58 protein-coding genes (2 of these 58 running past the window's edge) are annotated in these 54,166 nt (G+C 62.9%); 35 read left to right on the top strand and 23 right to left on the bottom strand.

Features of this window, described 5'->3' with window-relative positions:
• From PI87_RS29370 to PI87_RS00785, 3 genes are all read right to left on the bottom strand, one after another.
• Positions 1 to 81, bottom strand: partial view of a hypothetical protein gene (locus tag PI87_RS29370; protein ID WP_021194451.1) — the 5' end (the start) only. 96 nt of this gene lie to the left of the window's left edge; the window shows 81 of its 177 coding nt (coding positions 1–81); its start codon is at positions 79 to 81; its stop codon lies beyond the left edge, outside the window.
• Positions 82 to 241: 160 nt separating this feature from the next.
• On the bottom strand, positions 242 to 724 hold the full coding sequence (locus tag PI87_RS00790) for a CreA family protein (RefSeq protein WP_039595781.1): 483 nt from the start codon (positions 722 to 724) through the stop codon (positions 242 to 244).
• Positions 725 to 759: 35 nt separating this feature from the next.
• Positions 760 to 1,737 (bottom strand): LysR family transcriptional regulator, encoded by a 978-nt coding sequence (locus PI87_RS00785; RefSeq protein WP_039595780.1) that lies wholly within the window; start codon positions 1,735 to 1,737, stop codon positions 760 to 762.
• Positions 1,738 to 1,801: 64 nt separating this feature from the next.
• Here PI87_RS00785 and PI87_RS00780 point away from each other — a divergent pair, with 64 nt between their 5' ends.
• On the top strand, positions 1,802 to 3,355 hold the full coding sequence (locus PI87_RS00780) for an MFS transporter (protein WP_039595779.1): 1,554 nt from the start codon (positions 1,802 to 1,804) through the stop codon (positions 3,353 to 3,355).
• A 268-nt stretch (positions 3,356 to 3,623) separates the two neighbouring features.
• Here the strand turns inward: PI87_RS00780 and PI87_RS00775 are convergent, their stop codons facing one another.
• On the bottom strand, positions 3,624 to 6,650 hold the full coding sequence (locus tag PI87_RS00775; protein ID WP_039595778.1) for a transglycosylase domain-containing protein: 3,027 nt from the start codon (positions 6,648 to 6,650) through the stop codon (positions 3,624 to 3,626).
• A gap of 124 nt (positions 6,651 to 6,774) precedes the next feature.
• The gene (locus PI87_RS00770; protein ID WP_039595777.1) at positions 6,775 to 7,686 is read right to left on the bottom strand and encodes a LysR family transcriptional regulator; all 912 of its coding nucleotides are present in this window, start codon (positions 7,684 to 7,686) and stop codon (positions 6,775 to 6,777) included.
• A 110-nt stretch (positions 7,687 to 7,796) separates the two neighbouring features.
• Between PI87_RS00770 and PI87_RS00765 the strand changes: the two genes are divergently transcribed.
• The 9 genes from PI87_RS00765 (at position 7,797) to PI87_RS00725 (ending at position 16,589) form a co-directional block, all read left to right on the top strand.
• A complete protein-coding gene (locus tag PI87_RS00765; protein ID WP_039595776.1) occupies positions 7,797 to 8,906 on the top strand; it encodes a muconate/chloromuconate family cycloisomerase in 1,110 nt (369 codons plus the stop codon).
• 39 nt (positions 8,907 to 8,945) lie between these two features.
• Complete coding sequence (gene catC / locus PI87_RS00760; RefSeq protein ID WP_039595775.1) at positions 8,946 to 9,236, top strand: muconolactone Delta-isomerase; 291 nt, start codon at positions 8,946 to 8,948, stop codon at positions 9,234 to 9,236.
• A gap of 60 nt (positions 9,237 to 9,296) precedes the next feature.
• On the top strand, positions 9,297 to 10,232 hold the full coding sequence (gene catA / locus PI87_RS00755) for a catechol 1,2-dioxygenase (RefSeq protein WP_039595774.1): 936 nt from the start codon (positions 9,297 to 9,299) through the stop codon (positions 10,230 to 10,232).
• Positions 10,233 to 10,260: 28 nt separating this feature from the next.
• Positions 10,261 to 11,619, top strand: a complete 1,359-nt coding sequence (locus PI87_RS00750; RefSeq protein ID WP_039595773.1) for a Rieske 2Fe-2S domain-containing protein — start codon at positions 10,261 to 10,263, stop codon at positions 11,617 to 11,619.
• Positions 11,616 to 12,104 carry a benzoate 1,2-dioxygenase small subunit gene (gene benB, locus PI87_RS00745; protein WP_039595772.1) on the top strand — a complete coding sequence of 163 codons (489 nt, stop codon included), beginning with the start codon at positions 11,616 to 11,618 and terminating at the stop codon, positions 12,102 to 12,104. The genes PI87_RS00750 and benB overlap by 4 nt, the downstream gene beginning before the upstream one ends.
• A 39-nt stretch (positions 12,105 to 12,143) precedes the next feature.
• A complete protein-coding gene (gene benC / locus PI87_RS00740) occupies positions 12,144 to 13,175 on the top strand; it encodes a benzoate 1,2-dioxygenase electron transfer component BenC (RefSeq protein WP_039595771.1) in 1,032 nt (343 codons plus the stop codon).
• Entirely contained in the window at positions 13,172 to 13,954 is a 783-nt protein-coding gene (locus tag PI87_RS00735) for a 1,6-dihydroxycyclohexa-2,4-diene-1-carboxylate dehydrogenase (RefSeq protein WP_039595770.1), read from the top strand. The genes benC and PI87_RS00735 overlap by 4 nt, the downstream gene beginning before the upstream one ends.
• A 103-nt stretch (positions 13,955 to 14,057) precedes the next feature.
• Positions 14,058 to 15,377, top strand: a complete 1,320-nt coding sequence (locus PI87_RS00730) for an MFS transporter (RefSeq protein WP_039595769.1) — start codon at positions 14,058 to 14,060, stop codon at positions 15,375 to 15,377.
• A 15-nt stretch (positions 15,378 to 15,392) separates the two neighbouring features.
• The gene (locus PI87_RS00725) at positions 15,393 to 16,589 is read left to right on the top strand and encodes a benzoate/H(+) symporter BenE family transporter (protein ID WP_039595768.1); all 1,197 of its coding nucleotides are present in this window, start codon (positions 15,393 to 15,395) and stop codon (positions 16,587 to 16,589) included.
• An 85-nt stretch (positions 16,590 to 16,674) separates the two neighbouring features.
• On the opposite strand, the gene PI87_RS29365 is transcribed toward PI87_RS00725, so the two are convergent.
• Together PI87_RS29365 and PI87_RS00720 are read right to left on the bottom strand one after the other, a co-directional pair.
• Positions 16,675 to 16,842, bottom strand: a complete 168-nt coding sequence (locus PI87_RS29365) for a hypothetical protein (protein WP_198139495.1) — start codon at positions 16,840 to 16,842, stop codon at positions 16,675 to 16,677.
• A 121-nt stretch (positions 16,843 to 16,963) separates the two neighbouring features.
• The gene (locus tag PI87_RS00720; protein ID WP_039595767.1) at positions 16,964 to 18,103 is read right to left on the bottom strand and encodes an agmatine deiminase family protein; all 1,140 of its coding nucleotides are present in this window, start codon (positions 18,101 to 18,103) and stop codon (positions 16,964 to 16,966) included.
• A gap of 107 nt (positions 18,104 to 18,210) precedes the next feature.
• Here PI87_RS00720 and PI87_RS00715 point away from each other — a divergent pair, with 107 nt between their 5' ends.
• The 6 genes from PI87_RS00715 to PI87_RS00690 all read left to right on the top strand — a co-directional run bounded on the left by PI87_RS00715 (position 18,211) and on the right by PI87_RS00690 (position 23,956).
• Positions 18,211 to 19,116, top strand: a complete 906-nt coding sequence (locus PI87_RS00715; RefSeq protein WP_039595766.1) for a LysR family transcriptional regulator — start codon at positions 18,211 to 18,213, stop codon at positions 19,114 to 19,116.
• A gap of 227 nt (positions 19,117 to 19,343) precedes the next feature.
• Positions 19,344 to 20,759, top strand: coding sequence for an adenosylmethionine--8-amino-7-oxononanoate transaminase (bioA, locus tag PI87_RS00710; protein WP_039595765.1), 1,416 nt, complete (start codon positions 19,344 to 19,346; stop codon positions 20,757 to 20,759).
• Positions 20,746 to 21,996, top strand: coding sequence for an 8-amino-7-oxononanoate synthase (gene bioF, locus PI87_RS00705; protein WP_039595764.1), 1,251 nt, complete (start codon positions 20,746 to 20,748; stop codon positions 21,994 to 21,996). The genes bioA and bioF overlap by 14 nt, the downstream gene beginning before the upstream one ends.
• Position 21,997: 1 nt before the next feature.
• The gene (bioD, locus tag PI87_RS00700; RefSeq protein ID WP_039595763.1) at positions 21,998 to 22,687 is read left to right on the top strand and encodes a dethiobiotin synthase; all 690 of its coding nucleotides are present in this window, start codon (positions 21,998 to 22,000) and stop codon (positions 22,685 to 22,687) included.
• A 56-nt stretch (positions 22,688 to 22,743) separates the two neighbouring features.
• Positions 22,744 to 23,271, top strand: coding sequence for a hypothetical protein (locus PI87_RS00695; RefSeq protein ID WP_039595762.1), 528 nt, complete (start codon positions 22,744 to 22,746; stop codon positions 23,269 to 23,271).
• Positions 23,272 to 23,434: 163 nt separating this feature from the next.
• Positions 23,435 to 23,956, top strand: coding sequence for a hypothetical protein (locus PI87_RS00690; RefSeq protein ID WP_039595761.1), 522 nt, complete (start codon positions 23,435 to 23,437; stop codon positions 23,954 to 23,956).
• Here the strand turns inward: PI87_RS00690 and PI87_RS00685 are convergent.
• The 3 genes from PI87_RS00685 to PI87_RS00675 are packed head-to-tail and all read right to left on the bottom strand — an operon-like array spanning position 23,928 to position 25,362.
• Positions 23,928 to 24,797 (bottom strand): DUF817 domain-containing protein, encoded by an 870-nt coding sequence (locus PI87_RS00685; RefSeq protein ID WP_039595760.1) that lies wholly within the window; start codon positions 24,795 to 24,797, stop codon positions 23,928 to 23,930. The two genes, PI87_RS00690 and PI87_RS00685, sit on opposite strands and share 29 nt — an antisense overlap.
• The gene (locus PI87_RS00680) at positions 24,798 to 25,007 is read right to left on the bottom strand and encodes a DUF1653 domain-containing protein (protein ID WP_039595759.1); all 210 of its coding nucleotides are present in this window, start codon (positions 25,005 to 25,007) and stop codon (positions 24,798 to 24,800) included.
• Between the two features lie 7 nt (positions 25,008 to 25,014).
• On the bottom strand, positions 25,015 to 25,362 hold the full coding sequence (locus PI87_RS00675) for a hypothetical protein (protein ID WP_039595758.1): 348 nt from the start codon (positions 25,360 to 25,362) through the stop codon (positions 25,015 to 25,017).
• A gap of 136 nt (positions 25,363 to 25,498) precedes the next feature.
• On the opposite strand from PI87_RS00675, the gene PI87_RS00670 reads away from it, so the two are divergent.
• Complete coding sequence (locus PI87_RS00670; RefSeq protein ID WP_039595757.1) at positions 25,499 to 25,837, top strand: zinc ribbon domain-containing protein YjdM; 339 nt, start codon at positions 25,499 to 25,501, stop codon at positions 25,835 to 25,837.
• A gap of 278 nt (positions 25,838 to 26,115) precedes the next feature.
• On the opposite strand, the gene PI87_RS00665 is transcribed toward PI87_RS00670, so the two are convergent.
• Both PI87_RS00665 and PI87_RS00660 read right to left on the bottom strand, forming a co-directional pair.
• Positions 26,116 to 26,805 carry a hypothetical protein gene (locus PI87_RS00665; RefSeq protein ID WP_039595756.1) on the bottom strand — a complete coding sequence of 230 codons (690 nt, stop codon included), beginning with the start codon at positions 26,803 to 26,805 and terminating at the stop codon, positions 26,116 to 26,118.
• A 94-nt stretch (positions 26,806 to 26,899) separates the two neighbouring features.
• Positions 26,900 to 27,598 carry a Crp/Fnr family transcriptional regulator gene (locus PI87_RS00660; RefSeq protein WP_039595755.1) on the bottom strand — a complete coding sequence of 233 codons (699 nt, stop codon included), beginning with the start codon at positions 27,596 to 27,598 and terminating at the stop codon, positions 26,900 to 26,902.
• Between the two features lie 197 nt (positions 27,599 to 27,795).
• Between PI87_RS00660 and PI87_RS00655 the strand changes: the two genes are divergently transcribed.
• Positions 27,796 to 29,430 (top strand): acyl-CoA synthetase, encoded by a 1,635-nt coding sequence (locus tag PI87_RS00655; protein WP_039595754.1) that lies wholly within the window; start codon positions 27,796 to 27,798, stop codon positions 29,428 to 29,430.
• Between the two features lie 404 nt (positions 29,431 to 29,834).
• On the opposite strand, the gene PI87_RS00650 is transcribed toward PI87_RS00655, so the two are convergent.
• Both PI87_RS00650 and PI87_RS00645 read right to left on the bottom strand, forming a co-directional pair.
• Positions 29,835 to 30,290: a universal stress protein gene (locus tag PI87_RS00650; RefSeq protein ID WP_039595753.1), complete on the bottom strand. Its 456-nt coding sequence runs from the start codon at positions 30,288 to 30,290 to the stop codon at positions 29,835 to 29,837.
• 81 nt (positions 30,291 to 30,371) lie between these two features.
• Positions 30,372 to 31,382: a zinc-dependent alcohol dehydrogenase family protein gene (locus PI87_RS00645; protein WP_039595752.1), complete on the bottom strand. Its 1,011-nt coding sequence runs from the start codon at positions 31,380 to 31,382 to the stop codon at positions 30,372 to 30,374.
• A 150-nt stretch (positions 31,383 to 31,532) separates the two neighbouring features.
• Here PI87_RS00645 and PI87_RS00640 point away from each other — a divergent pair, with 150 nt between their 5' ends.
• Complete coding sequence (locus tag PI87_RS00640; protein ID WP_039595751.1) at positions 31,533 to 32,759, top strand: MgtC/SapB family protein; 1,227 nt, start codon at positions 31,533 to 31,535, stop codon at positions 32,757 to 32,759.
• On the opposite strand, the gene PI87_RS00635 is transcribed toward PI87_RS00640, so the two are convergent.
• Positions 32,760 to 32,942, bottom strand: coding sequence for a YgaP family membrane protein (locus PI87_RS00635; protein ID WP_039595750.1), 183 nt, complete (start codon positions 32,940 to 32,942; stop codon positions 32,760 to 32,762).
• Positions 32,943 to 32,952: 10 nt separating this feature from the next.
• Positions 32,953 to 33,450 (bottom strand): CBS domain-containing protein, encoded by a 498-nt coding sequence (locus PI87_RS00630; protein WP_039595749.1) that lies wholly within the window; start codon positions 33,448 to 33,450, stop codon positions 32,953 to 32,955.
• Positions 33,451 to 33,737: 287 nt separating this feature from the next.
• Between PI87_RS00630 and PI87_RS00620 the strand changes: the two genes are divergently transcribed.
• The 6 genes from PI87_RS00620 to PI87_RS00595 are packed head-to-tail and all read left to right on the top strand — an operon-like array spanning position 33,738 to position 37,462.
• Positions 33,738 to 34,238, top strand: a complete 501-nt coding sequence (locus tag PI87_RS00620) for a universal stress protein (RefSeq protein WP_039595747.1) — start codon at positions 33,738 to 33,740, stop codon at positions 34,236 to 34,238.
• 36 nt (positions 34,239 to 34,274) lie between these two features.
• A complete protein-coding gene (locus PI87_RS00615) occupies positions 34,275 to 35,114 on the top strand; it encodes a universal stress protein (RefSeq protein WP_039595746.1) in 840 nt (279 codons plus the stop codon).
• Positions 35,115 to 35,141: 27 nt separating this feature from the next.
• Positions 35,142 to 35,795, top strand: coding sequence for a BON domain-containing protein (locus PI87_RS00610; RefSeq protein ID WP_039595745.1), 654 nt, complete (start codon positions 35,142 to 35,144; stop codon positions 35,793 to 35,795).
• 47 nt (positions 35,796 to 35,842) lie between these two features.
• Positions 35,843 to 36,373, top strand: a complete 531-nt coding sequence (locus tag PI87_RS00605) for a flavodoxin family protein (RefSeq protein WP_039596412.1) — start codon at positions 35,843 to 35,845, stop codon at positions 36,371 to 36,373.
• A gap of 46 nt (positions 36,374 to 36,419) precedes the next feature.
• A complete protein-coding gene (locus PI87_RS00600) occupies positions 36,420 to 36,782 on the top strand; it encodes a TraR/DksA family transcriptional regulator (protein WP_039595744.1) in 363 nt (120 codons plus the stop codon).
• Positions 36,783 to 36,814: 32 nt separating this feature from the next.
• Positions 36,815 to 37,462 carry a BON domain-containing protein gene (locus tag PI87_RS00595; protein WP_039595743.1) on the top strand — a complete coding sequence of 216 codons (648 nt, stop codon included), beginning with the start codon at positions 36,815 to 36,817 and terminating at the stop codon, positions 37,460 to 37,462.
• An 83-nt stretch (positions 37,463 to 37,545) separates the two neighbouring features.
• Here PI87_RS00595 and PI87_RS00590 read toward each other — a convergent pair whose 3' ends face one another.
• A complete protein-coding gene (locus PI87_RS00590; protein WP_039595742.1) occupies positions 37,546 to 38,346 on the bottom strand; it encodes a helix-turn-helix domain-containing protein in 801 nt (266 codons plus the stop codon).
• Positions 38,347 to 38,602: 256 nt separating this feature from the next.
• Here PI87_RS00590 and PI87_RS00585 point away from each other — a divergent pair, with 256 nt between their 5' ends.
• The 6 genes from PI87_RS00585 to PI87_RS00560 all read left to right on the top strand — a co-directional run bounded on the left by PI87_RS00585 (position 38,603) and on the right by PI87_RS00560 (position 45,212).
• On the top strand, positions 38,603 to 39,985 hold the full coding sequence (locus PI87_RS00585; protein WP_052321355.1) for a PAS domain-containing sensor histidine kinase: 1,383 nt from the start codon (positions 38,603 to 38,605) through the stop codon (positions 39,983 to 39,985).
• Positions 39,982 to 40,629, top strand: a complete 648-nt coding sequence (locus PI87_RS00580; RefSeq protein ID WP_039595741.1) for a response regulator — start codon at positions 39,982 to 39,984, stop codon at positions 40,627 to 40,629. The genes PI87_RS00585 and PI87_RS00580 overlap by 4 nt, the downstream gene beginning before the upstream one ends.
• 179 nt (positions 40,630 to 40,808) lie before the next feature.
• Positions 40,809 to 41,945, top strand: coding sequence for an ABC transporter permease (locus PI87_RS00575; RefSeq protein ID WP_039595740.1), 1,137 nt, complete (start codon positions 40,809 to 40,811; stop codon positions 41,943 to 41,945).
• Positions 41,946 to 41,947: 2 nt separating this feature from the next.
• The gene (locus tag PI87_RS00570) at positions 41,948 to 42,661 is read left to right on the top strand and encodes an ABC transporter ATP-binding protein (protein ID WP_039595739.1); all 714 of its coding nucleotides are present in this window, start codon (positions 41,948 to 41,950) and stop codon (positions 42,659 to 42,661) included.
• Positions 42,658 to 43,743 carry an HlyD family secretion protein gene (locus tag PI87_RS00565; protein WP_039595738.1) on the top strand — a complete coding sequence of 362 codons (1,086 nt, stop codon included), beginning with the start codon at positions 42,658 to 42,660 and terminating at the stop codon, positions 43,741 to 43,743. Before PI87_RS00570 ends, PI87_RS00565 begins: the two co-directional genes overlap by 4 nt.
• Complete coding sequence (locus PI87_RS00560) at positions 43,743 to 45,212, top strand: efflux transporter outer membrane subunit (RefSeq protein WP_039595737.1); 1,470 nt, start codon at positions 43,743 to 43,745, stop codon at positions 45,210 to 45,212. The genes PI87_RS00565 and PI87_RS00560 overlap by 1 nt, the downstream gene beginning before the upstream one ends.
• A 136-nt stretch (positions 45,213 to 45,348) precedes the next feature.
• Here the strand turns inward: PI87_RS00560 and PI87_RS00555 are convergent, their stop codons facing one another.
• From PI87_RS00555 to PI87_RS00545, 3 genes are all read right to left on the bottom strand, one after another.
• Complete coding sequence (locus PI87_RS00555; RefSeq protein WP_039595736.1) at positions 45,349 to 46,002, bottom strand: phosphoribosyltransferase; 654 nt, start codon at positions 46,000 to 46,002, stop codon at positions 45,349 to 45,351.
• 3 nt (positions 46,003 to 46,005) lie between these two features.
• Positions 46,006 to 46,689, bottom strand: coding sequence for a dienelactone hydrolase family protein (locus tag PI87_RS00550; protein ID WP_052321354.1), 684 nt, complete (start codon positions 46,687 to 46,689; stop codon positions 46,006 to 46,008).
• 111 nt (positions 46,690 to 46,800) lie between these two features.
• Positions 46,801 to 47,292: a hypothetical protein gene (locus tag PI87_RS00545; protein WP_039595735.1), complete on the bottom strand. Its 492-nt coding sequence runs from the start codon at positions 47,290 to 47,292 to the stop codon at positions 46,801 to 46,803.
• A 418-nt stretch (positions 47,293 to 47,710) separates the two neighbouring features.
• Between PI87_RS00545 and PI87_RS00540 the strand changes: the two genes are divergently transcribed.
• Positions 47,711 to 47,995, top strand: a complete 285-nt coding sequence (locus PI87_RS00540) for a hypothetical protein (RefSeq protein WP_442965450.1) — start codon at positions 47,711 to 47,713, stop codon at positions 47,993 to 47,995.
• A gap of 68 nt (positions 47,996 to 48,063) precedes the next feature.
• Here the strand turns inward: PI87_RS00540 and PI87_RS00535 are convergent, their stop codons facing one another.
• Entirely contained in the window at positions 48,064 to 49,566 is a 1,503-nt protein-coding gene (locus tag PI87_RS00535) for a bifunctional aminoglycoside phosphotransferase/ATP-binding protein (RefSeq protein WP_039596408.1), read from the bottom strand.
• Between the two features lie 182 nt (positions 49,567 to 49,748).
• Between PI87_RS00535 and PI87_RS00530 the strand changes: the two genes are divergently transcribed.
• The 3 genes from PI87_RS00530 to PI87_RS00520 all read left to right on the top strand — a co-directional run bounded on the left by PI87_RS00530 (position 49,749) and on the right by PI87_RS00520 (position 52,022).
• A complete protein-coding gene (locus PI87_RS00530; protein ID WP_039595734.1) occupies positions 49,749 to 50,786 on the top strand; it encodes a zinc-dependent alcohol dehydrogenase family protein in 1,038 nt (345 codons plus the stop codon).
• Positions 50,787 to 50,850: 64 nt separating this feature from the next.
• A complete protein-coding gene (locus tag PI87_RS00525) occupies positions 50,851 to 51,501 on the top strand; it encodes a nitroreductase family protein (RefSeq protein WP_039595733.1) in 651 nt (216 codons plus the stop codon).
• A gap of 5 nt (positions 51,502 to 51,506) precedes the next feature.
• Complete coding sequence (locus PI87_RS00520) at positions 51,507 to 52,022, top strand: hypothetical protein (protein WP_232313916.1); 516 nt, start codon at positions 51,507 to 51,509, stop codon at positions 52,020 to 52,022.
• Positions 52,023 to 52,219: 197 nt separating this feature from the next.
• Here PI87_RS00520 and PI87_RS00515 read toward each other — a convergent pair whose 3' ends face one another.
• Both PI87_RS00515 and polX read right to left on the bottom strand, forming a co-directional pair.
• The gene (locus PI87_RS00515; RefSeq protein ID WP_039595731.1) at positions 52,220 to 52,567 is read right to left on the bottom strand and encodes an HPF/RaiA family ribosome-associated protein; all 348 of its coding nucleotides are present in this window, start codon (positions 52,565 to 52,567) and stop codon (positions 52,220 to 52,222) included.
• A 209-nt stretch (positions 52,568 to 52,776) separates the two neighbouring features.
• A protein-coding gene (gene polX / locus PI87_RS00510) for a DNA polymerase/3'-5' exonuclease PolX (protein ID WP_039595730.1) crosses the window boundary here: on the bottom strand, positions 52,777 to 54,166 show its 3' portion. Its footprint extends 359 nt past the window's final position; only the last 1,390 of its 1,749 coding nucleotides appear in the window; its start codon lies beyond the right edge, outside the window — the gene reads right to left on this strand; its stop codon occupies positions 52,777 to 52,779.

Raw genomic sequence — 54,166 nt, 5'->3', positions numbered from 1 at the left:
GTAGATACCTTCGGACATCTCGCGCTCGATCAGTTCGCGTTCGAGTTGGTCGGTCAGCTTCAGGTCGTTCGTGTTTTGCATGATTGGCCTCTTAGGGAAATCCCGGTTAGGGAATACCCTCATAATACACCAGATGATGCAATGCACCATACGTAGGCTTACGTATGCACCACGACGCGTTGCTCGGCCGCCACGCTCACGTTGCGCCGCACCAATATGGTGCTGACGCCACTTCCACGCCTTATTTGACCGGAATCGGCTGGCTGGCCGGGACGGGTACCGCCGTTACGCTGTTCTTGGGGCTGCCCGAGATCACCTTGTCGGAATACACCAGGTAGACGAGCACATTGCGCTTGCGATCCACCGTGCGCACCACGTGCAGCGTCTTGAAGACGAGCGACAGGCGCTGCGTAAACATGTCGTCCTGCTGCGGCACGGGCTTCACGAAGGTGATGTCGCCGACCTGGCGGCAAGCCACGGCGGCTTCACTCACGTCTTCCGCCACGCCCAGCGTGCCCTTGATGCCGCCCGTGCGGGCACGCGATACGTAGCAGGTGACACCCTGTACGAGCGGATCGTCAAACGCCTCGATGACGATCTTGTCCGAGCCGGTGATGCGGAAATTGGTGCTGACGCTGCCGATGTCCTCAGCGCGGGAGCAGGCCGTCGTGCAAAGCGTGCCGACAGTGAGGAGCAGGGCGAGGGAGCGGGCAAATGGGCGCATTGTCGTATTGAGGTCTAGAAGAGAGCGTCTTGGGATCAGAGCAGGGATTCGGGCGGCCACGGCGGTGCGGTGTCATCCACGAAGGTGGGCCGCATGTCGGCGTGCTGGCGGGTGTGCTCGCGGGATTGCTCAATCCTGTGGTGCAGGGCGTCCATGAACACCTTCACCTTGGCCGGCATCAGGCGGCGGCCGGGGAAGACGGCGTACACGCGCATCGGCGGGGATTGGAAATCGGTCAGTACTTCTTGCAGCGCGCCCGAGGCGATCAGGTCGGTGGCAAACGCCGACGTGATGCGAGCGACACCCAAGCCGGCAATGGCCGCCTGCATGCGCAGTTCGCTGTTGGAGGTGCGCATGCGGAAATCCAGCGGCAGGTTGATGGTCTCGCCGCCGGGCGTGCGGAACTGCCATTCGGATTCGTTTGAGACACCCAGGCAGGGCCAATCGACAAGCTGATCAGGGTGTGTGAGCGGCCCCAGGCGCTCCAGCAATTGCGGGGCAACCACCACCGCACGCCGCAGATCGAACACGCGCTGAGCGACCAGGCCGGAATCGGGCAGCGGCCCGCGCGGTACGGTCAGCATGATGTCGTAGCCCTGGGCAAGCGGGTCGATCTGGCGTGGGGCCACATCCACCTCGATGCGCAGGCCGGTGTGCTCGCGCATGACTTCCAGCACGACCTCGGCGAATTGTCTGGCGGCAAACTCATAGGGCATGGCAACGCGCAAGGTGCCCGCCGGCGACTGAAACGTCGCCGCCGCGTCTTCCGACACTTCGCGCAGCCGCTGGAACAATGGGCCTGCGTCGCGCAACAGGGCTTCGCCAGCGTCGGTCAGGCGCAGGCGGCGCGTGCTACGTTCGAACAGGCGCGCGCCCAGTTTGCCCTCCAGCCGTGACACGGCGGTGCTGACCGATGACTTGGGCAACCCCAGCCGGTCGGCTGCACGCGTGAAGCTGCCGAGGGTGGCCACGGTGCAGAAAGTGTCCCAGTCGTTCCAGTCCGTCGTTCGCATGGTTGAACAATGAATTTGTGGGATGGCGGTTTCCGCCGGTTTTCAGGCAAATTACCATCCCTGCATGAACACGCCAAGCACAGACCACATGGTTTCCCCCACCCCTGCGCCTCGCCGTCAGCCTGCCGAATCGACGGTCGGCAGTCGGCTGGAATTGCGCATGGTCGGCGTGGTGATCGGGCTGGCCACGGGCGTGGACTACATGACCAACCTGATGTTCTCGATCGCCGGGCCCCATATCGAGGGTGGGGTGCTGGCGTCACAAGATGTTTACCTATGGGCTGTGACGGCCTATGCGGCGGCGGCCAGTCTGGCGATTCTGGTAATGGGGCGGCTGGCTGATCACATGACGTACCGCAAGCACACGCTGCTGTCGCTGCTGGTGTTCATTGCCGGCACGCTGATCTGCGCGGCAGCCGAGGGCGGCACGATGCTGGTCGTCGGGCGAGCGGTGCAGGGGTTTGGGGCGGGGCCGATGTTGTCTACCTCGCGCATCTTCGTGCAGCACAGCCCCGCGCACGAACGCCGCACGCTGATGAAGGGGATGATCTACGGCATCTTCGGGCTAAGTTGCGTGTCGCCCATGCTGTCAGCGGCACTGACCGAGCAGTTCGGCTGGCGCGCGATCTTCATTGCGCAGTTGCTGGTGGCCGTGGTGGTGTGTGCACTGGTGGCGGCGTTCTATCCGCACCCGAAGATGCAGGAGCGCAAGGGCGATTTTGCCTCGCTGGATTGGCCGTCGGCCATTGCGTTCGGGCTGGCGGCGCTGATTGCGCTGCATGGCTTCCAGCAGGCCCGCTTCGTCCACCCGGATGGCTCGCCTGCGCAGGTGCTGCCGATCATTGCCGTGGTGGCGTTGCTTATCTGGATCGGCATTCGCCAGACCGGTCACCCGCTGCCGTGGGTGGACCTGCGTGCCACGCTGCAGCGCCGCTTCATGGTGGGCATGGTGTTCTATGCCATCTACTACGTGTTTGCGAGCGCGTGGGGCTTTCTCTCGTCGAGCCTTGTGCAGAACGGCCTGGGCTTCCGTTATGAGACCACTGCGCAGCTCATGAGCCTGGGTGGGCTGGTGACGATCGTGCTGGGGTTCCTCAACTTTCAGCTGACCAATGTGCTGCCGCCCAAGCGGGTGCTGATTTCCATCGGCTTTGTGCTGATGGCGACGGCGCTGTTGTGGATGTCGCATGTGGCGATGCCCGGTGCGTCGGTCTCCATGCTGGTGCCGGGTTTCATGATCGAGGGCATGGTGGGGATGTTTGTGGTGATCCAGGTGGCGGGGCTGACATATGTGGATCTGCCGGCCAAGGATTTCGGCCACGCTTATCAGTTCAAGGGGATCATGCGCGCTTGGGCGCAGGCGTTTGGCACGATGGGCGCCACGTTGCTGCTGCAGCGTGGGCAGGCGCAGCATCGTACGGATCTGGTGGGGCATGTGAATGCACTCACGCCCGCTTGGCAGTGGCCGCATCCGCTGCAGGGGGTGGAGTTGATTCGCATCTCGGCGGAAATTGATCGGCAGGCGACGCTGCTAGCGGTGAATGATCTGTTTGCTTGGGGGGCGGTGGTTGCGCTGGTGTGTGCGGGGGGGATTTGGTTGCAGCGATCTCTGCGTTAGTGGTGCATCCCTTGTTTCGTCCCCTGACGGGGCCGACTTACTTTCTTTGTCTTGCCAAAGAAAGGTAAGCAAAGAAAGGCGCGCCCGAGATGGCGAAAGACTCCTTGAATTTCTGTAACCGGGCGGAGAAGGAGGCAAACTCGCTTCGCTCAGACAAGCCTCCTTCTTTTTTCCGCCCGCTTACAAAAATTCAAGGCGCCATCTAGGGCAGGGTACGGCCAAACCGTCTGGGCGCATGCGTTGGCGCCAAAGCGTATCTGGGCTGAGATCAATCGAGTTTTTGCTCGGATGCGGTGGCTTGCGGCACCTTGCAGTTGAACGCGGGGGCGGCTTCGGCCAGATCCAGGTAGCCCATCAGCGTGGGGGCCAGTACTTTGAGCACTTGCACCGTCAGGGCGCTGGTGAACTTGTACTTGGCCGCGTCCTTGCCGGCCACGTAAGCGACGACCGTGCCGAAGTAGCGATCCCCCAAGTAGAAGACGAACGCGCCGGAGCGGCTGACGACGCGTTCGGAGATGAGCCCGCCACCGCGGCTGAACGTCTTGAAGCGGTTGTCGCCGGTGCCTGTCTTGCCGCCGACCTTGACGGTTTTGCCGTCTGTGTCGACGAAGGTGCCGTCGATGCGTTTGGCGGTGCCGCCTTCCACTACGCCGGCCAGTGCGGCTTTGACGATGGCTGGAATCTCCGGCGGCAGCACACGTTCACCCGCGCTTGGGTCGCGGCATAGCAGCACTTCGTAGGGAGTGTTGGCGGCAAAGCGCAGGCGGTCGATGCGCACGCTGGGCAGGCGTACGCCGTCGTTTTCGATGATGCCCATCAGCTCGGCCAGCGCGGCGGGGCGGTCGGCCGAGGCGCCGATGGCGGTGCCATACGAAGGCACCAGTGACTCGAACGGATAGCCGAGCCGCTTCCACATCGTGTGGATGGACTGGAACGCCTCGATCTCAAGCATCTGCTTGATGCGCTTGTCCTGCGCGCCCTTGCGATGCGATTGCAGCAGCCATTTGTAGACCGCCAGCCGCTCGGTGGCGCTGTCCTGGTTGACCTGCGCGAGCGTCGCCTGCGGATGCGCGCGCAGGTAGGCCACCAGCCACAGCTCCAGCGGATGCAGCCGCGCGATGTAGCCGCGGTCCGCCAGATCGAAGCGCTGTGGCGAATAGTTGTTGTAGAGCTTGGTAAGCGTGGCGTCATCCAGCTTGGCACCGGGCAAGTAGGCGCGGATGAACGCGGCCAGCTTGTCTGGCCCGGCCTGCGGGTCGATGCTGCGGAAGATCGTGGCCAGCCGCACGGGGGTTGCGTGCGTGCTCTGTACGAGCGTGTCTTCCTGCTCCTGCGGGGTTTTGCTCCGGTATTTCGTATAGAAGCGGCCCATGAAGAGCTTGCCTTCGCGGTCAGCAAAGCGCTGCAGATAGACCTGCCGTTGAGGGGAATCCGTGTCCTCCAGCGCCTCCGCACCGGCGCTGGGCAACTGGTGCTGAAAGTAGCGCGAGATGTCGCGCATGATCCGTACGAAGACGAGGTTGACAGAGTGCTTGAGCCCCTCGCGTACGGTGAAATTCTGGGTGCCTTCCCATTTCTCGAAATTCTCGAAACTCTGCATGCCGCCGCCGGTGGCAAACCATTCGCCGGCGTTGCCAGAGTATTTGCGCTCCATTGAGGCTTCGAGCATGGCGTTCAGCGAGCGATCCTGTGCGTGGGCGAGGTAGTCAACGGCCCAGCGCTCAATCGGGTTCTGCACGGAGATATTGAGCTTGCGCAGTGCGGCGGCGGGCTGGTCTGCGTAGCGCTTGTGCAGCTCGGCCACGATTTCCAGATAGGTCACCAGCGTGCGCAGCTTGGCGGTGGAACCCAGGTCCAGCTTCACGCCTTCGTTGATGTCGAATGGTTGGTCGAAGGTATCGGCCTGCACCAGCACGCGGTTGCCGCCGGGCGCGCGTTCGTAGAGCGTGAAGCTGTAGGTGACGCCGCGTGGGTCGCCGTGTTCGAGCATCTTGTCGCCGACGAGGCCGGCAGCCTTGGCGCGCGCGGGGTCTTGCAGCTTGCGCAACTCGGTGGTGATCTCGTGTTGCAGCGGCGCGTCGAGTGTGCTGCTGGCCGTCAGGTCCAGCCTGTCGAGTGCATACATACGCGGCACACCCAGCATGCCTGCCAGGTTGACGCGCACGGCATTGGTGCCTTTGTGCTCGATGGGTGCGGCAGGTAGGCGCGCGCGCTGGGCCTGCTGCTTGAGCGATTGCGCGAGTGCCGAGTCTCGCAAGTCCGCCGGAACGACGCCCGCTGCGGCCAGGATGCGGATGTAGGCGTTCGTCAGCGATTCGAGATCGTCGAGATTCTCCTGGTAGTACGACGGGCGCCGCTGCGACACCAGCAGGCTCAGAGCCTCCTTGTACGCCAGCGCGCGGGCGGCTACCGGCGCGGTGGAATCTGCGGCCAGCAGCTTGTTGACCTCGGCAAAGTCGCGTCCGTACCAGACCCACAGTGCATCGCCAATGCCTTGGATTTCACCGAACCCGGCGCGCGCGCCCAGCGGCACGGTGTTCAGGTACGTGACAGCAAGCTGGTGGCGCGTGGCGGTCGTATCTTCGCCGTTCAGGTAGGCGCGCACGGAGGCCGAGGCCATCTGCCGCAGCTTCTCACTGGGTGAATCGGTACGGCCTTCGGGGGAGTGGCGGTACTTTTCGATTTGCGTGGCGAGCGTGCTGCCGCCGGGGGATTCGTGCTCCGAATCCGCCATGCGCAAGGCGCGGTCCCATACGGCGCGCGCCAAGCGTGTCCACTCAACGGCCGGGTTGCGCTTGGGGTACTCCGTTTGGAGCAGGGTGCGGTTCTCGATCCCGAGTAGCGAGTTGACAAGCAAAGGCGGTACGGCGTCGAAGCGGTCATAGATGCGCTCGGGATGACGCACGCGGTAGATCGGTCGGCCATCGTCATCAAGCAGTTCCAGGCCGGCCTGGTCTTTCTCTCGGTAGGGCGCATTCAGGCCGCGATCCATGAGCGAGAGCATGTCGTTTGACGGCACGGCCTGCTGGGCGACGATGTAGCCGCGTGTGTGCAGGCGATCAAGAAACGCGGAGAGCTGGTGGTAGCCGAGGCGCTCGTCGTAAGGGCCAGAGTTGGGGTAGCGCGCGGAAGCGCTGGGCCCCGGCTTGACGGGAAAGGTTTGCGACTTGCCGAGCTGGGCGAGGTAACTGGCCTGCCACGCTGAGGTCTTCAGCTCGTCGGAGACAAGCCAGGCAGCCACGGCAAGCAGCAGAAGCGGCGCAGCAATCAGAGCCAACTTGACGGGGCGGCGCATTGTTTTCCCTCGCTACGCTCCAATCGCAGGTGGATGGGCGTCTGGATTCAATCTAGCCCATGCAGCCATCGTGTCCATCCAACCGACGAACTAGCGTGTAACTTTGCGCCTCGCGTTGCAATGCTTACGACGGCCGGTAGTGCGGAATCTTCTGCTCTTCGTACAGCCGATACGTCAGGTTCAGCATGGCCTGGATGTCTTCGGACTCATCCAGCAGACGCGTGCTGAAGATAATGGGCGAGACCAATTGCGGATCGTCCAGTTCCATATAACTGACATCTTCGCGCTGCAGGCCGGCCACGCTGCGCGGCACCACCGACACGCCTTCGCCCGCCGCCACCAGCCCCAGAGCGATTTGCAATTCCCGTGCCTCGTAAATCCTGGCTGGTTCCAGCGCGCGGTCGTGGAACAGGGCGAGGACCTGGTCGGCATAGCTCGGGCGCGGCGCACGGGGGTAGATGATCAGCGTCTCGCCCACCAGATCGCGCAGCGACACCGCCGGTTTGGCGCCCAGCAGCGCATGCCCCGAGGGTAGGGCGACGATCAGCCGTTCATCGCGCAGCAGGATGCGCCGCACGTTCGGGTCTTCATAGCGGATGCGGCCGAAGCCCACGTCGATGCGGCCGTCCTTGAGCGCCTGGATCTGGTCCATGGTGGTCATCTCGTGCATCGACAGGTCGACCATTGGGTACTCCGCCCGGAAGCGCCGGATGACCTTTGGCAGCATCCCGTACAGCGTTGACGCGACAAAGCCGATCGACATGCGTCGCTCGATCTGGCCGACACGCTGTGTCATCGAGGCCAGTTCGGCTGTCTGCGCCAACAATTGGCGCGCGTGCGCGTGGAAGAAGCGCCCGGCTTCCGTCAGCTTGAGCGGGCGGCTGCCGCGCTCGAGCAGCAGCACGCCGATTTCCTCTTCCAGTTGCTGAATCTGCCGCGAGAGCGGCGGCTGGGCGATATGCAGCCGCTCGGCCGCGCGCGTGAAGTTCAGCTCTTCAGCAACGGCCACGAAGTAGCGCAGGTGGCGCAGTTCCATATCCAACCTTATAGGTATGAATCTGATACTAAATCGGTGTTGGACGCAGTAAATTGCGCTGCGTAATCTGGTTTCCAAGTTGATCGTCATCACTCTGATACCTGGAAAACATGATTCGCTCGATCGAGGCCATTCTAGTGGATGTGCCGACCATTCGTCCGCACAAACTCTCCGTTGCCACCATGCACGTGCAGACGCTGGTGCTTGTGCATGTGCGCTGTGAAGACGGCATCGAAGGCTGGGGCGAGGCCACCACCATCGGTGGCCTCAACTACGGCGAGGAGAGCCCCGAGAGTGTCAAGGTCAACATCGACACGCACATCGCGCCGCTGCTGATCGGCATGGACGCGCGCAACGTGGCGGCTGCCATGGCAAAGGTGCGCAAGACCATCCAGGGCAACCGGTTCGCCAAGTGCGCGCTGGAAACGGCGCTGTTCGATGCACAGGCGCGCCGGCTGAATGTGCCGTTGTCGGAACTGCTCGGCGGCCGCCTGCGCGATGCGCTGCCGGTGGCTTGGACGCTCGCCAGCGGCGACACGGCGAAAGACATTGCCGAGGCAGAAGCGATGCTCGCCGAGCGCCGCCACCGCATTTTCAAGCTGAAGATCGGTCTGCGCCCGGTCGCTGATGACGTGGCCCACGTGCTGGCCATCAAGCGCGCCCTGGGCGACGCCGTGAGCGTGCGCGTCGACGTCAACCAGGCGTGGAGCGAACTCGACGCCGCCAACGGCATCGCCGCGCTGCAGGCCGGCGGCATCGACCTGATTGAACAACCGGTGCGTGCCGAGAACCGCGCCGCGCTGGAACGCCTCGCTCGCCAGTTCGCCGTGCCGATGATGGCTGACGAAGCGCTGCACGGCCCGCTCGATGCGTTTGAACTGGCCTGTAGCGCCAGCGCCGACGTGTTCGCCGTGAAGATCGCGCAGTCCGGCGGGCTGGTTCCGGCCATGCAAGTTGCCGCCATCGCGCAGCTTGCGGGCATCAGCCTCTACGGCGGAACGATGCTCGAAGGCGCGGTCGGCACGGCGGCCTCGGCCCATGTGTTCTCCACCTTCGGCGATCTGCAATTCGGCACCGAGCTGTTCGGCCCCTTGTTGCTCACGCAAGAACTGCTGACCGAGCCGCTGCAGTACCGCGACTTCATGTTGCAGGTGCCCACGGGCCCCGGCCTGGGCATCCAGATCGACCGCGACAAGCTCACCCGTCTGCGCCGCCACTGACAACACCTAGACCGAAGACAACCCACCAAGGAGACCACGATGCTGTTCCAAGTTCGCATGGATGTTCACCTGCCGGCCGACATGCCCGCCGATGTCGCCAACGAGATCAAGACGCGCGAAAAGGCTTACTCGCAGGAGCTGCAGCGCAGCGGCAAGTGGCGCCACATCTGGCGCCTGGTTGGCGAGTACGCGAACACCAGCATCTTCGACGTACAGAGCAACGCTGAACTGCACGACATCCTGACCGCGTTGCCGCTGTTTCCGTACATGCAGATTGCCGTGACGCCGCTGTGCCGTCACCCGTCGTCGATTCATGGCGACGACGCCTGACGCTGACTCTGAAAGATCGCCTGGACATTTCCCCAAAAGAACCCACTGGAGACACCCATCATGAGCGTGACCGTATTCCAAACGAAAGACGTGCAGGACCTGCTGAAGGCCGCCACCAACCTGGATGGCACTCAGGGCAACGCCCGCCTGAAGCAGATTACCCACCGTCTGCTGGCCGATCTGTTCAAGGCCATTGACGATCTCGACATCACGCCGGATGAGGTCTGGGCGGGCATCAACTACCTGAACAAGCTCGGCCAGGATGGGGAGGCGGCACTGCTGGCCGCCGGTGTGGGCCTGGAGAAGTACCTCGACATCCGCATGGATGCAGCGGACGCGGCGATTGGCCTCGACGGCGGGACACCGCGCACGATCGAAGGCCCGCTGTACGTGGCGGGTGCGAAGGTGCGCGATGGTGTGTCCCGGATCGACCTCGACCCGGACCCCGCTGCCGGCCCGCTGATCATTCACGGCACGGTCACCGGCCCGGATGGCAAGCCGCTGGCCGGCGCTCTGGTCGAGTGCTGGCACGCGAATTCGAACGGCTTCTACTCGCACTTCGACCCGACCGGCGAACAGAGCCCGTTCAACCTGCGTGGCGCAGTCCGGACGGGTGCCGATGGCAAATACGAATTCCGCACGCTCATGCCGGTGGGCTACGGCTGCCCGCCGCACGGCGCGACCCAGCAACTGCTCAACGGGCTGGCCCGCCACGGCAATCGCCCGGCGCATGTGCACTTCTTCGTCACCAGCGACGGACACCGCAAGCTGACGACGCAGTTCAACATCGAAGGCGATCCGCTGATCTGGGATGACTTCGCCTACGCCACCCGCGAAGAGCTGATTCCGCACGTGGTCGAGAAAACCGGTGGCGCTGCGTTGGACCTGAAGGCCGATGCGTACAAGGACATCGAATTCAATGTCGTTCTGACGCCGCTGGTACAGGGCAAGGACAACCAGCGCGTGAATCGCCTGCGCGCTTCGGCCGAGGTCTGAGGCCTAGCGCCTCAACGTGGAGACGACCATGTCCGCCCTGATCGACAAAGCCAACGAACTGGACCACCTGCTATCGACCGCGGTGGTGGATGACGAAGAGGCCGGCGTTTTCCGCTGCCGCCGAGACATCTTTACCAATCCCGAGCTGTTCGAACTGGAGATGAAGCACATCTTCGAGAACAACTGGGTGTATCTGGCGCACGAAAGCCAGATTCCGAGCAACAACGACTACTACACCACGTGGATCGGCCGCCAGCCGATCGTCATCACCCGCGACAAGACCGGGGAGTTGAACGCGGTCATCAACGCCTGCGCACACAAGGGGGCGATGCTGTGCCGCCGCAAGCACGGCAACAAGGGCAGCTTCACGTGCCCGTTCCACGGCTGGACCTTCTCCAACACCGGCAAGCTGCTCAAGGTGAAGGACGAAAAGACCACCGAGTACCCGGTGCAGTTCAACACGCATGGCTCGCATGATCTGCGCAAGGTTGCGCGGTTCCAGAACTACCGTGGCTTCCTGTTCGGCAGTCTCAATGCCGATGTGCAGCCGCTCGAAACGTACCTTGGCGAGGCGCGGGTGATCATCGACCAGATCGTCGATCAGGCGCCGGACGGCCTGGAAGTGCTGCGCGGCAATTCCTCGTACGTCTACGACGGCAACTGGAAGATGCAGATGGAGAACGGCTGCGACGGCTACCACGTCAGCACCGTGCACTGGAACTACGCCGCGACGATGGGCCGGCGCAAGGAGGGCGGCACGCAGGCGGTGGATGCGAACAGTTGGAGCAAGTCGGTGGCGGGCGTCTATGGCTTCGAGCACGGCCATATCCTGCTGTGGACCCAGACGATGAACCCGGAAGTGCGGCCGGTCTATGCGCACCGCGACGAGATCAAGGCACGCGTGGGCGAGACACAGACGGATTTCATCATTAACCAGACCCGCAACCTGTGCCTGTATCCGAACGTGTTTCTGATGGACCAGTTCAGCACCCAGATTCGCGTGGTCCGGCCGATCAGCGTCGACAAGACCGAGGTCTCGATCTTCTGCTTCGCGCCGAAAGGCGAGAGCGCAACTGACCGTGCGACGCGCATCCGCCAGTATGAGGATTTCTTCAACGTCACCGGCATGGGTACCGCAGACGACCTGGAGGAATTCCGCGCCTGCCAGAACGGCTATGCCGGCACCACGGCCCTGTGGAATGACCTGTCGCGCGGCGCGCCGCTGTGGGTGCACGGCCCCGACGAGAACGCCACGAAGATGGGCTTGAAACCGCTCATCTCGGGCGAGCGCAGTGAAGACGAAGGCTTGTTCGTCTGCCAGCACGAATACTGGGTGCGGGTCATGCGCGATGCGCTGAAGACGGAACGCGAAGAGGTGCGGGCATGAGCGCCGATTACCAGAACATCTGCGCGGCCTTGTACCGCGAGGCGCGACTGCTCGACGACCGCCAGTGGGACGCATGGCTGGAGTGCTACGCCGAAGACGTCACGTACTGGATGCCCGCCTGGGATGACGACGACCAGTTGACCGACGACCCTCAAAGCCAGATCTCGTTGATGTACTACGGGAATCGCTGCGGGCTTGAGGATCGCGTCTTCCGCATCAAGACCGAGCGCAGCGGTGCCTCAACGCCGGAGCCGAGAACCAACCACAGCATCACCAACGTGGAAGTCCTGGCCGACCGCGACGATGCTGTCGACGTGCGCTACAACTTCCACACGCTCAGCCACCGGTACAAGGCCACCGACCACTTCTTCGGCACGATGTTCGTCACCCTGCGCCGCGCCGGTGATGGCTTCCTGATCGCATCCAAGAAGATCGTCCTGAAGAACGACTACATCCGGCAGGTGCTCGACGTCTATCACGTTTGACGTCGGGTTCATACGCACCAACGGCAGCAGAGGTATCCCATGTCCAGTTTCAAAGTTGCATTGAATTTCGAGGACGGCGTCACCCGTTTCATCGACTGCAAAGCGGGGGAGAAGGTGCTCGATGCCGCCTTCCGCGCCAAGATCAACCTGCCGATGGACTGCTCCGATGGCGTTTGCGGAACCTGCAAGTGCCGTGCCGAGAGCGGCAGCTACGACCTCGGTGACGACTACATCGAAGACGCGCTGACCGAAGACGAGAAGAACACCGGCCTCGTCCTGACGTGCCAGATGGTGCCGCAGAGCGATTGCGTGATCGCGGTACCGACCACGTCGACCACCTGCAAGACTGGGCAGAGCAGCTTCGGGGCAACACTGTCGAAAGTCGAGTTGCACAACGATGCCGCTGTCGTGCTCGAACTGGACGTGGATGCCACGGCGCCGGTGTTCCTGCCCGGCCAGTACGTCAACATCGGCGTGCCCGGCAGCGGCCAGCACCGCTCGTATTCGTTCTCATCGGCGCCGGGGGAAGCGAAGGTCAGCTTCCTGATCAAGAAGATTCCCGGCGGCGTGATGAGCAACTGGCTCGAAGCCGCGCGGCCGGGCGACAAGCTCGATCTGCAGGGGCCGCTTGGCAGCTTCTATCTGCGCGACGTGCAGCGGCCGCTGTTGTTCTTGGCCGGCGGCACGGGCCTCGCGCCGTTCCTGTCGATGCTCGAAGTGCTGACGCGCAGCAACTCGCAGCAGCAGGTGCATCTGATCTATGGCGTGACCCGTGATCTCGATCTGGTGCAGGTCGACGCGATCGACGCCTACGCGGCGAGGTTGCCGAATTTCACCTACGCCACCGTCGTGGCCGATGTCGCATCGAGCCACCCGCGCAAGGGCTGGGTGACGCAGCACATCCCGGCCGATGCCCTGAACGATGGTGACGTGGATGTCTATCTGTGCGGGCCGCCGCCAATGGTCGATGCCGTGCGCAAGTACTTTGACGACGCAGGTGTGAAGCCCAATAGCTTCCACTACGAAAAGTTCACCCCCAACGCAGCCAACATGACTTCCAAGGCGGCATGAGCATGCAACGATTCTCAGGCAAGGCCGTCGTCGTGACTGGCGCGGCACAGGGCATCGGGCGCGGCGTGGCAATGGCGGCCGCAAAAGAGGGCGCCCAGGTGCTGCTGGTGGATCGCGCCGAACTCGTCCACGAAGTGCAGGCCGAGATTGCGGCAGCGGGCGGCCACGCCCACGCCACCACGGCGGATCTCGAAACCTACGCTGGTGCGCAGCACGCCGTGCAGGCAGCGATCGACGCCTTTGGCCGCATTGATGTGCTCATCAACAACGTCGGCGGAACGATCTGGGCCAAGCCGTATCAGCACTATGAAGAGGCGCAGATCGAGGCGGAAATCCGCCGCTCGCTGTTTCCGACACTGTGGTGCTGCCGCGCGGTGCTGCCGCACATGGTGGAGCGCAAACAGGGTGCGATCGTGAACGTGTCGTCGATCGCCACGCGTGGCATCTATCGGATTCCGTATTCGGCGGCCAAGGGCGGTGTCAACGCACTCACAGCCAGCCTGGCGTTGGAGCATGCGGAAGACAACATCCGCGTCAACGCCGTCGCCACGGGTGGCACGGAGGCGCCGCCGCGCAAGATTCCGCGCAACGCGGCACCCATGTCGGAACAGGAAACCGTCTGGTACCAAGGCATTGTCGACCAGACCCTTGCCAGCAGCCTGATGCACCGCTACGGCACGATCGACGAGCAAGTGCGGGCGATCCTGTTTCTGGCTTCGGACGAGGCCTCGTACATCACCGGGACGGTGTTGCCGGTTGGGGGCGGAGACCTGGGTTGAAGCTTGCAGCGCGCCGGCAGAGCGCGCCATCAGTCGAAGAAACCAACCCAGCACGAGAAAGGCGACCACGCCTTCAGAAGAACAACACCAAAGGAGACCACCCATGCGTCAGATCGACCTGCACGCAGTGGCCGACCACGCCCGGTTCGGCCGCTTCCACGCCATCACGCTGTTCTGGTGCGCGCTCATCATCATCTTTGACGGCTATGACCTCGCCATCGCGGGCATTGCGCTGCCGTCCATCATGAAAGACATGGGCGTGACGCCCACCAGCGCTGGCTTCATGGTCAGCGCGGCGCTGTTCGGGATGATGTTCGGCGCGATCTTTCTCGGCACGATTGCCGACCGCATCGGCCGGCGCTGGGCGATTGCGGTGTGCATCGTGCTGTTCAGTGTGTTTACGGCAGCAGCTGGCTTTGCCACCGATCCGCTCACCTTCAGCGTGGCGCGATTTCTGGCTGGTCTGGGCATTGGCGGCGTGATGCCGAATGTCGTGGCGCAGATGACGGAGTATTCGCCGCGCAAGGTGCGCAGCACGCTCGTCACACTGATGTTCAGTGGCTATTCGGTCGGCGGCATGCTGGCGGCGCTGCTGGGCAAGGGGTTGCTGGAGCGCTATGGCTGGCAATCGGTGTTCATCGCGGCGGGGTTGCCGGTGCTGCTGGTGCCGGCCATCCTGCGGTGGCTGCCGGAGTCGATGCCGTTCCTGCTGCGCATAGGCAAGCTCGATGCCGTGCGAGAGATCGTGCGCAAGCTCAGCCCAGGCACCGCACTACAGCCGGACGATACCTTGGTCCTGCCCGAAGCCGATCGCGGCAACGAGGCCCCACTGGGCAAGCTGTTCCAGGATGGACGCGGCTTCAGCACAGCCATGTTCTGGATCGCTTTCTTCATGTGCCTGTTCATGGTCTACGCGCTCAGTTCGTGGCTGACCAAGCTGATGGCATCAGCGGGCTATAGCCTGGGTTCGGCGCTCACTTTTGTGCTGGTGCTGAACTTTGGCGCCATGCTGGGTGCCATCGGCGGCGGATGGTTGGCGGATCGCTTCAACATCAAGTACGTGCTGATGGCCATGTATGCGCTGGCGGCCGTGTCGATCGCGCTGCTTGGTGTCAAGACCTCGACCGAAGCGCTGTACCTGCTGGTGGCCGTGGCCGGCGGCTGCACCATTGGCACGCAGATCGTCACGTACGCCTACGCTGGGCAGTTCTATCCGATGAGCATCCGCTCCACCGGCATCGGCTGGGCATCGGGCGTTGGGCGCAGCGGGGCGATTCTCGCGCCCATCGTCATCGGCATGCTGGTGGGGATGGCGCTGCCGCTGCACCACAACTTCTTCGCCATGGCCGTGCCGGCAGTGATTGCCACGATTGCGGTGGCGTTCATCAATCACCAGCGGTCGGCTTCGGTCATTGCGCGCTGACGCGGGGTGCCCACGATGCAACCTCTGAGCACCCAAGCCACGCCGCGCGGCGTTCTCTCTGATTGGTCGATCTCTGCCGTTGCGGCAGGCTTTCTGGCAGTGCTGATTTCGTACGCCGGGCCGCTGGTCATCTTCTTTCAGGCGGCGCAGGCCGCGCACATGCCGGATGCGATGGTCACGTCATGGGTCTGGGCGATTTCCATCGGTGCAGCCGTGTCCGGCATCTACGCAAGCTGGCGGTGGAAGGCGCCGGTGGTGACCGCGTGGTCGGCGCCGGGGACGGCGTTGCTGGTGTCGTTGTTCCCAGCGCTGTCGCTCAACGAAGCGGTGGGGGCGTACATCACGGCGGCGATCATCCTTTTGCTGATCGGCGTGTCGGGCACGTTCGATCGGCTGATGCGGCTGATTCCCAAGGGCATTGCCGCCGGCATGATGGCGGGCATCCTGTTCCAGTTCGGCACGCACGCTTTTGCTGCCGCTTCTGCCATGCCGGTGCTGGCGTTCTCCATGATTACGGTCTATGTGCTGGGCCGGCGCTGGTGGCCGCGCTACTGCATCGTGGTGGTGTTGCTGGCGGGGACTGCGCTGGCGATGGCACTGGGCCTGACGCATTTCGATGGGGTGTCGTTCGCGCTGGCTCGCCCGGTTTTCATCGCGCCGCATTGGACCGTGAGTTCGACGCTGAGCTTGGCCATTCCGTTGGTCGTCGTCAGCCTGACAGGGCAGTTCCTGCCGGGCATGGCGGTGCTGCGTGGCTCGGGCTACGACACGCCAGCCCGCCCGATCATGACAGCCACCAGCGTGGCGTCGATTGCCGTGGCGTTCTTCGGCGGAATCACCATCGTGATTGCAGCGATTACCGCAGCGCTGTGCACCGGCAAAGATGCGCACGACGACCCGGCCAAACGCTACGTGGCCGGCATCGCCAACGGGGTGTTCTATCTGATTGGCGGCACGTTTGCGGGTGCCATCGTGATGCTGTTTGCGGCGCTGCCCAAACCGTTCGTCGCGATCCTGGCCGGGTTGGCGCTGATTGGCGCTATCGCATCGAACGTGATGGGCGCAATCGAGGACGGTGAGCATCGGGAGGCGTCGATCATCACCTTTCTGGCCACGGCGTCGGGGTTGACGCTGTTCGGGCTGGGCTCGGCGTTCTGGGGCATCGTGATTGGCTCGGTGGCGGCGCTGATACTCAAGCCGGCGCGTCGATGATTCGCCCCAAAACAAAACGGCGCCAATGCGCCGTTTTGTTTCGCGATGTGCCGTTGCGGCATGGCTGAAGATTCAGCCGTGACGTTTAGCCGAGGTACGAGCCCGACTTGCCAACCACTTCAGCGTACGCCAGGTTGTCATCCCAACCCTTGCGGAAGTAGTTGATGACTGCACGCAGCAGCGACGGACGACGAGCGGCTTGAACTTGGGCTTCGCCGGCGAACTTCGGGGTGTAATAGGCTTGCTGGATCATGATGTTCTCTCTCAGTGCGTTATCTAGGGTTTTCCCGAGTATAGGGTTATCCCTAGGGTTGAGCAATGATGCAGCGCAAACATTCAGTCCATTCTGAACATCACCAGAAGTAAATAATCCGTCAGGCCGGCCATTGCTGCGATGTGCAGTGGATTCCACCGCCGCCGGCCGCAATCGGGTCGATGTTGACCTGCACTACGGTGCGCCCTGGGAACGCGGCCGCAATGCGCTGCTTGGCCACGGCATCGGCCTGGCCGTCACCAAACTCAGGGATCACCACGCCGCCGTTGCACACGTAAAAGTTGACGTAGCCGGCCGCAAAGTCGCGGTTGTCGAAGGCAGGACGGACTTTCTCCGGTGCGGGCAACTCAATCACCGTCAGTGGTTTGTTGTCCGCATCCGTAGCCTGACGCAGGATCTGCAGGTGCTGGCGGGTCACCGCGTGGTCGTACGACGTGGGATCGGTATCGCTGGCAGCGAAGACCGTGCCCGGGCGTGCAAAGCGTGCATAGAAATCGACATGACCGTCGGTGATATCGCGGCCAGCAATGCCCGGCAGCCAGATGATCTTGCGCAGGCCCAGCAGGTTTTTGAGCGCTTGTTCGCAGTCAGGCTTGGTCAGGCCCGGATTGCGGTTGCGGTTGAGCACGCAGCTTTCCGCCAGGATGGCCGTCCCGTTGCCGTCTACCTCGATGGCGCCACCTTCCAGCACGAGCTTGGTGCCGATCAGGCGGGCGCGTGCACGACTCGCCACACCGGCTGCCACCTGACTGTCGAGCGCATGCACCTGCTTGCCGCCCCAGCCGCTGAAATTGAAGTTGACCGCCCCCAACTCACCACCCGGGCTTTTGACGAAAACGGGGCCGGAGTCGCGCATCCACAAATCATCAACGGCCTGCACGATCAAGTTGACGCGCGGATCACATTTCTGGCGTGCCGCGGCCAAGTCGCGCTCGCCAACCAACATGTGAACCGGCTCGAACTGGACGATCGCGTTGGCAATGCGGGCGAGCGCGTCCTGCACCGGACCTTTGAGCCGATTGCCCCAGATGGCATCCGACGCGGCAAACGCCATCCACGTGCCGACGTGCGGCGCGGCTTCGTCCGGCATGGTCCAAACCGTCGAGGACTGCTGCGGCGCGGTGGTGGGGCCGTCTTCCTGCCCGATGCTCTCACCGCAGGCGCCGAGCATGGAGGCGGCCATCACGGAATAGGCGGTGGATACGGAGGTACGGAGAAACTGGCGGCGGGTGCGGGACATGGGAAAAACGACGAGGCGTTGTCACGTGTTGATAAGTTGGCGCATTGTGCCCACCACGAGCCTGGAAGAAAATTGAGCTTTATTGCCGTTATTTATCAAGTTATCTCATGGCTAACCCCAAAATCCCCTCGCTCCGGCTGCTGATGGGCTTCGAGGCGGCCGCACGGCACGGCAATTTTTCGCGCGCCGCCGACGAGCTATGCCTGTCGCAATCGGCTGTCAGCCATCAAGTCCAGCAACTGGAAGAGCAATTGGGGCAGCCGCTATTCCGGCGCCTTGGCCGCGGGGTGGAGCTGACGGTGGCAGGGGAGGTGCTCCAGCGCTCCGTGCAGCGCTCGGTAGATACCTTGCGCAGCGGCCTGGGCCGCATTGCCACGTACCTCGATCCCGGGCTGGTGACGCTGGTCGCGCCGGCACCGCTGTTGCACGGCTGGCTCATGCCGCGCATCGGCGCGTTGTGCGAGGCCGTACCTGGCTTGTGCCCATTGCTGTCCTGCGATGAATCCGCGCGCTTCGTTGATGAGATTGAGGTGGACATCGTCATCAGCGACCGGCCACTGCCGCAGACCGATCTGCAGCAACAGCCCTTGCTGACCGACACGTGGGTGACCGTAGCCAGCCGGAACGTTGCCGCGCGGCTGTTGGAGGTGCCGTTTGAGCGCCATCCCGAGCATGCAGGGCTGGTTTGTTCAGAGCAGGACATGACTGGCGAACAGACTGCCGCCGTGTTTCGCGGGCCGTTGGCCGACTTCGCACGGCGCGCCATCTTTGATGACACCCGGCTCGTGCTGGACGCCGTTGAGCGCGGAGTGGGCATCGCCTGCCTATCGCAGACCCTCGCCGACGGCGGGCTGCGTGCGGGCACCCTTGTTGAACTGCCGGGCTACGAGCGTTCGCAGGGCATGACGTGGTGGATATCGCGCGTGGCGGGCGAGCCGCGGTCCCCCTATGTCGCGCAGTTCTTTGATTGGCTGGCGGAGCAGGGGGCCGTCACCGGTACAGAAACGGATTGAGCAGCCATTGGATGTGATTCAAAAATATCTTTTTCAATTAAATCAAAAGATTTTTTAACCACGTTTTCCACGCAGGAGCTTGAGCGTCCGACGAAGAAGTGCGCTTCTTCTTGCTTTTGCTTTTTATGTGACGCCAATTTCATCCAACGTGCGGGCTTGTTCTTTGATCAACATGCCCCCTACCATACGCCGCCGAATCCCCCGGTTCTGTTTCGAGGAGGCCTCGTATGGCGTATCCCCCCATCCCCGTGCCAGCCGATGGCGCGCCCAGCGCCAACACGGCGTGGCAGGCACGCAGTCGTGCGGCCGTCTGGCATCCGTGCACGCAAAACGCACGGCTCGATGCCATGCCGCCGCTGCCGATCGCACGCGGCCAGGGGCCGTGGCTGATCGACTTTGACGGCAAGCGCTACCTGGACGGCACCAGCTCGTGGTGGGTCAACCTGTTCGGTCACGCCAATCCGCATATCAATGCCGCGCTCAAGACGCAGCTCGATTCGCTGGAGCACGTCATGCTGGCCGGCGCCACGCATCGCCCAGCGGTGGAGTTGGCCGAGCGCCTGATCGACCTGACCGGCGGCGTGCTCGGCCACAGCTTCTTTGGCTCGGATGGCGCCTCCGCTGTGGAAATCGCGCTCAAGATGAGCTTCCACGCCCACCGCAATGCAGGGCAGGGCGCGCGCAGCCGCTTCATCTGCCTGGAACACGGCTACCACGGTGAAACGCTCGGCGCGCTGGGCGTGACCGATGTGGCGATCTTTCGCGATGCCTATGACCCGCTGATCCTGCAATCGCACCGTGTGCCGTCGCCGGACGCCCGCCTGGCTGCGCCCGGTGAAACCGCCGCCGACGTGGCCGACCGCGCGCTGGCCGCTTTGCGCGATTGCCTGAGCACAAACGCCGGCACCATCGCTGCCGTCATCATCGAACCGCTGGTGCAATGCGCCGCCGGTATGGCCATGCATGACGTGAGCTACCTGCGTGGCGTGCGCGCCCTGTGCGATGAATTTGGCGTGCATTGGATTGCCGATGAAATTGCGGTCGGCTGCGGCCGCACCGGCACCTTCTTCGCATGCGAACAGGCGGGCGTGTGGCCGGATCTGCTTTGCCTGTCCAAGGGCATCAGCGGGGGGTATCTGCCGCTGTCGATCGTGCTGTCGCGCGATGCGATCTATCACGCTTTCAATGACGACGCACCGGTACGCAGCTTCCTGCATTCGCACTCGTACACGGGCAATCCGCTGGCTTGCCGGGCGGCGCTCGCCACGCTGGATTTGTTTGCGGAGGAGGATGTCTTCGCCCGCAACCGCGTGACCGCCGCACGCATCGCGCAGGGGCTGGCATCGCTGTCGCACGACGCGCGTTTCGCACATCTGCGGCAGACAGGGATGATCACCGCGTTTGATGTGCACGCTGAAGTGGCCGGCGCGCGCTTTGCTGAACGCTTTGCACTGACAGCACGCACGCATGGGTTGCTGCTGCGCCCCATCGGCAACACCGTCTATCTGCTGCCGCCGTATGTGCTGACCGACGAAGAAACCGACACCCTGATCGACCGCACGCTGCAAACCCTGGAAGATACGCTCGCCCAAGCGATCCATTCACCCGATGGACAAGAAGGAGACACCTATGCGATTGCTTGACGACCTGCAGGCGGGCCTGGACGCCATCGACGCCGCGCACCTGCGCCGTGTGCGACGCACCGCATACAGCCCGACCGACCGCAGCCAGCGCATCAGCGTGCCCGGCGGTGAGCCGCGCGACATTCTTGGTTTCTGCGGGAACGATTATCTGGGCCTCGCGGCGCATCCCGCCTTGATTGAGGCGATGGCGGAGGGGGCGCGGCAGTATGGGTTCGGCAGCGGTGCATCGTCTCTGGTCAGCGGCCATTCGATTGCGCACGCGCGCCTGGAGGCCCGCATGGCGGCGCTGCAGGCGCCGCACATTCCCGAGGCGGATGCGCTGGAGTTCTGTACCGGCTATATGGCCAACCTGGCCGTGGTGAGTGCCTTGGCGCAGTCTGGCGGTATCCAGCCGGCCCAAGACTGCACGATCTTCTCCGACGCACTGAACCACGCGTCGCTCATCGACGGCGCGCGGCTTTCGCGGGCGCCAGTCAAGGTCTATCCCCATGCCGATGTGGCTGCGCTGGAGGCGCTCCTTGCCGCCAGCACGAGCCGCAACAAGCTGATCGTGACCGACGGCGTGTTCAGCATGGACGGCGACATTGCGCCGCTGCCTGAACTGCTTGCGCTGGCTGAGCGTTACGACGCCTGGCTCATCGTGGACGATGCGCACGGCCTGGGCGTGATCGGCGAGAGCGGCGCGGGCGTGCTGTCGCACTTCGGGCTGCATTCGGAGCGCCTCGTTTACGTTGGCACGTTCGGCAAGGCAGCGGGCGGCGCGGGCGCAGCCATCGTGGCGCATTGCATGGTGATCGACTGGCTGGTCCAGCGCGCGCGCACCTATATCTTCACGACAGCCACGCCGCCAGCGATTGCCTGCGCAGTGGAAGCCTCACTGGACGTGATTGCGAGCGAGGAGGGCGCCGAACGCCGTGCGCGCCTCAACCGCCATATCGCCGTGTGGAGCGCACACGCGCAGCGTCTGGCTGCCCGCTTCGGCTGGCAGTGGATGTCATCGCCCACGGCCATTCAGCCGATCGTGATCGGCGAGAACGCACCCGCATTGGAGCTGGCTGCCGCGCTGGAACGCGAGGGCATCCGCATCGCTGCCATCCGCCCGCCAACGGTACCGATAGGCACGGCCCGGCTGCGCATCACGCTATCCGCGGCGCATACTGAAGAAGACATTGAGCGTTTGGCGCAGGCGCTGGAAGTGGCCGGCCAATCGCTGCACTCGCCTGCCAAGGCTGCCTGATATGCCACCGCGCTTCGATTGCTTCGTTACCGGCACCGACACCGAGATCGGCAAAACGCTGGTCAGCGCCGCGCTGCTGACCAAGTTGGCCGATGCCGGCTACCGCAGCGCCGGCCTCAAGCCGATTGCCGCCGGTACCGTGCCAAACGCGCCAGAGCGTACCAATGAAGACATCGAGCAACTGCGCGCTGCCGCCTCGGTCAATTTGCCGCTCGCAACGATCTGCCCGTGGCTGTTGGATGCGCCGATGTCTCCGCACCTGGCGGCCGCGCGCGAGGGCGTGACGATCACGCTGCCGCCAATCCTCGACGCATTCGTGCAGACCAAGTCGCTGGCCGATGCGGTGGTGGTGGAGGGCGTGGGCGGGTTTCGTGTGCCGCTGTCGGACAGCTTTGATACGGCAGAGATGGCAGTAGCGTTGGGCCTGCCGGTGGTGCTGGTGGTCGGGCTGCGCTTGGGCTGCCTGAACCATGCCGCGCTCACTGTCGAGGCGATCGCCGCACGCGGGCTGCATCTGGCCGGTTGGGTTGGCAACGTGGTGGATCCGGCCATGGCCGGGCTGGACGACAACGTTTCCACCCTGCGCCGCTGGATTGGCGCACCGCATCTGGGCACCATTCCGCGCCTGCCGCGTGCAGACGCGCGCCTTGCTGCCGCACACCTGGACATTGCGCCGCTGCTCGCGCGCTGAAACGCTGGCCGGCGCTACACTGTCCACCCTCGAAATATCGGATGGAGACGGTTGTCATGCGCGCAATGCGTTGGCTGGCAGCGATGACGGTGATAACCGCGCTGGCAGGGTGTGCCGCGTTGGAATCCCCAGTGACGAAGGGGCAGCGGCTGGTCGGCAATGACCAGTCCGCGGTACAGGCGCAGTTTGGCCCGCCGCGCGAGATCTATCCGCTGGATGGCCTGAATGGAGGGGTGCGCTGGCTGTATCCGACGCAGCCTTACGGCCAGGTCACCTACGCGGCGGACTTCGATGCCAGCGGCAAGCTCATCGACTTCAAGCAGGTGCTGCGCAGCCTTGAGTTTGCCCAAGCCAAGATCGGTGTCTGGACCAAGGACGACGTGCTGCGGCATTTCGGCAAGCCGGTCGAAACCGCGTATTTCTCGCGCATGGACCGGCTGGTCTGGTCATACCGCTTCAAGTCGGACGACGTCTGGCCGTCGCTGATGCATTTCTACTTTGACCCGGCTGGCGTACTGCAACTCACGCAGATCACGCCCGACCCGCTGTACGACCCCGACCGACCGCGCTTTTTTCGTCGATAAGCCGCACCTTGATCTGGCACAACCTGTTTGTGCGCTCAGGGTTCCTCCGGCATTGCGCGCTTTGCGCGGCGACCTAAGCTAAGAGCTAGGAGAGGCGGGTGTCGCTGGCTACCTGCCGGGGCAACCCGCCATCAGAACGGGCGCGCATTATTGGGGGTGCATCATGCTGACGCATCGCTGGGTCGACATTGACCCGATCGAAGCAGAACACCATCCGCTGTATGGCATTGCCGGCTGGCTGCCGTGGGTGCTTGCCGTTGCCATCGCGGGGCCAACGTGGGTCTTCTGGCAGGGCTTGTCGGTCGATGCGCTGCAGTTGGCCGGCTCGGATCTCTTCGATGCCAACACGCCGGGCAGCGGGGCGGTCAATCTGACCACACTGCTCTATCTGATTTCCTGCGTGACGGTGCTGGTGCTGGCCACCACGCACGACAGCGCATTTCGGCTGGCGATGATCGTGCACATGGCGCTGCTGCCCCCGATGATTGGGCTGATGCTGATGGCGGGCGGCGTTGCAGGTGCACGCGCCACCGTGATTGACGGCGTGGTGGTGGCCGTGGCGATGTTGCTGACTTGCGGTGTGTACCTGCAGCTCTCACGCCGCGTGCGCGTGACCTTTGAGCTGCGCGACCGGGCACCGGACGAACATGCCGGGCTCAAGCGTCAACGGGCCGCGGCGGGTTGACCAGCGTCACCATCACGTAGCTCATGATGGTCAGCAGGAACCACGCCCCCAATTTGCTGATCGACACCATTTCCCAGCTTTGCAGCTGGTTTGGATAAAGCCACGTGCGCGTGAACGTGCCGATGTTTTCTGCCAGCCAGATGAACAGTGCCACCAGCGTGAAACCGAGCAGGAACGGCATGCGGCGGTGCACGCGATCAATGCGGAAGTGGATCCAGCAGCGGCGGAACGCCACCGCAATCAGCGCCATCAGCACGTAGCGCAAGTCCCACCAGTAGTGGTGCAGGAAAAAGTTGACGTAGATACCCAGCGAGAGCAGGGCCGTCACTGCCAGCGGCGGATGATGCGAGAAACGCAGATCGAACTCGCGCCACGCCCGCGCGATGTAGCTACCTACCGACGCATACATGAAGCCGGTAAACAGCGGCACACCACCAATGCGCAGCACCGATGCTTCCGGGTAGATCCACGAGCCGACGGCCGTCTTGAAGACTTCCATGCCCGTGCCGGCCACATGGAACATCAGGATCACCTTGGCTTCGTCCCACGTCTCCAGCTTCAACCAGAGCAGGGCGATCTGGATGCTGACCGCAGCAATCGTTAGCGCGTCGTACCGGGCAAGCGGCGCATCGGCCGGATACCAGAAATGCGTGCCGATCAGCAGGGCGACCATCAGCCCGCCGAACAGGCACGCCCACGCCTGCTTGATGCCGAAGACGACAAACTCGTGCAGCCCCGCCGCCAACCGGCCGTGGCGCGCGGCCCAGGCACCGGTCAGGTCGCGCCAATATGTGAAACGGGCCCGCAGGCCCGCTCGTACTGAAACGCTGTCGCTCGTCATTCAGTCAATGCGCGCGAAGCGCGGCACCTGACGGCCATCGACTTCGACCATCTCGTGGAACATCGTTGCCGGGCGCGTCCAGATCGTGCCGTTGGCGGCGCGATAGACCGTCATCTTGATGGTGGGATCGGGCTCGTACGTGGCCTCGCACAGCCATTCGTATTCGCCGCCTTTGTAGTGGCGGTAGCGTTGCACCGGGGTGTCTTGCATGGTCGGCTCAGTGCTGCGTGGGCTTGTCTTCTTCGTCCACGTACGGCACGTGCTTGCCTTCTTGCGTCTGCGCGCCGAGCTTGGCGTTCTCCATGGCGTCTTGGTAGGCCAGCATGGCGGCGGCCACGGCCTCGGGCTCGCCGTTGAAGGAGATCACACTTTCGCCGCAGTTCGGGCATTCGCCGCCGAAGATGGCGTGGATGCCGGGCATGTCGCGCGGCTCCATTCCTTCGAATTCGGTAAAGGCGGTCTGGCAGGCGCCGCAGACCAGTTTTTCAGGACGCAGCGCGTCCAGGCGGGATTTCGCTTGGGTAACGCGTTCGGCTTGCGTGCCGCGTCGTTTGGCTTCGCCCATGATGACCTCCCAGATCGGGTAAAAACGTTGAAGACGGGATGATACCGAAGCGCGATGTCACCGTGACGGTTGTCAACCAACCTGCGGTGCCGCGGCTGATATAGTGCGCGCCTTAGCTATTTTCACGCACTTCGACATGTCTACGATTCCCGCCTGCCCGCAATGCGCTTCTGAGAACACCTACCAGGACGGCGAGCTCTTCATCTGCCCGGATTGCGCACACGAATGGAATCCGGCGGCAGAGCAAGACGAAGCGGAAGCCGAACTCGTGATCAAGGACAGCAACGGCAATACCTTGAGCGTTGGCGATTCGGCCATCCTGGTCAAGGACCTGAAGCTCAAGGGCGGGTCGGGCACGCTCAAGGCCGGCACCAAGATCAAGAACATTCGATTCGTCTCGGGCGACCATCCGATTGATTGCAAGATCGATGGCGTGAGCTATCTGCTGAAGCCGGAGTTTTTGAAGAAGGCGTAAGAGTGCGGCGATGTAAATCTGGATGCAATGTTTCAGTCAAAAAATGGCTGTACTGCGCCATTCGTAAGAAATTGCATGCACTTTTACCAGTCCGGAAAATTGGCTTCTTCCCCTGATTGGGGCCGGCAGAATAAGTAAAACTGTGAGCAAAAGGAATGAGGGTGGGGTGCGCAAGCAAAGATCAGCGCAAATCGGATGGATGAGGCGCTCGCGCTGGTTTTACCACGGAGTTGCTCAGTTTAGGGGGCGTCCCATCTCGAAGTAGTGATGGACGGTGCCTAGGCCCTCAACGCCAGTGGCTGGTCCCAGCCGGTCCAGGTCGCAGAGCCAGCATGCTCGGTGGTGTCCGAGGTCGCTGCGTATGCAGGCATCAACCGTTCGAGTTCGATACCAAACAGGTTGGCGCAGGTTGCGTTCAATGCGTTGATAGATTGCAAACCGCTTTGCCGAGCAAGCGTCTTCAACGTCTCAGTCATTCCCAGCTTGTCTGCTGACGGAACGGTACTGCCTTCCAGCGAGGCCAGCGCATAGAGCGCCTGCGCGGCGCGTTGTTCGCGCACCAGTGCATTGAACGCTTCACCTTCTGCAAACAGGCGTGCGCGCATCTGTCGCGTGCCCGTCTGCCAACGCTCGCTCAGCGTCGCTGCACTCCATACCTGCGCCGGGTGCTCGAACACCAGGTTGGCCAAGGTGCGTGACCATGGTTTGTCGTGATGGATGGCTGCCATGCGTGGACAACTGGCATCGGGCACTGCCGCGAGCGTAATGGTGATCGGCTGCCAAGGCGTGCCCAGCAAGTCGCAGCCGAAATGGGCGAAAGCGGGCACGATAAATGGGTCCCCGGGGCGTACCTCGCGTCGGCCGTTCGCATCACGCAGGCAGGCGTCACCTTGCTCAGCCTGAACGCGTACCGCAAAGGGAAAGCGCAGGCGCGACAGTCGAACGTAGGTGCTGCTAGTGAGTGGCATGGGTGACGAGGCAAGGGCAGGCGGCAACTGTCGCAGGATTCTATGCCTGCCCGCAAGCGGGGCAATGTCATTGCAACGACAGTGTTGGCGCGGCCTATAGCTCCGAGAGCCCGAACAGGCGCAACTGCTCCAGATCGGTTACGCGGATGGTCTGGTACGACAGTGTGATCATGCCGCCATCGGCTAGCCGCCGTAGCGCCAAGTTCACACGTTGGCGCGACAACCCCGTCAGCAACCCGATCTCTTCCTGTGACAGTTCCAGCACCGTGCTTGTGCGGGGGTACAGGGCAGGATGGAACAACTGGGCAATCGCTTGCGCCACCCGCGCATCAGCGCTCAGCAGGCGGTCGTTCTGCACGGTGGCAATGAATTGGCCCATGCGCTCGTTGAGTTGACGCACCACAAAGCTGGCAAACGGCAGGCTCTGTGCCAGCAGCGTGTTGAACACGTGTTCGGGCACCAGCAGCACGTGCGAGGTACGGATCGCAATCACGTCGTAGCGACGATCTTCGCGTTTGATGACGCTGCCCTCACCGCACCAGCCACCTGCAGGCACACCCGAGAACGTGCAGCCACGCCCATCCGACGTGTATACCGCCAACTTGATGAGGCCGCTGTCCACCCCGATCCAGTAACGCGAGGGTTCGCCGCGCCGCGCGATAAAAGCGCCGGGCTCGAACGCCTGCAGCAGGGTTTCGCGTGCGGCAAGCGCTTGGTGTTCGGGGGCCAGCGCGGTAAACCACGCGTGGCCCTCCAACTGGGATGCGGGCGACAGGACGCGAGGTGCGGTCATGGTGAAGGCGTGCGTGACTCAGGGGAGTGGAGGCAGGTGCATGGGTCCCGCGTTCGTTTTGTAAGAATCCTGTCAGCCTTGGAGTGGCGCCGGTTTCCGGGCCATTTGTCATCCGGATGACAGAGTGCGGAAGCTGCCCGATGATAGCGTTGCCCAACAAAAAGCAACAGCGCCCGCCACGCAATGGAGACACCGTAATGCCCACAGATTTTGATAGCGGTCTGGCCCGCAACGCAGCCAACTTTGTACCGCTCACTCCGATCGAGTTTCTCGCACGCGCAGCGGAGGTGTATGGCGACCGCCTGGCCATCGTGCACGGCCCGGTGCGCCAGAACTGGCGCGACACCTACACGCGTGCCCGCCGCATGGCCAGCGCGCTGACACTTGCCGGCGTTGGCCGGGGCGACACAGTGGCCGCGCTGTTGCCCAACACCCCGGCCATGGTTGAGGCCCATTTTGGCGTGCCCATGGCGGGCGCAGTGCTCAACGCACTCAATATCCGCCTGGATGCCGCCAACCTGCTCTTCATGCTGCGCCATGGTGAGGCGCGCGTATTGCTGGCCGATTCTGAGTTTGCCGACTTGGCGCGCCAGATGGCGCTGGAAATCCCAGGCCTCACGGTGATTGCCGTGCACGACGCGCTAGGCCCACAGGCCGAGCCGTTCGGCGAAACGGATTACGAGTCGTTCCTTGCCTCGGGCGACCCGCACTACGCGTGGCAACTGCCGGCCGACGAGTGGGACGCCATTGCGCTCAACTACACCTCCGGCACCACGGGCGACCCGAAGGGGGTGGTTTATCACCATCGCGGCGCCACCATCAACGCGGTGTCCAACATTCTGGAGTGGGATCTGCCCAAGCACCCCGTTTATCTGTGGACGCTGCCGATGTTTCACTGCAACGGCTGGTGCTTCCCCTGGACGATTGCGGCGCGCGCGGGGGTCAATGTTTGCCTGCGCAAGTTCGAGCCCAAGGTGGTATTCGATTTGATGCGCGACGAAGGCGTGACGCACTACTGTGCCGCGCCGATCGTGCACACCGCGCTGGTCAACGCGCCGCCATCCTGGCGTGAAGGGCTACGCGGGCCGGTGCGTGGCATGGTGGCCGGTGCGCCGCCGCCCGCTGCCGTGCTGGCGCAGATGGAAGCGATGGGCTTTGAACTCACCCATGTCTATGGCCTCACAGAGGTCTACGGTCCCGCAGCTGTCTGCGCAGAGCAAGATGCCTGGCGCGCGCTGCCCGAGCACGACCGCGCGACCATGAAGGCGCGTCAGGGCGTGCGCTATCACCTGCAGTCGCAGGTGGCGGTGCTCGATCCGGACACCATGCAGCCCGTGCCTGCCGATGGTGAAACCATTGGCGAGATCATGTTCCGCGGCAACATTTGCATGAAGGGTTACCTGAAGAACGAGAAGGCCACGCGCGAGGCCTTTGCTGGCGGCTGGTTCCACACCGGTGACCTGGGCGTTTGCATGCCAGACGGCTACGTCAAGATCAAAGACCGTAGCAAAGACATCATCATCTCGGGCGGCGAGAACATCTCCAGCGTAGAGGTGGAGGACGCGCTGTATCGCCACCCAGCGGTGCTCGCTGCCGCCGTGGTCGCTCAGCCCGATGCCAAGTGGGGCGAGACGCCCTGCGCCTTCGTTGAACTGAAGGACGGCGCCAACGCCACCGCCGAAGAGCTGATCGCACACTGCAAGACGTTACTGGCGAGCTTCAAGGTGCCGAAGGCGGTGTTCTTCGGCCCGCTGCCCAAGACGTCGACAGGCAAGATCCAGAAATACGAGTTGCGCCGCAAGGTGAACTCGACGTCGGCCATCGACGTTTGAGGCTTGGCGAGCGGCGGAGCGGTTTGGAAAAAATGGGCCACCGCGTATTGCCTTTTCTGGTCAGCTTTTTATTCGTATCCCCCGCGAGATCGAGCCAACGCCGCTGGCCATCGAGTTAATGCTGCGCGTGGCGGCGGTGCTTGGGGCGGTCGGGCTCATCGCCAGTCCAGTCCACGTGGCCTGTTCGATCGAGGTCGCTATCAAGCGATGCGCTCTGTGGCAACCGCTGATCACGCCATCGTGACCGACTGATTGGCTGGAGAACAGCGGCCCGGGGAGCTTGTCGCCATGATTGATGCTTCATCGAACGACGCCTGACGTCTGACTAGGTTCGTCATCTGTCTTGACGTCCAACATATCCGAATCTTGCGCAACAACAAGGCGTTTGGAAGCTGTGCTGCCCCTTAGTCCGCCGCTTCACTCCGAACCATGAGCACCGGCTTGTTTGTCTTGCGGACCACATCTTCGGCCACGCTACCCAGCACTAGGTGGCTGAGCCCACGGCGACCATGGGTGCCGAGCACAATCAGGTCCGCCCCAGTTTCATTGGCTTCGGCCACGATCGTGGACGAGATCTGGCCTGGTGCAATGGACTTCTCCAGCAGTTTGGTCGAATGCTTGATGCCTGCGGTTTCCAGCTTGGTCGCGGCGTTTGCCAAGGTGTCGCGGCCGTATTCGACCACCTGCTTTGCATAGGCAATCGTATCCGTCCCGACCATGTCGAACGTGACGTCGGTGCTGTCCGCCACGAACAGGGCTTCAACTTCCGCGCCGGTAGCCTTGCCAACGACGATGGCGTGATGCAGTGCAAGGAGCGATGCGTGGCTTCCATCGATAGCGAGCAGGATGCGTTGGTACATGACGGTCTCCAAAAAGTGCGTGCGGGACGGTGCCGCATATCACCAGCGTAGGCTGCGTCGTGCGCAACCCATTGACCCACATCAACGCTCTTCCGGCATGACCCTCAGCACAGCGGCACCGACGACACGCCCGGCACGCAGGTCATCCAGTGCGGTATTGGCGTCTTGCAACCGATACGGTGTCACGTGAACTTCCAGTGGGACAGTCGCCGCCACGCGCATCAGTGCAAGGCCATCCGCCCGCGTCAGATTGGCCACCGACACGAGCCTGCGTTCCTCCCATAGCAGCCGATATGGAAATGCGGGGATATCGCTCATGTGGATACCGCCGCAGACCACGGTGCCGCCTTTGGTGACCGCCTGCAGCGCTTGAGGCACCAGCGCACCGACGGGAGCAAAGATCAGCGCCGCGTCCAGCAACTCCGGCGCAGGCTGGTCGCTTGGCCCGGCCCAACATGCCCCTGTCTCCAACGCAAGCCGCTGCGCGGCGGTATCTCCCGGGCGGGTGAAGGCAAAGACTTCGCGCTGCTCAGCCACCGCAATCTGGGTGACCAGGTGCGCTGCGGCGCCGAAGCCGTAGATACCCAGCCGACGTGCATCTCCCGCCATGCGTAGCGTCCGATAGCCGATCAGGCCGGCGCACAGGAGCGGGGCGGCATGCGCATCGTCATAGCGCTCGGGAATGGGCAGGCAGTACCGGGCGTCGCAGACGATGTATTCGGCGTAGCCGCCGTCGCGCGTATAGCCCGTGAAGGCAGGGTGATCGCACAGGTTTTCATGCCCGCGCAGGCAGAACGGACAGGCCCCACATGTCCAGCCGAGCCAGGGCACGCCAACACGTTCGCCAAGTGCGGGCGAAGAGACACCTTCGCCGCATGACTCGACGATGCCCACGACCTCATGGCCGGGAATGAGTGACGCTTTGGGGTGCGGAAGCTCGCCGTCGACGATGTGCAGGTCGGTACGGCAGACCCCGCACACAGACACAGCGATCCGCACTTCGCCCGGCCCGGGGGCAGGCGTGGGTACGTGTTGCAGGTGCAGCGGCGCTCGCGCAGCTTCGAGAACCATCGCCCGCATGCAATCGGTCATTTCGGCCTCCGCGTGCGAAGTGTGGTTTCAGTATGGACGAGCGACGCGCAGCCATCTCGTGGGCAGCGGCGGCAACACTGCGCCAGATCAATGGAAACGCGCCACGGCTGGCCATACTGAATCATCGACATGTCGCTTCCATGAGCCGGAATGTCTTCGTTACTGTCGTTCTCTGTTGCTTTGGGTCTGGCGTTGGCGATCGGTCTTGAGCGAGAACGAAGCCATCCGGACACCGCCGAGCAGCCTGCCGGGATGCGGACGTTTGCCATTGCGGGGTTGGCCGGCGCCATTGCGGCGAGCCTTCCGATACCGCTTGCCGTGCCAACGGTATTGCTTGCCGTGGCGATGCTCGCTGCCGTTGGCTATCACCACTCGGCCGACGCCGATCCGGGCGTGACCACAGAACTCGCGCTCGTTGCGACCACACTATTGGGTGCCTATGCCGTCAGCGAGCCGGAAATGGCGGCTGCGCTTGGGACGGTATTGCTGGTGCTGCTGTACACCAAAGCGGCTTTGCATCGGTTCGCCCGTACGGTCATCACGCAGCGCGAGCTTGCCGACTTGCTTACGCTCGCTGTCGCGGCACTGCTCATCTGGCCAGCGATCCCTGATCGCCCAATGGGCCCGCTGCAGGCGTGGAATCCGCACACACTCTGGTTGGTGGTGCTGCTCGTCATGGTGACGGGGAATGCAGGTCACCTGGCAGCGCGGTGGCTGGGCGAGCGTATCGGCCTGCCGTTGACGGGGCTGCTCAGTGGCTTTGCGTCGAGTGTCGCGACGATCCTGACCATGGCGGCGCGGGTGCGCACGAAAGATTCACCAGTGGGCGGGGCCGTTGCTGCCGCATTGCTGTCCAATGTCGCGACGTTGCTGCAGATGGCGTTGCTGGTTGCTGCCATCGATCGTGCGCTGCTCCGGCCTTTGGCTGTGCCAATTGCGGCGGGCGTGCTGGTGACGGTGGCGTGGGCAGTGCTTTGGGACCTGCGTGACAGGGCCCCGGCTCAAAGGGTGGGGGAAAGCGCGTCCTCGTCGATAGATTGGCGTGCCGCGATCGGCTTTGGGCTATGGACGGCGGCGCTACTGCTGATTGCTGCCGTGGCGCGGCAATGGTTCGGAGCTGCGGCCGTCACCGCCGTTACGCTGTTTGGCGCATTGGCGGATGTCCATGCCGCCACTGCGGCAATCGCAACCCAGGCGGCAGGCGGAGCGCTAGAGCACGCGGTGGCTGCCGTGCTCGTCATGCTGGCTTTGTCCGCCAACACCTTGACCAAATTGATCGTGGCCAGCAGCGGAGGTAAGGCGTTCGCCGTTCAAGTCGCCGCTGGTTTGCTGACGGCGCTGGCCGCAATCTGGGCTGTGTTTTGGATCACGGTCTAGTCAATCGCGGCCGATCCCGAGCATCCAGTAGACCGGGCACATGCGGATCAAGCCGGTAACCAGCGGCACCAGACCAAGCCAGCCGACCCACGCCGGTACCTTACCGAAGAAGGCGAGCAGAATCATCACGACGCCAACCAAGATACGGACGGCACGATCGGCGGTTCCAACATTGGGAAACATGGCGGCACTCCTACGAATGAAATGGAATGGGGTGAACGTCTGAGACGGTCAGAGGCAATGGTGTGTCTGAGCCGCGATCCGCGCATTGATCACGGCCAAGGATGCCGGCCAGCAACGTCCATTCACCGCCCATTGCGCGAATGGTGTCGTCCAGCGTCAGCATGCCGATGAGTTGCTGCTGATCGTCGATCACCGCCAGGCGGTGCAAACCGTGGCCGAGCATGGTGCGCAGCGCCTCGCTGATGACCGCGTGACCATGAATGGTCAGTACGCCGCGGGTCATGACGTCGGCTACGTTGGTCTGCGCGCAGTCGGTGCGGCTGGCAATGCCGTGCACCACCATGTCGCGGTCGGTGACGATGCCCACGACCCGCATGCCGGTCACACCGTGCTCCGTTACGAACAGTGCGCGTAGGGACTGATCTCGCATCAGGCGCGCCGCCGCCTGCAATGTGGCCGATGCCGGAACGTGGACGATGCGGCGCGAGCAAATCTCGTTGATCCTCATGCTGAACTCCGATGCGCGTACGTTTTCACTATATGAACGGACAAGTTTCGGAGGTTGATCCCGCACAAGATGTTGTAACCCTCCGTTTTGGTCGCTGGTCGCGGTGGATAGCGGAGGAGTCTAGCGAGTGGCGGCCCCACCTCTTTGAGGTAGATCAAGTGGTGGTCGGCATCTTCACCGATGGGAAAACGCTGATGTAAATCAAGGGGCGATTTATCCGGTGAGCCAACATGGAATCACGAAAGCCCGTGGTTGGGCGCCTGACTGATTCTGTGCGGAGGCACATCATGTACGACAGGATTCTGGTAGCCGTGGATGGCAGCCCTACGGCAGATCGCGCGCTGGACGAGGCGATTCAGCTTGCACGCAAGCTCGACGCCGAGCTCGTCATCGCCCACGTGATCGACAACAGCTACCTCAAGTACGACGTTGGTTATATCGACGTCTCTAGATTCACCGAGATTCTGATCGAGTCCGGCAAGCAAATCGTCGCCACCGCGAAAGCCAAGGCCGAAAAAGCCGGCGTGCGCGTCAAGGCGCAAGTCGTGGATGACCCGTTCGGCAGCTTCGATGTTGGCTTGGCGATTGAACAGGCCGCCAGCGACGCCGATGCCAAGCTGGTGGTGCTCGGCACGCATGGCCGACGCGGGTTCCGGCGCTTGCTGCTCGGCAGCGTGGCGGAAAGCGTCACACGGCAGAGCAAGCTGCCGGTGCTGCTGGTGCGGGCCGTTCCGCCCGAATCTGAGCACACCATCACGGAACCACTCTCGAATCTTGCCATCGCGTAGTCCGCCTCCTTTTCTGACAACGAACGGAATCCGATCATGACCTACGCCAGTGTGATGGTGCATCTGGATGCCAGCGAGCGCGCAGTGCACCGCCTCAAGCTTGCCGCGTGCTATGCGCAAGCGCATCACGCCAAGCTTATCGCCGTCTACGCCAGCTTTGTTCCGCCGCCGACCTGGTTCTACAGGATGGAAAGCGCAGCGCGTTATCTGGAGGAAGACCGCAATCGTCAAGCCCGTGTGCGAGATGTCGTGCAGATGCGGTTTCGTGAGGCGACGCAGTCGCTTGCCATCGAGACGGAATGGCGAGCGGTCGAAGGCGATCCGCTGGCGCTGGTTCTGCGCGAGGCGCGCGAGGCGGATCTGCTGGTCGTCGGCCAAGAGGATTCAAGCGACATGGAGGGCTTCGTTGCGCCCGACTTTGTCGAAACGCTGATCCTTGAGTCGGGCCGGCCGGTGCTGGTCGTGCCATATGCAGGGAACTTTACGAGCGTGGCGCGGAGGTTCCTGGTGGCATGGGGCGGTGGGCGCGAATCTGCGCGCGCGCTTCACGACGCCATGCCATTGATGCCGGGGGCGACCGTGCAGGTGCTGCAAATGACAGGAGATCGCCCCCAACACTGGGCGGAAGACACAACGGTTGGCCAGGTCGCTCGTGTCCTGAAGGCGCACGGCATTGACTCGACAGTTGAAGAAGCGCGTTGCGTCGATTCCGACGTGGCGATTGGCGAGATGCTGCTGTCGCGCGCCTCCGATTTCGGTGCCGACCTGATCGTGATGGGTGCCTACGGGCACAGCCGCCTGCGCGAATTGGTGTTGGGCGGGGTCACGCGCACCTTGCTGAAGACGATGACCGTTCCGGTCCTGATGTCTCACTGAGAGTGCGTGCTGTTCCAGGAGAACACCATGAAGAACGATATCCAGCTCAAGCGCGATGTGGAGGACGAGCTGCAATGGGATCCGGCGGTGGACGCCGACCGGTTTGCCGTCCGCGTCAAGAACGGCGTGGTCACGATCTCGGGCAGCGTCGATACCTTTGCGGACAAGCATGCCGCGGAGGAGGCCATTCGCCGCGTGTCTGGCGTGACCGCACTCGTTGTGCATGTGCAGGTGCGCGTGCCGCCTGATATGCGGCGCCCGGATGAGGAAATCGCCCAGGCCATCGCTGATGCCCTGCATTGGAATACCTCCGTGCCCGCAGAAGCTATTCGCGTAACCGTCGAGGACGGTGCCGTGACCCTGCGGGGCGAGGTCGATCAGGATTTCCAACGCCGCGCCGCATTGGATGCCGTGCGCAGGGTACGCGGCGTGACGTCGGTGGCCAACGCTTTGACGCTACGCGACGCCGTTGGGCCGGCCGACTTGTCCGAGCGCATCACTAAGGCACTTCAACGCCAAGCCGCATTGGATGTCAAACGGGTCAATGTCTTGGTGGCAGATGGCACGGTCACGCTCTATGGGCCATTGCGCAACCTGAATGAATGCCGTGCCGCACGAGACGCTGCCTGGGATGCGCCCGGCGTGCGCGCCGTCATCGACCATTTGTGGGTGGGGTCCTAACCAGGACCAGCATACCGCTCTCTCTTGCACATCACGGGATGTCTGTCATGGAAAAGAACTTGATCGTGTATTACTCGCGCACCGGTACGGCGCGTCTGGTGGCAGAGCAAATGGCAGCGCAGAGTGGCTGGCAGCTTGCCGAAGTCTCGGATGAGTATCCGCGCGCCGGCTTGCTCGGCGATCTGCGCTGCGTGATCGAGACACTATTCCGCAAGCGCACCAAGTACCACTATGCAGGGCCGCCACTTGATGAGGTCGAGCAGGTTGTCGTGCTGGCGCCGATCTGGATGGGGCACCTGGCCTCGCCCATGCGGGACTTCCTGATTGACCAGTCGCCGTTCTCGGCGAATCTGTCGGTGATCTGCGTCATGGCTTCGCGTGGGGCATTCAATGCCATTGAAGAGGTCATGCGCGTGACCTCCGCGGTCCCGGCGCCGGTGCTGGCGCTGTGCCAGCGAGATGTGCTCAATGGCCTTTCGCACAGTGAGATCGCGGGCTTTATCGACCAGGTGAAAACGGCTGGCAAGTGGGCGCAATCCAAACGGCGGCCGGCGTGGCTTTCCCCTACCGAGGCTTGAACCTCGCGCACCCACTTCACACCCGATCAATCGCAGGAGCCTGGGTATGACCCGTTTTACCGAGGCGCAATGGCAGCGGCTCGTTGCGTTGTTGGATGAGCAGGAGACGCGTGCACGGCGCCAGCTGGCTGCGCTCGATGCGGCAATCAAGCCGGTGCCGCGTGGGGAACTGACGGAGTATGCAGAGTTGGCGGACCAGAAAGCGGGCGATCAGGCCAATGACGTCATGCTCGCGCACTACAGAAATGAACTGGTGCAGATCGAGGCTGCACGCGAACGGATGCAGGATGATCGGTATGGCATCTGCGTGGATTGCGGCGAGGCGATTCCGTTCTTGCGCCTGCAAGCCCAGCCGACCGCGCAGTGCTGCCTGACCTGTCAGGCAGCACGCGAGCGCCGGTGGGGCTAGCAAGGGCGGTGTGAGCACAGTAGAGGTGACGTATGAAAAGCGATCTGGGTATCAAGCAGGACGTCAACGATGAGCTGCTTTGGGAGCCCGCGGTGGATGCCGCGGGCATTGGTGTGGAGGTCGACCACGGGGTGGTGACACTCACCGGGCACGTGCACAGCTACCTGGAGAAAGTCGCCGCCGAGCGCGCCGCCGAGCGGGTTGCGGGTGTGCGCGGGGTGGTCCAGAAGGTCGAGGTGCGCTTGCCCGGCGCCCATACGGATGCGGATGTTGCTGAAGCGGCACGATCGGCACTGGAATGGCACGCCAGTCTGCCTTCCAGCCGTATCGCGGTTCTGGTGGAGAACGGCTGGGTAACCCTCTCGGGCGAGGTGGACTGGCCGTACCAGAGTGAGCTGGCGGCACATGCGGTCGGCTCGCTGCGCGGCGTGGCCGGATTGATCAACCGCTTGACGATCAAGGCACGCGCGGTGCCGGCTGACATTGCCCACCAGATCGGAGCTGCACTCAAGCGGCATGCCGAGCGTGAAGCCAACCATATCCAGATCTCCGTTCACGGCGGGACGGTGACGCTGAGCGGGCGCGTCGACTCTGCATCGGAGCGTAATGCCGCCAAGGGGGCTGCATGGTCGGCGCCTGGGGTGACGGAAGTCATTGACCAACTGCAACTGGCGCCATGACCACCAAGCACGAATAAGGAACGCCGCCCATTTGGGCGGCGTTTTCGCTTTTCTTGCTCCGACGGGTATGCATGACTCAAGTGCTATAGCTCGCTGAGGGCAGTCTTGTTGGCAATCTCGATCTGCTTGCCGTTCACGGCGATCCAGCCTTCTCGCTGGAACTTCGACAGTGCACGGCTCACTGTTTCCAGTTGCATACCCAGATAGCTGCCGATCTCTTCACGTGTCATGCGCAGCGTAAAGCTGGAACCCGAATAGCCCCGGTCTTGCATCCGTGAGGACAGGTTCAGCAAGAAGGTCGCCACGCGTGCCTCGGCAGTCAGGTCTGCCAGCAACAGCATGAGCCCGGACTCGCGCACGATTTCTTCTGCCATCAACTGGTGAAGCCGGCGCTGCAGCGGGCGAATGTCCTGGCACAGGTCTTCGACGCAATGGAAGGGCATCGAGCAGACGGTGCTGTCTTCCAGGGCGATCGCGTCACACGTGTGGCGATCTGCCGCAATACCGTCAAGGCCAAGGGTTTCCCCTGCCAACTGGAAGCCCGTGACATGGTTCGAGCCGTTGGGGTGCGACACCACCGTCTTGAAGGAGCCCGAACGGATTGCATACAGCGCATGAAAGGTATCCCCGGCACGGAAGAGCGATTCGCCCTTGCCGACCTTGCGCCAGGTATGCACCATCCGATCCAGCCGTTCCTGTTGCGTAGATGGCACAGCCCCCGTAATACAGGCCCAATGCATCATGCAGTTGCCGCACTGGGTGCTCAGCGCCGGGCTCGCTGTTTGGCAGCCCTGGGTTGCATCGCGGACCAGCGTGAGTTGACGCACGGGCATGGGGTGGACCACGTCGGCAGATGTTGGGGCTTTGAGTGTGCTCTGAATCATGAAGGTCTCCGAAAGAGCATGCGTTGTCTGTGGCTCCCGCACTGGATCTGGGGCGGCGGGATCGGTCACCGCATGCAGCCGTGGTTCGGTGTCCGTATGCTCAGTATCGGAGGTGGCGCGTTTGCGCGAAATCAGGCGGCGCTGAGATGTGCGTCCGGTTATGCCGTAGCACTGTCAGGAATCCCTGACAGCCACGACGGTTTTTCCTGAGGCGCCTCAATCACACGGCTAGTATCTCCAGCCGCCGGAATGGGCTATGTTTGTGTCCATCTCAGCCCTCCTGGTGGCGTTCGTGGCGGAACAAGACAGGCATTCCTCGAAGGCGTCGCGCAGGCGCCTGCTGTTATCGCGTTCCACACCGGCCGAGTTGGCGGCGGGCGGGTTGGCCATTCTGTTGCTGGCTGCGTCGGTCACGTGGCTTGCCGTGGCGCTTCAGGCTCGGGATGCACCGTTCGTGCTGCTTGCCCTGGCGAGCATGGGAGCGGTCCTGGCGCTGGTCTTTTACTGGCTGCGGCTTCGCATGCTGCGTGCGGCGGTGGCGAAGGATCTGACCGACCTGGAGAAGAGCGAGGCTCGGTTGGCGGGCATCATCCGCTCCTCCATGGAGGCGATTATTTCCGTGGACGATGCCCAGCGCGTTGTTCTATTCAATCCCATGGCGGAAACCTTGTTTGGATGCCCGGCCAAACACGCCATCGGCCGCCCGCTGTCTGACTTCATGCCCGAGCGGTTTCGCGGTGCACACGAGGCACATGTACGGCGCTTTGGGGTGACCGGTGTATCGGAGCGCCAGATGGGCAAGCAGCGCCCGTTGTTCGCGCTGCATGCGGATGGCCGCGAATTTCCGATTGAAGCGTCCATCTCGCAGATCGAGGTCAACGGCGGCAAGCTCTTCACCGTGATGCTGCGTGACACCACCGAGCGGGTGCGGGCGGAAGCAGCATTGCGGCGCTCGCAGGAAGAGTTGCAGCATCTGTCGGATAGCATTCTGGCGACGCGCGAGGAAGAGCGGCATCGGATCGCCCGTGAGCTGCATGACGATCTGGGTCAGCGCCTGAGCGCGCTCAAGATGGATATCTCGCTGCTGGCGGCAGATCTGCAGGCAGCGGAGGGTGCCCAGGCATTGGTTGCCCAAACGGAGGCCATGCAACGCGTGATTGACGAGACCATTGCGGCAGTGCGACAGATTTCAGCGGATCTTCGGCCACCGCTGCTCGATGAGCTCGGGCTGGTACCCGCCATCGACTGGATTGCCAAGACCTTCCGCCAGCGCTTTGGGCTGATCGTCAATGTGCACGCTCAGGAGATACCGATGCAGGAGCGCGCGGCGATTTCTGTTTTCCGGATCGTGCAGGAGGCGCTCAACAACGTGGTGCGCCACGCCGATGCCACCCGTGTTGAGATTGCGTTCGGCCAGGCTGGCGACATGCTTGAGTTGTCGATTCAAGATAATGGCCGTGGCTGGAGCGGTGCGCCACCCGCCCCCGGTGAGCGCAAGCCGCTGGGGCTGCTGGGCATTCGTGAACGTGCGCGTCTGCTGGGTGGTCAAGCCACGATTGTGCATGCGCCCGACAGCGGTTTTCGCTTGAGTGTGCGTTTTCCCATCACCCACGATGCGCGCGAGGAGGCCGGATCATGATCCGCGTGATGATTGCCGACGATCACGCCGTGATGCGCGACGGTGTGCGCCATATCCTGGAGCGTGCCGGCGATTTCGAGGTCGCGTGCGAAGCGTCCGACGGCACACAGGTACTGCAGCTCGTGCGTGAGCACCAGCCGCAGGTGATTGTGCTTGACCTGTCAATGCCGGGGCGCAGCGGCCTGGAATTGCTGCGCCAGTTGCACGACGATCATCCGACGGTGCGTGTGCTGGTGTTGACCATGCATGCGGAAGAGCAATATGTGGCCCGCGCTTTCCGCGCCGGCGCGGCAGCTTACCTGACCAAGGAAAGCGCCGCGACTGAACTGGTGACGGCGCTGCAGAAGGTGGCGCGCGGCGGCACGTATGTCAGCCCGCCGATGGCCGAGAAGCTTGCACACAGCCTGGGTGAGGCCAGCGAAGAGGCCGCACACACGCGCTTATCTGACCGAGAAATGGAGGTCTACCGCAGGCTCGTGCGCGGAGAGCCGCTGACCGAGATCGCCACCAGCCTGTGCGTCAGCGCCAAGACCATCAGCACGTACAAGATGCGGCTCATGGACAAGCTGCAGGTGTCCAGCGAAGCCGCGCTCGTGCGCTATGCGATACGTCATCGCCTGTTTTCTGACGACGACACGCTGTAGCGCAGCCGCCGCACGACACGCTCCCGCTTTGCGGCATATCAAATGCCTGGGCGCATGACTCGCTATCGTTGAGGCACAAGCACCGGCTTCTGATGGCTCGGCATGCGGCCCATTTTGGGCTGTTCGAACGTTACCCCGAGACCTGACACTTGCCGCCGTGCATCGCCTCGGGGGGGCACGTGCCAGCCATTCTCAAACTCGCCTACAAGCTCTTGGTCAATGACAAGGCCAAGCTGAGCGGCTTGTTGGTGGGCATCACCTTTGCCGTGTTTCTGATGATCGAGATGACCTCGCTATTTGCTGGGGTCCTCAACCGGTCGTCGTCCGCTGTGTACAACATCGGCGCGCGCATGTGGGTCATGGACCCGGCTGTCAATACGGTGGCCAACACCATCGGCATGCCGGACTACGTGCTGGATGCGGTGCGCAGCATTGATGGCGTGAAGTTTGCCGTGCCGCTGTATTCGGGTGGGGCGCTCGTGCGCCTGACCAGCGGAACGTATCAACCCGTGACCGTGGTCGGCATCGACGACACCACTCTGTTTGGGCGACCGCGCATGCTCAACGGTCGCATCGAGGATATCTACGGCGAGAACGGTTTCATCGTCATTCAGGATGCCGAGTTCGGCAAACTTGAGAACCCGCATATCGGCTCGGAGTTCGAGATCAATGACCACCGCGGCGTGATCGTGGGGGTAGGGGAGGTTGTCAGCAGTGGACTGTTTGGCGTCCCCACGCTGTACACCACGTACAGCCGCGCCTTGCAGTACCTGCCGAGTACGCGCTACACGATGTCGTACATCCTGATCGAACCCAAGAGCGAAGCCGATGTTGCCGCCATTGAACATGCGGTTGACCGGCTCGGGTATCGCGCCCTGACCAAGGAAGAGTTCATCGGCCGCATCTCGCACTTCTACACGTACCAGACGGGGTTGGGCACCAATATCCTGTTGATGACGGTGATCAGCTTCATCGTGGGGCTGTCGATCTCGGGGCAGACCTTCTACACCTTCATCCTGGAAAACCTCGAACGGTTTGGTGCGCTCAAGGCCATTGGGGCCAAGGGGCATGAACTGGTCATGATGATCGTGTTTCAGGCCACCTTCGTAGCACTGGTGGGCTATGGGCTCGGGATCGGCTTATGCGCGGCATCCATTGCGCTGGCGCGGCTTCGCATTCCGGACTACGCGGCCATGATCACCTTCGCGAACCTCGTGCTCGCCCTGGCCATGGTGATCGTCATCGCCGCCATCTCGGGCTATATCGGTGTACGCAAAGTGCTGCGCATCGAGCCCTTTGACATCTTCCGGGGGTAATCGTGGCCAACGTCGCCATTGCCGCACAGGCGCTCGACAAATGGTTTGGCGAAGGTGAGGCGCGCACGCGTGCGCTGCAGCAGGTCAGCTTCGAGGCCTACTTCAACGAAGTGCTGTTCATCGTCGGGCCGTCGGGCAGCGGCAAGACCACGCTGCTGAGCGTGATCTCCGGCATCCTGCGCCCGGACGGCGGCCATGCCGTGGTCGACGGTGTCGATATCTGGAGCCTCGGGGCCGATGCCCTGGCGGATTTCCGCCTCGCCAAGATCGGCTTCGTGTTCCAGGACTACCACCTGTTTCCGCGCTTGACCACGCTGGAGAACGTTGCCATTCCGCTCATTCTTAGACGCGTCGACTGGGATGAGGCACTGGAGCGTGCCATGCACTACCTGGAGGTGGTTGGCCTGAAGAACCGTGCTCAATTGCCGCCGGTCAAGTTAAGCGGCGGGGAGCAGCAGCGGGTGGCCATTGCACGGGCCATCGTCACCCAGCCAGACATCCTGATCCTGGATGAGCCGACGGCATCGCTCGATGGCGATACCGGCCGTTCGATCATGCAGTTCGTCAAGACGGAGATTCTGAACGAGCACCGCTGCATCGTGATCGTGACGCACGATGCACGCATTCTGGATATGGCCAGCCGCATCCTGGACATGGAGGACGGCCACCTGAGCCGTATCGAACGCGGAGATGCGGAATCGGGAGACGCGCGATGAAGATCCGCTGGCTATTGATGCTCTCGGTAATCGGCCTGCTGGCCGGGCTCGGAGCTGCCATCTACTACGCGCGGCAGAGCCCGCCGCTGCCGCCCGTTTTTCAGGCGGCCGCGAATCCGTATGCAACGGGCATCTACGCCAACGGGATCATCGAAAGCGATCAATCCAGTGGCGCCAATCTGAACTTGTATTCCGAGGTCTCAGGCACCGTCGCGCGCATTCTTGTCCAGGAGGGGCAGGCGGTGAAGCAGGGCGATGCACTGATCCAGATCGAAGATTCTGTGCAGCGTGCCCTGACGGCGCAACAGCAGTCGCAGGCGGACTCCGTTGACGCGCAGTTGAACGCGCTGCTGGCGCAGCCGCGCAAAGAGACGCTGGAAGTCACGCGCGCGCAGGTGACAGCGGCGGATGCAAGCCTGCGCACGGTGCAGGACCAACTGGACAAGCTCGAGGCGGCCGCTCGCCTCAACCCAAAGGCCGTCAGCCGTGATGCGATGGACAATGCCGCCAATGCCGTACGCGTGGCCCATGGCAATCTGACCGTCGCACAGCGCCAGTATGAACTCACGCGAGCGGGCGCATGGAGCTACGACATCCGCACCCTGCAGAAGCAGCGCGACGCGTTGCTGAAAGGCGCGGCCGCGGCCAGCGCTTTGCTCAACAAATACACCGTGCGTGCGCCGACGGATGGCATCGTGATGTCGATCAATACCTCGCCCGGGGCCTATGTGTCGCCGCAAGGCACGTATGACGCCTATACGCGGGGCTATGTCCCGCTGGTCATGATGAGCTCAGGCCAGAGCAAGTTGGCGGTGCGCGTGTACGTGGACGAAATCCTGGTGCACCGCCTGCCGTCCAGCACGGTGCAGGCGCGCATGTTCTTCCGGGGTACCAATGTGAGCGTGCCACTGGAGTTCGTGCGGGTACAACCCTATGTCTCGCCCAAGGTGGAGCTTTCCGATCAGCGCTCGGAGCGGGTGGATGTGCGCGTGCTGCCCTTGCTCTTCCGGTTCAAACAGCCGGACAAGCTCACGGTCTATCCGGGGCAACTGGTCGACGTCTACCTGCAGGGAGCCTCGTGATGAAGGCCGTGTGCCGGGCAGCGTGTTTGGCTGCGATCGTGCTGGCCGCCGGGGGCTGTGCCGTGGGGCCGGACTTCCGGGAACCCGCCGCGCCAAACGTTGACCGCTATCTCCATGACGGTGATCCTGCCGGGTCCATCCTGGTGGACGGCGTTGCCCAGAAATTTACTGCTGCACCCGTATCCTCCAATTGGTGGCATGCGTTTGGCAGCCCGACGCTGGACAACGTCATGGAGTCGGCCATCACGGCCAACCCCACGCTGCAACAGGCCGAGGCCAATTTGCGCGCGGCGCAAGACCTGCTGCGGGCTGGCGCCGGCGTGTTCTACCCACAGGTGACGGCCTCGGCCGATGTGTCGCGCCAGGCTGTCGTGCCTGCAAGGCTTGGCCAGATGGGGGCGCCGAGTCTTTTCACGTTGTGGACGCTCGGGCCCTCGATCAGCTACGCGCTCGACATTTTTGGTGGCAGCCGGCGCACGGTTGAATCCTTGGCCGCCCAGGCAGAAGGCCAGCGCTATGCGGTTGCCGCTGCGTACCTCACCTTGACCGGCAACCTCGTCAACGCCGTGATCGCGCGCGCGGCCTATACCGCGCAGATCGACACGACCCGCAGCTTGATTGCGGTGGTGCACGAACAGGTCGACATCGCGCACGCCCAGGTTGACGCCGGGGTGATGGCGCATTCCAGCGAACTCAGCCTGATCACTCAGTTGGCCGCGCTGGAAGCTTCGCTACCACCGCTGGAGCAGAAGCGCGACCAGGCAGCGCACCTGGAGGCCGTGCTGATGGGGCGCTTTCCGGCGCAGGCCGAGACGAAGAATGTTGGCCTCAGCAGCCTTGGGCTGCCGGCCGATTTGCCCAGCCTTGTCCCTTCCGAGCTAGTGCGGCAGCGGCCGGATGTCCTGGCCGCCCAAGCGCGTTTGCATCAAGCCACCGCGGATGTCGGCGTCGCAACGGCCGCGATGCTGCCAAGCCTTACCCTCAGCGCAGACTACGCGCGCATGGGCAACCGCAGCGCCGACCTGTTTGGCGCTCAGGCAGGCGCGTGGAGTATCGGGGCCAGCCTGTTCGCACCGTTGTTCGAGGGAGGCACTTTGTACTACCGGCGCGGCGCAGCAAAGCAAGCCCTGCAGGCCGCGGATGCGGACTACCGGCAAGTGGTGCTCGCTTCCTTCCAGCAGGTGGCGGATGTGCTGCGCGCGCTAGAGCACGATGCGATTCAACTCGATGCGCAACTGCGCGAGCAGGCGGCAGCGAGCGCCGCGCTGGATGAGATCAATGCCGGCTACCGCGCGGGCGTAGCCAGCTACCTTCAAGTGCTGAGCGCCGATCTGCAATATCAGCAGGCGGTGCTCGGCACCGTTCAAGTGCGGGCGCAACGGCTGCAGGACACTGTGGCGTTGTTCCTTGCCTTGGGCGGAGGTTGGCGCGGCGCTGCATTGGCCGGCAGGGCGGAACCGCCGGGCTGAGATAGGCGATGCGCGGCGCAGTCATTCGCGTATGTTCTATCGCGGGGCTCCGGCGTCCTGGCGTGGAACTGAATCCCGCAACCCACAATGTTGAGAGCCGGTCTGTGACGTGCGTATACGGTGAGCTGTTGAGCTGTCAGTGCCGCTGCGGGCTATCGCTGGGTCGTGTGGCATGCAGCGCCGCACGCACCTGAGCATCTTCGACTTGCGGAAAAGCGTCGTAGTACACCCCAACCGTGCGGAAGGCCGGCGGTGCATAGAGGCAGACGACCTCGTCGGCCAAGGGGAGAATGTTCTCCAGGCTATCCGGCGCAGCCACCGGGACCGCGCAGACCAGCCATTTTGGTTGGCGCTGGCGCACGGCATGCAATGCTGCCCTCATGGACGCGCCCGTTGCCAAGCCGTCATCGACCACGATCACGACGCGCCCCTGAACGTCGCAGGGGCCGCGGTGCGGCGTATAGAGCGCTCGCCGCCGCCGAATGACATCCATTTGCTGGGCCCGTTCTTCCTCAAGATAGGTGGTGTCGGCGGCCACGCGCTCGGCATGTGGCGCTACATAGGTCCAGCCGCTTTCCTCAACCGCTCCGACGGCCAGTTCGGAGTTGAAGGGGGCACGCAGCTTGCGAACGAGAACGACATCCAGTTCACCGTCCAGCGCCGCGGCGATGAACTGGCCCATGGGGGTAGCCCCTCGTGGGATGGCGAGCACCAGAGGATGACTGCCCCGGTATTTGTCGAGCGCGAGCGCAAGCAGTTGTGCCGCGTTCAATCGATCTTTGAATCGCACGGTTTACCTCGCTTGCGGGCGGGGTTGTTCGTTCCCGCCGAGATACTGTACGAACCAGGCGCGTGCCAACTCCGCGACATGTTCGAGTGCACCAGGCTCTTCAAACAGATGCGTCGCGTGGGGCACTGTCTCGAGGGCCTTTACGCATCGCATCTCGCTGTGGGCTTGTTTGTTGAGGTCAAGGACGTCCAGATCGGCGCCACCCACGATCAGCAGGGTGGGGGATGCAAGCTGCGCCAGCGCATGCGGGCCGGCCAGATCCGGGCGCCCGCCGCGGCTGACCACGGCGTCAATCCGATACAGATCGCCCGGTGTCGCTGCAGCTTGAACGGCAGCGGCAGCGCCAGTGCTGGCCCCGAAGTATCCCAGGCGCAGCTTGTGTTTGCGGGCAATATCGCCAACGGCGTGCGTGGCTGCGCGCAGGCGGCGCGCAAGCAGGTGGATGTCGAAGCGGTAGGAGGCGTGTGCGGCCTCCTCGGCAGTCAACAGATCAAACAGGAACGTGCCCAGCCCGGATGCGTTGAGTTGATCGGCAACGTATTTGTTGCGCGGGCTCCATTGGGAGCTGCCGCTGCCATGCGCAAAGATCACCAGCCCGATGGCATTGCTTGGGCAAATCAGGTGACCTGGCAGCACCTGGCCATCGGTCACGATGTCCATGGCCAGGGGGTGGGTTTCGGCATTCATGAGGTTGCATTCCTTGTGCCGAAAAACTGCCGCCTCAGACGCTCAGCGGCGGCTCGACGCTACCGGTCGTCTCGCGCTCGTGCTCGTACAGCGGGCTCCGGCTTCTGGAGGCTAGGCGGCATGTGCCTTGTTTGCCTCTGCGGTGGTGCGTGGGGCAACCCTTCTCACAGCTTCGGAGTTGGGGACATTCGCGACATTGAAGCTGTTGAAGAACGCTCGCAGCGAATCGGCGGATGCAGCAAACAATTGCGCCGAGGATCCTTGTCCCGCTGGGCTCTGCATCTGGTCGTTCCAATCCGTCAACTGGCGGAGATATGCCGCTTGCAGGTTGTTGACGAAGTCGACCCACGACTTTACGGCCGCGGCGCCATGGCTTGACTGCATCTTCATGAACAGGTTCTGCGTTGTCGCCAAGGACGACCAGTCGGGCACGCTGCCCAGCGTGTGCTCCATCTCGTGTAGGTCTTCCAGCGTTGCCTCTGCGATCTTGAGACGCAAGCGCAGGGACTCGATCTGCGCTTCGACAAGGAATTCGGCGTTGCGACCCATGTCACGCATTGCTGCAGATGCCAGGTTGCAGGTCACATCAATAGGTTGCTGCATTGCTGTCTCCGTTCGGGCTTGCCGGCGGGTACGCATTCCCGCCGGAGGATTGATCTATATGCAGAGTAGGCACTTTGCCGTGATCCGGATTGACGTGGCGCAAATGGGCTGAGGCAAAGCGTGTGTCCATGGCGCCGGCCGGCGCTTTCGGGATGCTTGATTGCCTACGCCAGCAAACGAGAAAACGGAGCCTGAACGTGACTGCAAACGCGTTCCGTGGGTAGGCTCATGATTGAACCCCGAGGCTGTTGCCGGCATCGGAAACCAAGCCTTGACCTCAGTCAACGAGGAACCCAGGCGGTTCACTATTCTTCTGATTGCCTTCAGGCCTTAACGAAAACCGCAGGCTTGGAGGGCTTTGATTGAACGATTCATCGTGGATTCCCTATGGGAGCAAGAGATGAACTGGAAACTATGGATGGCACTGCTCGTCGCCGTAGCAGCCTCCGCTTCGGCATACGCGGAGAAGACGCAGGAATCGCCATCTAACGATGGGGAAAAGGCAGGCAAGCTCAACCCCTACACAGAAGGTGCGAAACAAGCAAGACGCGACCCCTATACGGAAGGCGCGCGGCGAGGCAAGTTCGACCCGTATACAGAGGGCGCGCGGCGGGGCAAATTCGATCCGTATACGGAAGGCGCTAAACAGCGCGCGCATACGGAAACACGAGATCCGGACATTGACGGTGCACATTCGAAATAGTCGACGGTGCTTGTTGCACCCTCCGTGTAACCACCTGCGTTCCGGGGACGCTGTCCAGACGAGGGCGCTTATTGGGAACGGATCATCCGCAATTGCTTAGCCTTGAGCAGCAGCGGAGGGCCGTCGCTCGAGATGACATGGGCACGTTCTTCCGCAGTCAGTGGTTCTTGCGTGGCAATCTGGGTAGCCAACACCGACAGGTCGGCTTCAGAGGCATCCCGACCGGCGCGGAGTCTTGCTTGGATACGTGCACGCAAGATGTGGGGGGCAGCTACGCAGTCGATGATCGCCACTGGCACGCCAAGTCGCAGCGCCAACGAGAAGAACCGTTTGCGCTGGCTATCTGCCAGGAACGTGGCGTCGGCGATCATCGGCAATCCAGCGCCAACACCCATCTTGCAGATGGCCGCGAGCCGGCGGTAGGTGTGATTGATCGCGCAAGGCGTGTAGCGGCGGAGCGTGCTGATGTCGCTTCGGCGCTTGCGCTCGGCATCCGAGCGTACGCGGACCATGCACTCTGTTTCTGCAAGTTGTGCGGCCACGGTCGATTTCCCGCTGCCCGACAGGCCATGCATGAGGATGATGCAACCATCGTTCCGGTCGAGCAGGCTTCGTGACAGGGCGAGCAACCTCTGGGCCTCATCCCGATACGTAGCGGACAGTTGGGGCGCGTGCGCCAGTTGGTGTGCTCGCTCCAGCAGTACGCGAGCGCGCACCAGGGCCCGCATGGCTGCATAGAAGGGCAGGAGCGCCAGCCCGCTGTAGTCTCCACAACGCTCGAGGTAACGGTTGGTGAACCGGTACGCCAGTCCCGCCAAGCCCACGGCATGGAGATCCATGAACAGGAATGCGACGTCGTACATGGTGTCGATCCATCGCAATGGCGCTGAAAACTCCAGGCAGTCGAACGGTGTCGGCTTGTCTTGTACCAGGGCGATGTTGCCAAGGTGGAGGTCGCCATGGCATTCGCGAATATGTCCGGTGCGCCGGCGTGACGCGAAAGCGTTCTCCAACCGGTCTGCATGCTTGCGCAGCAGGCAGACGGTTGCCAACGTCTGCTGCGATTCTGTGTTTAACGCGATGACTCCGGCCGCGCAGTCCTCAAGCGTGCGCCGGATGCTTGCCGGCGTTCCATAGTCGGTGTTCGGGTCTGCAGCGGGCGCTGCGCGGTGGAAGTCTGCAAGCAGGTCAGCCAGCGGATCGAGCGTTTGAGAGCGGAGGCGTCGGTCGAGCGCCATCGCGCGCAGCACGTCCTGCTGATGGAACCGTCGCATGCAGACGGCGTATTCGATGGGCTCGCCTTTCCCATTTACCTGAACGGCGCCCGTCAGCGGATCGCGCGAGATTGGCACGACGCCAAGATAGACGTCAGGCGCAAGCCGGCGGTTGAGCTGCAGTTCCACATCGCAGTCCGTACGCCGTGCGGCGGGAGAGGAGAAATCCACAAAATCGAGCGCGACCGGTTTGCGGACTTTGTAAGCGAAATCGCCGGCCAGGAATACCCACGAAAGATGGGTCTCAATCATCCGTAGGTCTGCCGCAGGGTGTGGGTACGCTTGCACATCGAGCATGCACGCGGGTAGCGCCTCGGCATACGGGGCGTGGAGGGTAGGGTCTTGTTGCTCGGTGGTGGGCATACGCGGCCTCCTGAGCATCAATATCGTTTGGCTCGGGCCCTGCGCGTCTGATGCAGATCAATGTACAGGCAGGACCGTTGCCTAGCATGAAATCATCAGTTTCTTGGGTGATTTCCATGAAAGCGCTGGTCTATGAAGGCCCGGGAGTGATTTCGCTAGCGGACAAACCGAAGCCTGAGTTGCAGGCACCCGGTGACGCGGTGGTACGCGTGACGTTGACCACGATCTGCGGTACTGATCTGCACATCATCAAGGGCGACGTTCCGACCTGTGAGCCGGGCCGCACGCTTGGTCATGAAGGCGTTGGTGTGGTCGAGTCTGTCGGGGCGGCCGTCACGTCGCTCAAGCCCGGCGATCATGTGCTGATCTCGTGCATCTCCTCCTGCGGGAAATGCGCCAACTGCCGGCGCGGCATGTACTCCCATTGCGAGAGCGGCGGCTGGATTCTCGGTCATCGCATCGACGGTGTGCAGGCGGAGTACGTCCGTATCCCCCATGCGGAAACCAGTCTCTACAAATTGCCGCCCGGCGTTGATGAAGAAGCGCTGGTCATGCTGTCGGACATCTTTCCCACCGGCTTCGAATGCGGTGTGCTGAACGGCCGGGTGCAGCCGGGCAGCACCGTGGCGATCGTCGGCGCGGGGCCGATCGGGCTGGCGTCATTGTTGACCGCGCAGTTCTATTCGCCCGGCCAGATCATCATGATCGACACCAACGCCGCACGGCTGGAGGTGGCGAGCACGCTGGGTGCAAGCACCTGCATCAACGTCTCGAGCGAGAACGCAGTGGCTGCCGTGAAGCGGCTGACCGATGGCGCGGGCGTCGACTGCGCAATTGAGGCAGTGGGCGTGCCGGCTACGTTTGAGCTCTGCCAGGAGTTGGTCGGCCCGGGCGGTGTGATCGCCAATATCGGTGTGCATGGCGTGAAGGCGGATCTGCATCTGGAAACATTGTGGAGCCAGAACATTGCCATCACCACGCGGCTGGTCGATACGGTCAGCACACCCATGCTGTTGAAGACGGTGCGTGCTGGGAAACTCCAGCCGGGGCAGCTCATCACGCACCGGTTCAAGCTAGACGACATCCTTGCTGCCTACGATACCTTTCGCAACGCGGGAGAAACGCATGCGCTCAAGGTCATCATCTCCACCTAGACAGACGTAGTGCGGACGCGGCGGTCTGCCGCTACGCGATCATTCAGCTTCCGAGGCCAATGCCATGAGTGAATCGATGCTGCTGTCCTATGAGCCGGTGCACGATGTGTTGCCCAAGCCGGTGGCACACTCGGCACCGGCCACCATTGCACTGCCCCCGCCGCACTTGGGTGGGGGCGTGGTGCTGATGACGGCGCTGGCCCAGCGCAGGAGCGTGCGCGTGTTTGCGCCGAAGCCGCTGGCGCTCCAGCAACTCAGTGAACTGCTATGGGCGGCGGACGGCGTCAACCGCCCCGAGACGGGCGGACGTACCGCGCCATCAGCGCACGGCCTGAACGAGATCGACATCTACGTCGCGTTGCCGGAAGGTGTGTATCGCTACGAGCCGGAGCCGCACCGGTTGCGGCTCAAGCATGCCGTGGATGCGCGCAATCTGACCGGTTACCAAGACTTTGTCGGCGAGGCGCCGCTGGATCTGGTGTACGTGGTCAACCATGCGCGTGCGGATCAGATGCCGCAACCGCAGCGTGAGACGTTTGCGGGAGTTGCTGCGGGCGCGATCTCGCAGAACGTGTCGCTTTACTGCGCGTCAGCCGGGCTGGTCTGCGTGGTACGCGGCTGGATCAACCACCGTCGGTTGGCCGAAGCCTTGTCACTCAACGAGGATGAGGTGCCTGTGCTGGCGCAGACGGTGGGGTGTCCGCTTGCCGGATGAGGTGAATGATGCGTTGGGTCACCACCATCTTCTTTCCACGGTACTGCCTGGCTGCGTTGGCGCTGCTCGCGAGCCAGGCAGTCATGGCAGCCGAGCCTGGCACCACCGGTGCGCCGGAGGTGCATTTCCAGAACGAGATCGCCTATGTCTCTGGAGGTGTCGGACGCGACGAACGGGACGCCATGCACGCGATGGCCAGCCGGTTCAACGTTCGGCTGAACGTGGTCTCTGCAAGGAATGGGGAAGCATTGTCCGATGCCGACGTCTCCGTGGTGGACGGCCATGGGAAGCTGTGCTTGCGGTTGCGTACGGCGGGGCCGCTGCTGTACATGAAACTCCCGAATGGGCGTTATCAGATCCATGTGAACTATCAGGGCGCGGCGCAGACGCTGAACCTTCGCGCAGGCATGCAACCGATCGATGCGGTTGTCCGCTTGCCCGCGGAGCCCGGGGCGGCAGAGTGGTTGCTGTGCAAGCGTGGATGTGCCCAGCGGTCATCAAGTCAGCCGATGGGGCGATGAGGTGTGAGTGGCAGGAGTTCCGTTGAGGCGCCTTGGTCAGCTAGGCCAATTGGCTACGTTGGCTGCCTATCTCTGCTCAGAGGATGCCGTTTACGTGATGGGCGCGAATTCGCGATCAATGGCGGGTTACCTATGCAGTAGCTTGACAGGGCATCGGCTTGTGCGATGCCCTATCAACGCAGTGACGGCCGCGCGCTCTATGCCTCTTCCGTGAGGCCGGTCTGTTGGTCAGCGCTTGGTCGGTGTTTTCGGACGGTTTCAACCACTATGCGCTCCACGTGCGCAAAGGCTTCGCGAAGCGCGACGTACGGGTCCGTATCCGACGCCTTGCTGGAGAGATACGTTTGACGAGGCATCGTGACGCCCACATGCACGTTGAACGGCCGGCCCTGTTGTTGATGTTTCGCACCCAGAGCGAGGCTGACGCGGCAGCGCATGATCTGGCCGCAGATGCGGTGAAGGTGACTGACCTGATGTGTCACAAACTCTTCAACGGCTTTGGAATGCGGTATGTCTTCAAACGAGATATCAATCGGCAATGGCACTGTGGTACTCCATCAAACAAGAGAATCGAAGCCGTGACTCCGTACGGGTAGCGCCTGCTGACGGAGCCTCAGGAACTGAATGACGCGTGTTCATTCTTGCTGATTGATCCTCTGGCGGGTTGACTCGCGTCAATGCTTCACCGCTTTGGGTGAAGTTTGTGCTGCATCCGCACAAGGGTGCCTATTGATCGTTGTACAGCGGCAAGCGACTACATGGTTTTTTTCAATAGCGGAAGCAGCGCTTGGAGCGAGCGCGTATTGAGTACATCTGCAGTCCCGAGCCATGCCCGCCGTGCTTGGGTGACACCAAAGGACAGGTTTGCCAGATCGGCGGGGCTATGGGCGTCCGAAGCGATGCTCACCAGTACGCCGTCGGCTTTCGCCAGCCGGCATCCATGGTCAGCCAAGTCGAGACGTGCCGGCTGTGAGTTCGCTTCGACATAGCAGCCGCGCTGTGCAATCGCCCGCAGCACCCGCTGCAAGTCGACATTGCAGGCGCTACGCTCACCGATCAACCTGCCCAGCGGGTGTGCGAGGATGCTGAAATGCGGATGGTCGATCGCGCGCAGGATGCGGGAGGTCTGCTTCTGCACCGGCAGGTTGAAGTGGCTGTGGATGGCCCCAACAACAAGGTCCAGGTGGCCAAGGATGGCGTCGGGCAGATCCAGCGAGCCGTCTTCCAGAATATCCACCTCGATACCCTTGAGTAGCACGGGCCATCCACGGTGTTCAGCATTGAAGCGGTCAATCGCGTCTGCCTGTGCGGCCAGGCGCTCTGCGGTCAGCCCGTGTGTGATGGCGATCCGCGGCGAATGATCAGTAATGGCCAGGTACTGGAGGCCACGCAGGCGAGCCTGCTCTGCCATCACTTCCAGACTGGCAGCGCCATCGCTGGCGGATGTGTGAACGTGAAGGTCGCCCTTGATGTCGCGCTCTTCCACGAGTGATGGCAGTTTGCCCTGGCGCGCCGCTTCAATCTCGCCTCGGTCCTCACGCAGTTCCGGGCAGATCCACGGCAGGCCGATTGCGCGATAGACCGACGCTTCGGTTTCACCGGCCACGCGTTCTTTCTCTCGAAACACGCCGTACTCGTTGATCTTCAGGCCTTGTGCCTGCGCGATCTTGCGCAGTGTGATGTTGTGGGGCTTCGAGCCTGTGAAATACACGAGCGCTGCCCCGAATGCGTCGGGGCGTACGACCCGCAAGTCGATCTGCATGCCGTTTTTCAACACGACACTGGCGCGGGTTGTGCCAGCTGAAATTTGACTGGCCACCTCTTGGTAGCGGACAAAGTGTTCAATGACCTGCGCCGGTTGCCGGGCAGTTGCCAGGACGTCCAGGTCGCCAACGGTGTCGAGCCCCCTTCGGTAGCTGCCTGCGACGATGAGTCGTTCCACTGTGCCGCTTGCCAACAAGTAGTGCGTCAAAGCCTCGGCACATGGTTTGGCGACGACAAGCCCATAACGGCGATGGCGCTCCAGACGCGCATTGACGGCCTCAAGCAAGCGCTGCTCGCTCTGAGCGCCGAAGCCGTGAAGCTCGCGAATCTGGTGTGCAGTCGCAGCCCTGGCCAACTCATCTAACGTGGCGATCCCCAGT

This window comes from Ralstonia sp. A12 (assembly GCF_000801955.1).
Taxonomy (GTDB): Bacteria; Pseudomonadota; Gammaproteobacteria; order Burkholderiales; family Burkholderiaceae; genus Ralstonia.
This window is presented reverse-complemented; position numbering and strand designations above follow the sequence as displayed.

What these genes read in the sequence shown, in the direction of transcription:
- PI87_RS00790 (WP_039595781.1), bottom strand. Translation starts at nt 724, where the DNA reads ATGCGCCCATTTGCCCGCTCCCTCGCCCTGCTCCTCACTGTCGGCACG.
- PI87_RS00785 (WP_039595780.1), bottom strand. Translation starts at nt 1,737, where the DNA reads ATGCGAACGACGGACTGGAACGACTGGGACACTTTCTGCACCGTGGCC.
- PI87_RS00780 (WP_039595779.1), top strand. Translation starts at nt 1,802, where the DNA reads ATGAACACGCCAAGCACAGACCACATGGTTTCCCCCACCCCTGCGCCT.
- PI87_RS00775 (WP_039595778.1), bottom strand. Translation starts at nt 6,650, where the DNA reads ATGCGCCGCCCCGTCAAGTTGGCTCTGATTGCTGCGCCGCTTCTGCTG.
- PI87_RS00770 (WP_039595777.1), bottom strand. Translation starts at nt 7,686, where the DNA reads ATGGAACTGCGCCACCTGCGCTACTTCGTGGCCGTTGCTGAAGAGCTG.
- PI87_RS00765 (WP_039595776.1), top strand. Translation starts at nt 7,797, where the DNA reads ATGATTCGCTCGATCGAGGCCATTCTAGTGGATGTGCCGACCATTCGT.
- catC (WP_039595775.1), top strand. Translation starts at nt 8,946, where the DNA reads ATGCTGTTCCAAGTTCGCATGGATGTTCACCTGCCGGCCGACATGCCC.
- catA (WP_039595774.1), top strand. Translation starts at nt 9,297, where the DNA reads ATGAGCGTGACCGTATTCCAAACGAAAGACGTGCAGGACCTGCTGAAG.
- PI87_RS00750 (WP_039595773.1), top strand. Translation starts at nt 10,261, where the DNA reads ATGTCCGCCCTGATCGACAAAGCCAACGAACTGGACCACCTGCTATCG.
- benB (WP_039595772.1), top strand. Translation starts at nt 11,616, where the DNA reads ATGAGCGCCGATTACCAGAACATCTGCGCGGCCTTGTACCGCGAGGCG.
- benC (WP_039595771.1), top strand. Translation starts at nt 12,144, where the DNA reads ATGTCCAGTTTCAAAGTTGCATTGAATTTCGAGGACGGCGTCACCCGT.
- PI87_RS00735 (WP_039595770.1), top strand. Translation starts at nt 13,172, where the DNA reads ATGAGCATGCAACGATTCTCAGGCAAGGCCGTCGTCGTGACTGGCGCG.
- PI87_RS00730 (WP_039595769.1), top strand. Translation starts at nt 14,058, where the DNA reads ATGCGTCAGATCGACCTGCACGCAGTGGCCGACCACGCCCGGTTCGGC.
- PI87_RS00725 (WP_039595768.1), top strand. Translation starts at nt 15,393, where the DNA reads ATGCAACCTCTGAGCACCCAAGCCACGCCGCGCGGCGTTCTCTCTGAT.
- PI87_RS29365 (WP_198139495.1), bottom strand. Translation starts at nt 16,842, where the DNA reads ATGATCCAGCAAGCCTATTACACCCCGAAGTTCGCCGGCGAAGCCCAA.
- PI87_RS00720 (WP_039595767.1), bottom strand. Translation starts at nt 18,103, where the DNA reads ATGTCCCGCACCCGCCGCCAGTTTCTCCGTACCTCCGTATCCACCGCC.
- PI87_RS00715 (WP_039595766.1), top strand. Translation starts at nt 18,211, where the DNA reads ATGGCTAACCCCAAAATCCCCTCGCTCCGGCTGCTGATGGGCTTCGAG.
- bioA (WP_039595765.1), top strand. Translation starts at nt 19,344, where the DNA reads ATGGCGTATCCCCCCATCCCCGTGCCAGCCGATGGCGCGCCCAGCGCC.
- bioF (WP_039595764.1), top strand. Translation starts at nt 20,746, where the DNA reads ATGCGATTGCTTGACGACCTGCAGGCGGGCCTGGACGCCATCGACGCC.
- bioD (WP_039595763.1), top strand. Translation starts at nt 21,998, where the DNA reads ATGCCACCGCGCTTCGATTGCTTCGTTACCGGCACCGACACCGAGATC.
- PI87_RS00695 (WP_039595762.1), top strand. Translation starts at nt 22,744, where the DNA reads ATGCGCGCAATGCGTTGGCTGGCAGCGATGACGGTGATAACCGCGCTG.
- PI87_RS00690 (WP_039595761.1), top strand. Translation starts at nt 23,435, where the DNA reads ATGCTGACGCATCGCTGGGTCGACATTGACCCGATCGAAGCAGAACAC.
- PI87_RS00685 (WP_039595760.1), bottom strand. Translation starts at nt 24,797, where the DNA reads ATGACGAGCGACAGCGTTTCAGTACGAGCGGGCCTGCGGGCCCGTTTC.
- PI87_RS00680 (WP_039595759.1), bottom strand. Translation starts at nt 25,007, where the DNA reads ATGCAAGACACCCCGGTGCAACGCTACCGCCACTACAAAGGCGGCGAA.
- PI87_RS00675 (WP_039595758.1), bottom strand. Translation starts at nt 25,362, where the DNA reads ATGGGCGAAGCCAAACGACGCGGCACGCAAGCCGAACGCGTTACCCAA.
- PI87_RS00670 (WP_039595757.1), top strand. Translation starts at nt 25,499, where the DNA reads ATGTCTACGATTCCCGCCTGCCCGCAATGCGCTTCTGAGAACACCTAC.
- PI87_RS00665 (WP_039595756.1), bottom strand. Translation starts at nt 26,805, where the DNA reads ATGCCACTCACTAGCAGCACCTACGTTCGACTGTCGCGCCTGCGCTTT.
- PI87_RS00660 (WP_039595755.1), bottom strand. Translation starts at nt 27,598, where the DNA reads ATGACCGCACCTCGCGTCCTGTCGCCCGCATCCCAGTTGGAGGGCCAC.
- PI87_RS00655 (WP_039595754.1), top strand. Translation starts at nt 27,796, where the DNA reads ATGCCCACAGATTTTGATAGCGGTCTGGCCCGCAACGCAGCCAACTTT.
- PI87_RS00650 (WP_039595753.1), bottom strand. Translation starts at nt 30,290, where the DNA reads ATGTACCAACGCATCCTGCTCGCTATCGATGGAAGCCACGCATCGCTC.
- PI87_RS00645 (WP_039595752.1), bottom strand. Translation starts at nt 31,382, where the DNA reads ATGACCGATTGCATGCGGGCGATGGTTCTCGAAGCTGCGCGAGCGCCG.
- PI87_RS00640 (WP_039595751.1), top strand. Translation starts at nt 31,533, where the DNA reads ATGTCTTCGTTACTGTCGTTCTCTGTTGCTTTGGGTCTGGCGTTGGCG.
- PI87_RS00635 (WP_039595750.1), bottom strand. Translation starts at nt 32,942, where the DNA reads ATGTTTCCCAATGTTGGAACCGCCGATCGTGCCGTCCGTATCTTGGTT.
- PI87_RS00630 (WP_039595749.1), bottom strand. Translation starts at nt 33,450, where the DNA reads ATGAGGATCAACGAGATTTGCTCGCGCCGCATCGTCCACGTTCCGGCA.
- PI87_RS00620 (WP_039595747.1), top strand. Translation starts at nt 33,738, where the DNA reads ATGTACGACAGGATTCTGGTAGCCGTGGATGGCAGCCCTACGGCAGAT.
- PI87_RS00615 (WP_039595746.1), top strand. Translation starts at nt 34,275, where the DNA reads ATGACCTACGCCAGTGTGATGGTGCATCTGGATGCCAGCGAGCGCGCA.
- PI87_RS00610 (WP_039595745.1), top strand. Translation starts at nt 35,142, where the DNA reads ATGAAGAACGATATCCAGCTCAAGCGCGATGTGGAGGACGAGCTGCAA.
- PI87_RS00605 (WP_039596412.1), top strand. Translation starts at nt 35,843, where the DNA reads ATGGAAAAGAACTTGATCGTGTATTACTCGCGCACCGGTACGGCGCGT.
- PI87_RS00600 (WP_039595744.1), top strand. Translation starts at nt 36,420, where the DNA reads ATGACCCGTTTTACCGAGGCGCAATGGCAGCGGCTCGTTGCGTTGTTG.
- PI87_RS00595 (WP_039595743.1), top strand. Translation starts at nt 36,815, where the DNA reads ATGAAAAGCGATCTGGGTATCAAGCAGGACGTCAACGATGAGCTGCTT.
- PI87_RS00590 (WP_039595742.1), bottom strand. Translation starts at nt 38,346, where the DNA reads ATGATTCAGAGCACACTCAAAGCCCCAACATCTGCCGACGTGGTCCAC.
- PI87_RS00585 (WP_052321355.1), top strand. Translation starts at nt 38,603, where the DNA reads ATGTTTGTGTCCATCTCAGCCCTCCTGGTGGCGTTCGTGGCGGAACAA.
- PI87_RS00580 (WP_039595741.1), top strand. Translation starts at nt 39,982, where the DNA reads ATGATCCGCGTGATGATTGCCGACGATCACGCCGTGATGCGCGACGGT.
- PI87_RS00565 (WP_039595738.1), top strand. Translation starts at nt 42,658, where the DNA reads ATGAAGATCCGCTGGCTATTGATGCTCTCGGTAATCGGCCTGCTGGCC.
- PI87_RS00560 (WP_039595737.1), top strand. Translation starts at nt 43,743, where the DNA reads ATGAAGGCCGTGTGCCGGGCAGCGTGTTTGGCTGCGATCGTGCTGGCC.
- PI87_RS00550 (WP_052321354.1), bottom strand. Translation starts at nt 46,689, where the DNA reads ATGAATGCCGAAACCCACCCCCTGGCCATGGACATCGTGACCGATGGC.
- PI87_RS00545 (WP_039595735.1), bottom strand. Translation starts at nt 47,292, where the DNA reads ATGCAGCAACCTATTGATGTGACCTGCAACCTGGCATCTGCAGCAATG.
- PI87_RS00540 (WP_442965450.1), top strand. Translation starts at nt 47,711, where the DNA reads ATGGCACTGCTCGTCGCCGTAGCAGCCTCCGCTTCGGCATACGCGGAG.
- PI87_RS00535 (WP_039596408.1), bottom strand. Translation starts at nt 49,566, where the DNA reads ATGCTCGATGTGCAAGCGTACCCACACCCTGCGGCAGACCTACGGATG.
- PI87_RS00530 (WP_039595734.1), top strand. Translation starts at nt 49,749, where the DNA reads ATGAAAGCGCTGGTCTATGAAGGCCCGGGAGTGATTTCGCTAGCGGAC.
- PI87_RS00525 (WP_039595733.1), top strand. Translation starts at nt 50,851, where the DNA reads ATGAGTGAATCGATGCTGCTGTCCTATGAGCCGGTGCACGATGTGTTG.
- PI87_RS00520 (WP_232313916.1), top strand. Translation starts at nt 51,507, where the DNA reads ATGATGCGTTGGGTCACCACCATCTTCTTTCCACGGTACTGCCTGGCT.